This is a genomic window from Ensifer sp. 22460 (genome assembly GCF_052044935.1).
In the GTDB taxonomy this organism is placed as follows: domain Bacteria; phylum Pseudomonadota; class Alphaproteobacteria; order Rhizobiales; family Rhizobiaceae; genus Ensifer.
Map to the genome: position 1 here is coordinate 56,855 of NZ_JBQENZ010000005.1, position 55,060 is coordinate 111,914.

General features: G+C 62.8%; 55 protein-coding genes and 2 pseudogenes (2 of these 57 cut by a window edge). 39 read left to right on the forward strand and 18 right to left on the reverse strand.

Annotated elements, in window-relative coordinates:
* Positions 1-211, reverse strand: the beginning of a protein-coding gene (locus ACTJKM_RS07730) for a benzoate-CoA ligase family protein (RefSeq protein ID WP_058330086.1). Its footprint begins 1,409 nt before the window's first position; 211 of the gene's 1,620 nt are visible here — the first part of the coding sequence; its start codon is at positions 209-211; its stop codon lies off the left edge, out of view.
* Between the two features lie 329 nt (positions 212-540).
* On the opposite strand from ACTJKM_RS07730, the gene ACTJKM_RS07735 reads away from it, so the two are divergent.
* Both ACTJKM_RS07735 and ACTJKM_RS07740 read left to right on the forward strand, forming a co-directional pair.
* Entirely contained in the window at positions 541-1,371 is an 831-nt protein-coding gene (locus tag ACTJKM_RS07735; RefSeq protein ID WP_058330085.1) for an alpha/beta hydrolase, read from the forward strand.
* Between the two features lie 158 nt (positions 1,372-1,529).
* The gene (locus ACTJKM_RS07740) at positions 1,530-2,861 is read left to right on the forward strand and encodes an APC family permease (protein WP_058330084.1); all 1,332 of its coding nucleotides are present in this window, start codon (positions 1,530-1,532) and stop codon (positions 2,859-2,861) included.
* Here the strand turns inward: ACTJKM_RS07740 and ACTJKM_RS07745 are convergent, their stop codons facing one another.
* Positions 2,862-3,638 carry a helix-turn-helix transcriptional regulator gene (locus ACTJKM_RS07745; RefSeq protein WP_245296308.1) on the reverse strand — a complete coding sequence of 259 codons (777 nt, stop codon included), beginning with the start codon at positions 3,636-3,638 and terminating at the stop codon, positions 2,862-2,864.
* 49 nt (positions 3,639-3,687) lie between these two features.
* On the opposite strand from ACTJKM_RS07745, the gene ACTJKM_RS07750 reads away from it, so the two are divergent.
* Positions 3,688-5,139: an amidase gene (locus ACTJKM_RS07750; RefSeq protein ID WP_440660135.1), complete on the forward strand. Its 1,452-nt coding sequence runs from the start codon at positions 3,688-3,690 to the stop codon at positions 5,137-5,139.
* A gap of 262 nt (positions 5,140-5,401) precedes the next feature.
* On the opposite strand, the gene ACTJKM_RS07755 is transcribed toward ACTJKM_RS07750, so the two are convergent.
* A complete protein-coding gene (locus ACTJKM_RS07755; RefSeq protein WP_440660137.1) occupies positions 5,402-6,295 on the reverse strand; it encodes a DMT family transporter in 894 nt (297 codons plus the stop codon).
* Positions 6,296-6,584: 289 nt separating this feature from the next.
* Between ACTJKM_RS07755 and ACTJKM_RS07760 the strand changes: the two genes are divergently transcribed.
* From ACTJKM_RS07760 to ACTJKM_RS07790, 7 genes are all read left to right on the forward strand, one after another.
* Positions 6,585-7,916, forward strand: a complete 1,332-nt coding sequence (locus ACTJKM_RS07760) for a PQQ-dependent sugar dehydrogenase (protein ID WP_058330081.1) — start codon at positions 6,585-6,587, stop codon at positions 7,914-7,916.
* A 109-nt stretch (positions 7,917-8,025) separates the two neighbouring features.
* Complete coding sequence (locus ACTJKM_RS07765) at positions 8,026-8,544, forward strand: SRPBCC family protein (protein ID WP_113512150.1); 519 nt, start codon at positions 8,026-8,028, stop codon at positions 8,542-8,544.
* Positions 8,528-8,857, forward strand: a complete 330-nt coding sequence (locus tag ACTJKM_RS07770; RefSeq protein WP_082663784.1) for an ArsR/SmtB family transcription factor — start codon at positions 8,528-8,530, stop codon at positions 8,855-8,857. The genes ACTJKM_RS07765 and ACTJKM_RS07770 overlap by 17 nt, the downstream gene beginning before the upstream one ends.
* A gap of 42 nt (positions 8,858-8,899) precedes the next feature.
* Positions 8,900-9,136 carry a hypothetical protein gene (locus ACTJKM_RS07775; protein ID WP_058330078.1) on the forward strand — a complete coding sequence of 79 codons (237 nt, stop codon included), beginning with the start codon at positions 8,900-8,902 and terminating at the stop codon, positions 9,134-9,136.
* A 161-nt stretch (positions 9,137-9,297) separates the two neighbouring features.
* Complete coding sequence (locus ACTJKM_RS07780) at positions 9,298-10,824, forward strand: sensor histidine kinase (RefSeq protein WP_440660139.1); 1,527 nt, start codon at positions 9,298-9,300, stop codon at positions 10,822-10,824.
* Positions 10,821-11,204 (forward strand): response regulator, encoded by a 384-nt coding sequence (locus ACTJKM_RS07785; protein WP_082663783.1) that lies wholly within the window; start codon positions 10,821-10,823, stop codon positions 11,202-11,204. The genes ACTJKM_RS07780 and ACTJKM_RS07785 overlap by 4 nt, the downstream gene beginning before the upstream one ends.
* A gap of 140 nt (positions 11,205-11,344) precedes the next feature.
* On the forward strand, positions 11,345-11,929 hold the full coding sequence (locus ACTJKM_RS07790) for a cysteine hydrolase family protein (RefSeq protein WP_058330145.1): 585 nt from the start codon (positions 11,345-11,347) through the stop codon (positions 11,927-11,929).
* Between the two features lie 47 nt (positions 11,930-11,976).
* Here the strand turns inward: ACTJKM_RS07790 and ACTJKM_RS07795 are convergent, their stop codons facing one another.
* Entirely contained in the window at positions 11,977-13,179 is a 1,203-nt protein-coding gene (locus ACTJKM_RS07795) for an MFS transporter (RefSeq protein WP_440660141.1), read from the reverse strand.
* Between the two features lie 142 nt (positions 13,180-13,321).
* On the opposite strand from ACTJKM_RS07795, the gene ACTJKM_RS07800 reads away from it, so the two are divergent.
* Together ACTJKM_RS07800 and ACTJKM_RS07805 are read left to right on the forward strand one after the other, a co-directional pair.
* Positions 13,322-13,885 (forward strand): TetR/AcrR family transcriptional regulator, encoded by a 564-nt coding sequence (locus ACTJKM_RS07800; protein ID WP_058330075.1) that lies wholly within the window; start codon positions 13,322-13,324, stop codon positions 13,883-13,885.
* Positions 13,886-14,011: 126 nt separating this feature from the next.
* Positions 14,012-14,443 (forward strand): CHRD domain-containing protein, encoded by a 432-nt coding sequence (locus ACTJKM_RS07805; protein ID WP_058330074.1) that lies wholly within the window; start codon positions 14,012-14,014, stop codon positions 14,441-14,443.
* 14 nt (positions 14,444-14,457) lie between these two features.
* On the opposite strand, the gene ACTJKM_RS07810 is transcribed toward ACTJKM_RS07805, so the two are convergent.
* The 7 genes from ACTJKM_RS07810 to ACTJKM_RS07840 form a co-directional block, all read right to left on the reverse strand.
* Complete coding sequence (locus ACTJKM_RS07810; protein WP_058330073.1) at positions 14,458-15,273, reverse strand: carbohydrate ABC transporter permease; 816 nt, start codon at positions 15,271-15,273, stop codon at positions 14,458-14,460.
* Positions 15,270-16,211, reverse strand: a complete 942-nt coding sequence (locus ACTJKM_RS07815; RefSeq protein ID WP_113512146.1) for a carbohydrate ABC transporter permease — start codon at positions 16,209-16,211, stop codon at positions 15,270-15,272. The genes ACTJKM_RS07810 and ACTJKM_RS07815 overlap by 4 nt, the downstream gene beginning before the upstream one ends.
* Positions 16,208-17,239: an aldo/keto reductase gene (locus ACTJKM_RS07820; RefSeq protein WP_440635812.1), complete on the reverse strand. Its 1,032-nt coding sequence runs from the start codon at positions 17,237-17,239 to the stop codon at positions 16,208-16,210. The genes ACTJKM_RS07815 and ACTJKM_RS07820 overlap by 4 nt, the downstream gene beginning before the upstream one ends.
* Before the next feature lie 69 nt (positions 17,240-17,308).
* Positions 17,309-18,649: an ABC transporter substrate-binding protein gene (locus tag ACTJKM_RS07825; protein WP_058330070.1), complete on the reverse strand. Its 1,341-nt coding sequence runs from the start codon at positions 18,647-18,649 to the stop codon at positions 17,309-17,311.
* A gap of 354 nt (positions 18,650-19,003) precedes the next feature.
* On the reverse strand, positions 19,004-19,381 hold the full coding sequence (locus ACTJKM_RS07830) for a hypothetical protein (RefSeq protein ID WP_057255252.1): 378 nt from the start codon (positions 19,379-19,381) through the stop codon (positions 19,004-19,006).
* A 10-nt stretch (positions 19,382-19,391) separates the two neighbouring features.
* Positions 19,392-20,306 carry a glutathione-dependent disulfide-bond oxidoreductase gene (gene yghU / locus ACTJKM_RS07835; protein WP_065373937.1) on the reverse strand — a complete coding sequence of 305 codons (915 nt, stop codon included), beginning with the start codon at positions 20,304-20,306 and terminating at the stop codon, positions 19,392-19,394.
* A 242-nt stretch (positions 20,307-20,548) separates the two neighbouring features.
* A complete protein-coding gene (locus ACTJKM_RS07840; RefSeq protein WP_440660143.1) occupies positions 20,549-21,022 on the reverse strand; it encodes a VOC family protein in 474 nt (157 codons plus the stop codon).
* A gap of 293 nt (positions 21,023-21,315) precedes the next feature.
* Here ACTJKM_RS07840 and ACTJKM_RS07845 point away from each other — a divergent pair, with 293 nt between their 5' ends.
* Positions 21,316-22,053 carry a glutathione S-transferase family protein gene (locus ACTJKM_RS07845; protein WP_113512142.1) on the forward strand — a complete coding sequence of 246 codons (738 nt, stop codon included), beginning with the start codon at positions 21,316-21,318 and terminating at the stop codon, positions 22,051-22,053.
* A gap of 51 nt (positions 22,054-22,104) precedes the next feature.
* On the opposite strand, the gene ACTJKM_RS07850 is transcribed toward ACTJKM_RS07845, so the two are convergent.
* On the reverse strand, positions 22,105-23,076 hold the full coding sequence (locus ACTJKM_RS07850) for an alpha/beta fold hydrolase (protein ID WP_440660144.1): 972 nt from the start codon (positions 23,074-23,076) through the stop codon (positions 22,105-22,107).
* A 197-nt stretch (positions 23,077-23,273) separates the two neighbouring features.
* Here ACTJKM_RS07850 and ACTJKM_RS07855 point away from each other — a divergent pair, with 197 nt between their 5' ends.
* The 7 genes from ACTJKM_RS07855 to ACTJKM_RS07885 all read left to right on the forward strand — a co-directional run bounded on the left by ACTJKM_RS07855 (position 23,274) and on the right by ACTJKM_RS07885 (position 28,813).
* Positions 23,274-23,732: an Rrf2 family transcriptional regulator gene (locus ACTJKM_RS07855; protein ID WP_058330066.1), complete on the forward strand. Its 459-nt coding sequence runs from the start codon at positions 23,274-23,276 to the stop codon at positions 23,730-23,732.
* Positions 23,725-24,147, forward strand: a complete 423-nt coding sequence (locus tag ACTJKM_RS07860) for a GNAT family N-acetyltransferase (RefSeq protein WP_058330065.1) — start codon at positions 23,725-23,727, stop codon at positions 24,145-24,147. The genes ACTJKM_RS07855 and ACTJKM_RS07860 overlap by 8 nt, the downstream gene beginning before the upstream one ends.
* A 106-nt stretch (positions 24,148-24,253) precedes the next feature.
* Positions 24,254-25,138 carry a helix-turn-helix domain-containing protein gene (locus ACTJKM_RS07865; RefSeq protein ID WP_058330064.1) on the forward strand — a complete coding sequence of 295 codons (885 nt, stop codon included), beginning with the start codon at positions 24,254-24,256 and terminating at the stop codon, positions 25,136-25,138.
* A gap of 182 nt (positions 25,139-25,320) precedes the next feature.
* The gene (locus ACTJKM_RS07870) at positions 25,321-27,525 is read left to right on the forward strand and encodes a TonB-dependent siderophore receptor (RefSeq protein WP_440660147.1); all 2,205 of its coding nucleotides are present in this window, start codon (positions 25,321-25,323) and stop codon (positions 27,523-27,525) included.
* A gap of 294 nt (positions 27,526-27,819) precedes the next feature.
* On the forward strand, positions 27,820-28,143 hold the full coding sequence (locus tag ACTJKM_RS07875) for an ArsR/SmtB family transcription factor (protein ID WP_058322340.1): 324 nt from the start codon (positions 27,820-27,822) through the stop codon (positions 28,141-28,143).
* Complete coding sequence (locus ACTJKM_RS07880) at positions 28,140-28,550, forward strand: SRPBCC family protein (protein ID WP_440660149.1); 411 nt, start codon at positions 28,140-28,142, stop codon at positions 28,548-28,550. The genes ACTJKM_RS07875 and ACTJKM_RS07880 overlap by 4 nt, the downstream gene beginning before the upstream one ends.
* Positions 28,551-28,597: 47 nt before the next feature.
* Positions 28,598-28,813 carry a hypothetical protein gene (locus tag ACTJKM_RS07885; protein WP_440660150.1) on the forward strand — a complete coding sequence of 72 codons (216 nt, stop codon included), beginning with the start codon at positions 28,598-28,600 and terminating at the stop codon, positions 28,811-28,813.
* An 18-nt stretch (positions 28,814-28,831) separates the two neighbouring features.
* Here the strand turns inward: ACTJKM_RS07885 and ACTJKM_RS07890 are convergent.
* Positions 28,832-29,164, reverse strand: a pseudogene (locus ACTJKM_RS07890) (helix-turn-helix domain-containing protein); the annotation flags it as partial.
* On the opposite strand from ACTJKM_RS07890, the pseudogene ACTJKM_RS07895 reads away from it, so the two are divergent.
* A pseudogene (locus ACTJKM_RS07895) lies at positions 29,144-29,457 on the forward strand (phosphohydrolase); the annotation flags it as partial. The pseudogenes ACTJKM_RS07890 and ACTJKM_RS07895 overlap by 21 nt on opposite strands.
* Positions 29,458-29,512: 55 nt before the next feature.
* Here the strand turns inward: ACTJKM_RS07895 and ACTJKM_RS07900 are convergent.
* Positions 29,513-30,400 (reverse strand): LysR family transcriptional regulator, encoded by an 888-nt coding sequence (locus ACTJKM_RS07900; RefSeq protein WP_058330059.1) that lies wholly within the window; start codon positions 30,398-30,400, stop codon positions 29,513-29,515.
* A gap of 119 nt (positions 30,401-30,519) precedes the next feature.
* On the opposite strand from ACTJKM_RS07900, the gene ACTJKM_RS07905 reads away from it, so the two are divergent.
* The 4 genes from ACTJKM_RS07905 (at position 30,520) to ACTJKM_RS07920 (ending at position 34,159) form a co-directional block, all read left to right on the forward strand.
* On the forward strand, positions 30,520-31,218 hold the full coding sequence (locus ACTJKM_RS07905) for a type 1 glutamine amidotransferase domain-containing protein (protein ID WP_440660152.1): 699 nt from the start codon (positions 30,520-30,522) through the stop codon (positions 31,216-31,218).
* A gap of 47 nt (positions 31,219-31,265) precedes the next feature.
* Positions 31,266-32,108, forward strand: coding sequence for a type 1 glutamine amidotransferase domain-containing protein (locus ACTJKM_RS07910; RefSeq protein ID WP_058330057.1), 843 nt, complete (start codon positions 31,266-31,268; stop codon positions 32,106-32,108).
* Between the two features lie 108 nt (positions 32,109-32,216).
* Positions 32,217-33,023 carry a phosphate/phosphite/phosphonate ABC transporter substrate-binding protein gene (locus tag ACTJKM_RS07915; protein WP_440660154.1) on the forward strand — a complete coding sequence of 269 codons (807 nt, stop codon included), beginning with the start codon at positions 32,217-32,219 and terminating at the stop codon, positions 33,021-33,023.
* Positions 33,024-33,232: 209 nt separating this feature from the next.
* On the forward strand, positions 33,233-34,159 hold the full coding sequence (locus ACTJKM_RS07920) for a fatty acid desaturase (protein WP_440660156.1): 927 nt from the start codon (positions 33,233-33,235) through the stop codon (positions 34,157-34,159).
* Between the two features lie 44 nt (positions 34,160-34,203).
* Here the strand turns inward: ACTJKM_RS07920 and ACTJKM_RS07925 are convergent, their stop codons facing one another.
* The gene (locus ACTJKM_RS07925) at positions 34,204-35,133 is read right to left on the reverse strand and encodes a LysR family transcriptional regulator (protein ID WP_058330054.1); all 930 of its coding nucleotides are present in this window, start codon (positions 35,131-35,133) and stop codon (positions 34,204-34,206) included.
* A 176-nt stretch (positions 35,134-35,309) separates the two neighbouring features.
* On the opposite strand from ACTJKM_RS07925, the gene ACTJKM_RS07930 reads away from it, so the two are divergent.
* The 8 genes from ACTJKM_RS07930 (at position 35,310) to ACTJKM_RS07965 (ending at position 47,106) form a co-directional block, all read left to right on the forward strand.
* Entirely contained in the window at positions 35,310-37,424 is a 2,115-nt protein-coding gene (locus ACTJKM_RS07930) for a TonB-dependent siderophore receptor (RefSeq protein WP_440660158.1), read from the forward strand.
* Positions 37,425-37,443: 19 nt separating this feature from the next.
* The gene (locus ACTJKM_RS07935; RefSeq protein WP_440635840.1) at positions 37,444-38,325 is read left to right on the forward strand and encodes an iron-siderophore ABC transporter substrate-binding protein; all 882 of its coding nucleotides are present in this window, start codon (positions 37,444-37,446) and stop codon (positions 38,323-38,325) included.
* Positions 38,322-40,286, forward strand: a complete 1,965-nt coding sequence (fhuB, locus tag ACTJKM_RS07940) for a Fe(3+)-hydroxamate ABC transporter permease FhuB (RefSeq protein ID WP_440660159.1) — start codon at positions 38,322-38,324, stop codon at positions 40,284-40,286. Before ACTJKM_RS07935 ends, fhuB begins: the two co-directional genes overlap by 4 nt.
* A complete protein-coding gene (fhuF, locus tag ACTJKM_RS07945) occupies positions 40,283-41,002 on the forward strand; it encodes a siderophore-iron reductase FhuF (protein WP_082663781.1) in 720 nt (239 codons plus the stop codon). Before fhuB ends, fhuF begins: the two co-directional genes overlap by 4 nt.
* Before the next feature lie 53 nt (positions 41,003-41,055).
* Positions 41,056-41,871, forward strand: coding sequence for an ATP-binding cassette domain-containing protein (locus tag ACTJKM_RS07950; RefSeq protein ID WP_440660161.1), 816 nt, complete (start codon positions 41,056-41,058; stop codon positions 41,869-41,871).
* Positions 41,872-42,134: 263 nt separating this feature from the next.
* Positions 42,135-43,205, forward strand: coding sequence for an HlyD family secretion protein (locus ACTJKM_RS07955; protein ID WP_057255274.1), 1,071 nt, complete (start codon positions 42,135-42,137; stop codon positions 43,203-43,205).
* Entirely contained in the window at positions 43,205-45,991 is a 2,787-nt protein-coding gene (rbbA, locus tag ACTJKM_RS07960; RefSeq protein WP_113512124.1) for a ribosome-associated ATPase/putative transporter RbbA, read from the forward strand. The genes ACTJKM_RS07955 and rbbA overlap by 1 nt, the downstream gene beginning before the upstream one ends.
* A gap of 2 nt (positions 45,992-45,993) precedes the next feature.
* Positions 45,994-47,106: an ABC transporter permease gene (locus ACTJKM_RS07965; RefSeq protein WP_058330047.1), complete on the forward strand. Its 1,113-nt coding sequence runs from the start codon at positions 45,994-45,996 to the stop codon at positions 47,104-47,106.
* Positions 47,107-47,194: 88 nt separating this feature from the next.
* On the opposite strand, the gene ACTJKM_RS07970 is transcribed toward ACTJKM_RS07965, so the two are convergent.
* Positions 47,195-47,638, reverse strand: a complete 444-nt coding sequence (locus ACTJKM_RS07970; RefSeq protein ID WP_057255277.1) for a hypothetical protein — start codon at positions 47,636-47,638, stop codon at positions 47,195-47,197.
* A gap of 520 nt (positions 47,639-48,158) precedes the next feature.
* Here ACTJKM_RS07970 and ACTJKM_RS07975 point away from each other — a divergent pair.
* The 3 genes from ACTJKM_RS07975 to ACTJKM_RS07985 all read left to right on the forward strand — a co-directional run bounded on the left by ACTJKM_RS07975 (position 48,159) and on the right by ACTJKM_RS07985 (position 50,869).
* A complete protein-coding gene (locus ACTJKM_RS07975) occupies positions 48,159-48,953 on the forward strand; it encodes a hypothetical protein (RefSeq protein WP_440660164.1) in 795 nt (264 codons plus the stop codon).
* Positions 48,954-49,188: 235 nt separating this feature from the next.
* On the forward strand, positions 49,189-49,749 hold the full coding sequence (locus ACTJKM_RS07980) for a hypothetical protein (protein WP_156437208.1): 561 nt from the start codon (positions 49,189-49,191) through the stop codon (positions 49,747-49,749).
* A 178-nt stretch (positions 49,750-49,927) separates the two neighbouring features.
* Positions 49,928-50,869: an MYG1 family protein gene (locus ACTJKM_RS07985; RefSeq protein WP_058330044.1), complete on the forward strand. Its 942-nt coding sequence runs from the start codon at positions 49,928-49,930 to the stop codon at positions 50,867-50,869.
* A gap of 43 nt (positions 50,870-50,912) precedes the next feature.
* Here the strand turns inward: ACTJKM_RS07985 and ACTJKM_RS07990 are convergent, their stop codons facing one another.
* Positions 50,913-51,884: a LysR family transcriptional regulator gene (locus ACTJKM_RS07990; RefSeq protein ID WP_063893443.1), complete on the reverse strand. Its 972-nt coding sequence runs from the start codon at positions 51,882-51,884 to the stop codon at positions 50,913-50,915.
* 116 nt (positions 51,885-52,000) lie between these two features.
* Here ACTJKM_RS07990 and ACTJKM_RS07995 point away from each other — a divergent pair, with 116 nt between their 5' ends.
* Complete coding sequence (locus tag ACTJKM_RS07995) at positions 52,001-52,837, forward strand: oxidoreductase (protein ID WP_058330144.1); 837 nt, start codon at positions 52,001-52,003, stop codon at positions 52,835-52,837.
* A gap of 109 nt (positions 52,838-52,946) precedes the next feature.
* Here the strand turns inward: ACTJKM_RS07995 and ACTJKM_RS08000 are convergent, their stop codons facing one another.
* A complete protein-coding gene (locus ACTJKM_RS08000; protein WP_113512118.1) occupies positions 52,947-54,212 on the reverse strand; it encodes an MFS transporter in 1,266 nt (421 codons plus the stop codon).
* A 106-nt stretch (positions 54,213-54,318) separates the two neighbouring features.
* Between ACTJKM_RS08000 and ACTJKM_RS08005 the strand changes: the two genes are divergently transcribed.
* Positions 54,319-54,783, forward strand: a complete 465-nt coding sequence (locus tag ACTJKM_RS08005) for a winged helix-turn-helix transcriptional regulator (RefSeq protein WP_058322093.1) — start codon at positions 54,319-54,321, stop codon at positions 54,781-54,783.
* 67 nt (positions 54,784-54,850) lie between these two features.
* A protein-coding gene (locus ACTJKM_RS08010) for a hypothetical protein (RefSeq protein ID WP_440660167.1) crosses the window boundary here: on the forward strand, positions 54,851-55,060 show its 5' end (the start). It continues 249 nt past the right edge of the window; the window shows 210 of its 459 coding nt (coding positions 1-210); its start codon is at positions 54,851-54,853; the stop codon falls past the right edge of the window.

Consider the following 55,060-nt stretch of genomic DNA (forward strand, 5'->3'; position numbering starts at 1 on the left):
CGGACAGCTCCTTGTAGGTTCGCCGGCGCCCGTTGCCGATCAGCGCGGTATGGTCGCCAAAACCCTTTGCGACCATGGCATCCGTCAATTCGACGGCGGCGTTGAGATGGTCCGGGTAGTCGAAGCCTTCGAGACGGAATTCCGGCCATTCTTCCGGTGGCGGCAGATGGTCGCGTGTGAACGTATCGACGTGCGAAGTCGGTCCAAGCATATGGCGGCTGTTCCCTTGTTCAGTTTCTGCCCGTTGCCCAGGCATTTTCAAAGCCGGCTAAAGTTCTGGTCGTCGCGCGGAGCCCTGCCGTGCGAACGGATCGCCAAGCCTCGCCGCATCGTCGCCGATGGGGGCATGCCGTCGCCAGGGCGACTCCAGTGATCGTGATGGGCACAGCGAGACCTCCACTTCTCGGCTGAACATGGGGCAGCATCGCACCAGTCCAAAATTATTTCAAGCCTAAAGTTTTTTTTGAATGACGCATTGCGTTTCTTGATGGGGCAGGCGATTTCTATGCGTGGGAAGATATCGAAGGGAGGATTGCATCGATGCTGGAACACCGTGTTTCCGATTGGAACAACGCCTATGCCAATGGCGTGAACATTGCGCGGGGCGACCGGTGGCCGCAGGCATGGGTTGGGCCGGCGGAGGCATTCCGCAATGCGCTTTCGGCATCAGGGCTGGCGAAACTCGACCTTGCCTATGGCGAGCGATCCAGAAATCGCATGGACCTTTTCTTCCCCGATGGCCCGGCGAAAGGCCTGGTCGTCTTCGTGCACGGTGGGTTCTGGCTGCAGCTCGACAAGACCTTCTGGTCGCATCTCGCCGCAGGCGCTGTCGCCAGCGGTTACGCCGTCGCCATGCCGTCCTACACGCTCTGCCCGGAGATCCGCATCACCGGGATCGTCGAGGAGGTCGCGGCCGCAATCGGTGAGGCGGCAAAGCTGGTCGAAGGGCCGCTGATGCTGACCGGCCATTCGGCTGGCGGCCATCTCGTCAGCCGGATGATCACGGCGACCGCGCCGCTCTCGCCGGATGTCCAGGAACGCGTCCGCAACGTCGTCTCGATCTCGGGCGTGCACGATCTGCGACCGATTATGTCGACCGGGATGAACGAGAAGCTTTCGATCGATGAGGCGGAGGCTCTTTCGCAAAGCCCGGCGCTGCTGCGGCCGATGCGGGATGCCCGCATCACCTGCTGGGTCGGTGGCGGCGAGCGCGCCGAATTCCTGCGCCAGAATGCCCTGCTTGCCAATATCTGGACGGGACTGGGTGCAACCACGACCGCCATCGTCGAACCGGACAGGCACCACTTCAATGTCATCGACGGCCTTGCCGACGCCGGGCATCCGTTGACGCGAACCCTGCTTTCGATGTGAAGCGCTGTGCCAGACCAAGGGCGGGTGGTTGCGAAATCCGGGTCACCCTGCTCGCTCTCCCTCGCCATGTCACCGGGGAGCGCCATAACACCCTAGGGTTATTGGCATAGCCCTCGGTTTCCCCGACGCTTCCAGTCTGTTCGTTGGAGGAGGGGAACATGACACAAAACATTAAACTCGATCGAACCCTTGGTCTGTGGTCCGTGGTGCTGTTCGGGCTTGCCTATATGACGCCGATGATCGTGTTCGGCACGTTCGGGGCGCTGGCCTCGGCAAGCCAGGGCACGACGGCGATGGCCTATTTCATCGCGGCGCTTGCGATTTTCCTGACGGCCGCGAGCTACGGGATCATGGCGAAGGTCTATCCGGTCGCCGGATCCGCCTACACCTACGCCCGCAAGTCGCTGAATTCCGGTGCGGGCTTCCTCGTCGGCTGGGCCGTCCTGCTCGACTATTTCTTCCTGCCGATGGTTATCTGGCTGATCGGTGCCGCCTATCTGGGCTCCGCCTTCCCGGCCGTTCCGGCCTGGCTGTGGATCGTCGGCTTCATTGTGCTGACGACGGCCGTAAACGTCATCGGCATCGCTTTCGCCAACCGGGTGAACGTCGTGCTGATGCTGGTGCAGCTCATCGTGCTGATCGCGTTCGTCGTACTGGCAGGGCGCTATGTCGTTGCCATCAATGGCGTCGGTGGGCTTGCGTCGGTACGGCCATTCTTTGAAGCGAATGTACCGTTCAGTGCTTCCGTCGCCGGTGCGGCAATCGCGGCCTATTCTTTCCTGGGCTTCGATGCCGTCTCAACCCTGACGGAAGAGACGCGTGACCCAACCCGCACGATGCCGAAGGCGATCATGATCATCGCGGTGATCGGCGGGATCATCTTCACGGGTTCGGCCTATGTGACGCAGCTCGCCCATCCCGGCGGCGCGTTCACCTCCGTCGATTCCGCCGCCACGGAAATCGCTCTGATGATCGGCGGCGATATCTTCGTGACCCTGTTCCTCGCAACGCTCGTGGTTGCCCAGTTCACCTCGGGGCTTGCGGCACAGGCGAGCGTCGGTCGGCTGCTTTTCGCCATGGGCCGCGACGGCGTGTTGCCGATGGGGATCTTCGGCAAGCTGCATGAGAAATGGCGCACGCCGGTGTTCAACCTCGTGCTCGTCGGCATCGTCGGCCTGCTTGCGCTCACACTCGACGTGACGACCTCGACGTCCTTCATCAATTTCGGCGCGTTCCTCGCCTTCACCGCCGTCAATGTCTCGGTGATCGCGCTCTATCTGCAGGGCAATGCAATCGTGCGGCCGCTCGGCGCGCTGCTCGGGCTTGTCGTGCCGGCCGTCGGTGCGGTCTGTGACCTGTTCCTGCTATGGAATCTCGATGGCCACGCCAAGCTTCTGGGTATCATCTGGCTGGCCATTGGGGTGTGCTATCTCGCCTACCTCACCCGGTTCTTCCAGTCAGCGCCGCCGGAAGTGGAGTTCGTCGAATGATCAGCGGCGGCTGAGGAAGAGATGGAAGAGCTCCGCCTGACTGGAAATGGAGAGCTTGGCATAGGCCTGGCGACGATGGACCTTGACCGTATTCGGCGAGAGGCCGAGCGTGGCGGCGATGGAGTAGGTCGAGTGACCCTTGAGGATCAGGGTCACGATCTCCAGCTCCCGTTTCGAGAGCAACGGGTGGCTGATCGTCGCTGCGGCATCATCCTCCTCGCGGGGCGGGTCGAACCGCGCGCGCCAGTGCCGTTCGGCCAGCGCCCGCACGATCGGCGCAGCACTTTCCAGCCGGACGAGGTCACGGCGGGAGAAGCCGGGCACGTCGCCGATGCGCGAGAGCGACAGCACGGCATCGACATGCGGAAGCTTCAAAATGAAGCCGATCTCGTCGACGATGCCGGTCGCCTGGTAGTGGCGGCGGAAGTATTCCGTCTCGGTGAAACGGTCCGGCGCCAACCGTCGCATCACCAGGACGCCGCCGTCGAGTTTTGCGTTGCGGACGGCATCGTAGAACGGGTCGAGGATATAGGCGCCGTCAAGGTAGTGATCGACGATGGTGACGCGGTCGCCGATGATGCGCTCGTTATGGAGATCGAAGGCCTTGCCGCCTGGCGAATAGGCAAAGCCGTTCATCATCTCGAAGGCGACGAGTTGCCGAAGCGCGCGCTCCAGGGTTTCCGGGAAACCGGGCTCGCCGAGGTTTTCCACGGCCTCTGCGAGCCCGGCGTTCCAAGCATCGATATAGGCGCTCGCCCCACCGGATCTTGCTGCCACGTCCATTCCCCACCTGTCGAAGAAAAGACCTAGCATGGAGTCCGCAGTCATGCAGACGATTTCTCGCGCCTTTGCGCCCACGCATCCGCTCGACCTGCCCGCAACCGAGATCGCTGCCGGGATCCGCGCCCGCCATTTTTCGGCTGAAGCGGTCGTTGCCGAATCGCTCCGCCGCGCGAAAGTCGTCAATCAGACGCTGAACGCATTCACGCTGCTGCGGGAGGAGGCCGCAATCGCATCGGCGCGGGCGGCTGACGAACGCGTCGCAACGGGTGGCGACACGCCCGCTCTTCTCGGCGTCCCCTTCGCCGCCAAGGACCTGACACCGACCAAGGGCGATCTCACCACGCTCGGCTCGTGGACGCGTGGGAATTGGATTCCAACGGAGACGGCGCTGTGCATCGAGCGGCTGGAGGCAGCCGGCGCGATCCTGATCGGCAAGACGACGACGCCGGAATTCGCCCATTCCAGTTTCACGTCGAGCCCACGCTGGGGCGTGACCCGCAACCCCTGGAACCCGGAGCGAACTTCCGGCGGCTCCTCCGGCGGATCGGCGGTCGCCGTCGCGACCGGCGTGGTTCCCTTCGCCGAAGGCACGGACATGGGCGGGTCGGTGCGCATTCCCGCAGCACTTTCGGGCGTCGTCGGCCTCAAACCCAGCCTTGGGCGAATTCCCATGACGATCCTGCCGAGCGTCTTCGACAACATATCCCATTTCGGCCCGCTGGCGCGGACCGTTGGCGACGCCATCGCCTTCATGGCCGCAACTGCCGGCCCGGATGATGCGGATATCGCCTCGTTGCCGCTCTCCTTCGCGGCCGACCGGGCAAGAGCAGGCTCACTTGTGGGCCGACGCTTCGCCCTTTCGCTGGATCTTGGCTACTACAGCGTCGATGCCTCCGTGCAAGCCGCGATCCTTGCGGCGGTCGACCAGCTTCGTGCAGCCGGCGCCACGGTGGAACCGGTGGACATCGGCTGGTCGCGCGCCGTCAACGACCAATGGTACGATCTCTGGTGCGTGTTCATGGCGGCATTTTTCGGCAACGCGATCGATGGCTACCGCGAGCGCATGGACCCGATCGTGGTCGAGCTCATCGAACGCGGGCTTGGTATGAATGCTACAGTCTACAAACGAGTGGAACTGCTCCGGACTGCGATGTGGCGTGATCTCGCCACGATCCTCGCCCGCTACGATGCGCTGCTCTGCCCGACTTGCGCGGTCACGGCCCCCTCGGCTGACGCGGACGACAACGACTACATTGCCGATACGCCGGACGGGCGCTTTCGCGGGCTGGACATGACCTGCCCGTTCAACCTGCTGCCGCAGTGTCCAGCCCTGTCGGTGCCTGTCGGTCTCGCCAATGATGGCCTCCCAGTCGGCCTGCAGATCGTCGGCCGCCGCTATGCCGATGAAGAGGTGCTGTCGCTTGGCGGCGCCATCGAGAGCGTGTTACAGGCTTCGGGTTTTGGGGGCGGCCGGGCGGTGCGGTGGCGCTGGTAACGTGTGCGCCGCCTACGATCGGCAAGCTCCGCCCCTCAAAGCAGCAGGAGCTTCTTCAGCACCGAAACGACTTCCACGGCTTGCTTTTCGGCAATGTCTCATCGGGCGCCGGACTGGAAATAGTCAAATAAAATCAATTGTTTGATTGTTGTTGCGCCGGCGTGCTCCACGAATGCGAAGCTCGGTATCGAAGAGTCCGCCGATCGCGCGAGGGGCGGTGACCTCGCACTGACCGGCTAGTGAGCCACACAATGACTTGGTGTCAGCGAATGAAGATCAGCGCCATGCCGAGGACGACGAGGGCAGCACCGGCCCAGGCGCCGGCGGCAGGCCGTTCGCCCGTCCTCAGCCACAGCATCGGCAGGATCATGACCGGCGAGGTCGCGGACAATGTCGATACGATGCCCACCTTGCCGCCCGAGAGCGCGTAGAGCAGCAGCGTCATCCCCATGCCAAGAGCGAGGACCCCGGTCAACGCGGTCATCGCGGCAACCTTCAGGGTCAGCGGCGCCCTCGGCTTGACCGATGGAATGGGCAGCTGGATCAGGATGCTCAGGCAGAAGGCCGCAATCCCGACGCGCAGCATGGAGGCGACAAAAGGATCGATGCCGGCAGCCATGACCGGTCGCACGATGATCGAGCCGATCGCCTGGCCGGTGGCGGCGCCGAGCCCAAGCAAGACGCCGATCCAAAGCGGCCCCTTGACCTTTTCCCATTCATGCATCTGCGCTCGGCGCTTGCCGAAGAGAATGGCGAGGAACACGCCGGTGGCCGTCAGCGCGATGCCTCCAACCGCGGTTGGTGACAGCGCTTCGCCAAGCACCAGCCAGCCGAGCAAGGCGGCGATCGGCGCGTTGAGGGCGAAGAGGATGCCGGAGCGGCGCGGACCGAGCCGGTTGAGCGCGGCAAAGAGCAGCGTGTCACCGATGAAAATGCCGATCAAGCCGGACAAAAGCAGCGGCGTGACGCTTGTCGCATCCAGCTCACGCCAGGCCCCGGTGGCGAGCACATAGATTGCCAGAAGTCCCGTGACGAAGATCTGCCGAAGGCGGTTGAAGGCGGGCGCGCCGAGATAGCCGGCCGGTCCGGCCGAGATCAACCCCGTCAGGGCCCAGCAGGTCGCGGCCCCCAGCGCGGCGAGTTCATGAATTGGCATGATATTCCGATCGGTAGACTGCGGCCCCGAAGGAGCTCTCCTCGGCCTTCGTTAAAGCTTGAGCGAGCGGCATCCGTCCAGCGCTTTTTCAGTCGCATCAACAGGGCGTTGCGTGCCGGGCGGCAGACGGTGCAACAGCGCTCATCATGGTCGTCTTCTGCCCACATGCGATATGTCCAAGGGGCCACGCGCCGACGTTGATTCCGAATGAATTTTTCAGCACTTTTCGCCAGGCGATTGGAACGACTGAAGCCGGCTGCCGTTAGGTTGGACATCAAAGGAATCCGCCATGAAAAAGCTCCTGGTTGCCCTGCTGGTCTTCGGCGCGCTCGCGGCCGCTGGCGGCCTGAGCCTCGGCTATCTGTCGCGACGGGAGGCAACGGTGCCGATTGAAAAGACCTACGGTCCCGATCCGATTCTGGTCGAACCAAGGGTGGAGCTCGTGCCATCCGTCAGTGTCGCGGAAGCCACGCCCTGGCCTGCAGGCATGATGCCATCGGCCGCGCCAGGCCTTGCCGCTAAGGAATTTGCGGGCGGCTTCGATCATCCCCGCTGGCTTCACGTGCTGCCGAATGGCGATGTGCTGGTCGCAGAAAGCAACGCGCCACCCCAACCCGACCCCGGCTTTTCGGTGCGGGCCTTTGCTGCTCAGCTCATCCAAGGCAGGGCCGGCGCCCGAAGTGAGAGCGCCAATCGCATATCGTTGTTGCGCGACGCGGACGGTGACGGCGTGGCGGAAACGAAAACGCCCTTCATCACCGGGCTCAATTCGCCGTTCGGCATGACATTGGTTGGCGGCAAGCTCTACGTTGCCAATGCCGATGCGATCGTGGCCTTCCCCTATCAGGAAAGCGCGACCGAGATTACGGCGCCCGCAGAGAAGATCGTCGACCTACCGGCGGGCCGCAACCACCACTGGACGAAGGACGTCATCGCCAGCCCGGACGGGACCAAGCTTTACGTCACGGTCGGCTCCAATTCCAACGTCGGCGAAAACGGCATGGAGGAGGAAAGGGGACGCGCCGCCGTGCACGAGATCGACCTTTCCACCCGGCAGATGCGGCCGTTCGCATCCGGACTTCGCAATCCCAACGGCCTCTCATGGCAGCCGGATAGCGGTGAGCTATGGGTTGCCGTCAACGAGCGCGACGAACTCGGGCCCGATCTCGTTCCCGATTACATGACCTCGGTCAAGGACGGCGCCTTCTACGGCTGGCCCTATAGCTGGTACGGGCAGCATGTCGACGAGCGGGTGAAGCCGCAGAAACCCGAACTGGTGGCGCGCGCGATCAAGCCGGACTATGCGCTCGGCCCCCACACCGCCTCGCTCGGCCTGACCTTCAACACCGGCGACCTGTTCGGCCCGGAGATGAAGAACGGCGCCTTCGTAGGCCAGCATGGCTCGTGGAACCGGATCCCGCGCAGCGGCTACAAGGTCATCTTCGTGCCTTTCAGCAACGGCAAGCCGTCCGGCCCGCCGCGGGATATCCTGACGGGTTTCCTGACCGGCGACGGCAAGGCGCTCGGCCGTCCGGTCGGCGTCGCCATCGCCCGTGATGGCGCGCTGCTTGTTGCCGACGATGCCGGCAACAAGGTGTGGCGGGTCGCCCCCATGCGGTGAGCGATCCCGCGGCTTAGGGGTCACTGGGGCATTTGTGCAACTATTTGGTTGTGTATCTGTCTGCGATCCCGATACTTGCAACCAAGTCGTTGCACGAAAGGAAAGCGTCATGAGCTCATTCGATCGTATCGAGAAGGCAATTCTGTTGCGCGCGCCCGTCGAGCGCGTCTGGCGGGCGATAACCGATGTCTCGGAATTCGGGCAGTGGTTCGGCGTAAAGCTGAACGAGCCTTTTGCTCCGGGGCGGGCGATAACCGGCTCCTTTAAGGGAGAGTTCAACGCGCAGGATATCGCCAAGTACCAGGCTTCGATCGGTCTGGAGCCGGCGCCGATCCGCCAGCCCGAACCAAATGCCGTTTTTTGCACCGTCGAGGAAATGGATGCGCCACGGCTTTTCAGCTTTCGCTGGATCCCCTACGGCCTCGATGCCGAATGCGATCCCGCGCGGGAACCGACGACCCTCGTGGAATTCCGGCTGGAAGCGGTTGCCGGTGACACACGGCTGACCGTCACGGAATCCGGCTTCAAAGGCGTGCAGGCGCATCGGCGCAAGCGCGCATTTCTCATGAATGATGGTGGCTGGAGCGCCCAGATTGAAAACATCAAGCGCCATGTCGAACACGTCTGAGCGAGAACTGGCGGGCGTCTTCGCCGCACTCGGCGATGCGACCCGCCTTGCGCTGGTCACGCGGCTTTTGGCGGTCGGTGCCCTGACGGCAACCGCGCTGTCCGAGGGGCAGGCAATCACCCGGCAGGCGATCGTGAAGCACCTGCAGGTGTTGGTAGCGGCAAGGCTGGTGGTGCATGAGCGTCACGGCAAGGAGGTCCTCTACGCGGTCGATCCGCGCCGTCTCGAAGAGGCGCGCGCGTTCCTGACGGCAATCGCTGCGGGTTGGGACAAGGCGCTTGGCCGGCTCAAGTCGCTTGTCGAGGCGCCGTGACGCGAGACACGCAACCGCGCTGGGCCGCTCGGATCAAAGTGCGTGCCCGCCGGCAACCCGGATGACCTGGCCGGTGATCCAATCGGACGCGTCGCTCAGAAGAAGCAGCACTGCGCCTGCGGCACGATGGTTGCCGACGGCCTTAGCCGTGGATACTTTTTCGCGGATGGAGCGCCTGCCGACATGCGCGGCGAGCGCCTTGCCTCGGTGCGCGAAGCCTATATCGCGCCGATCAAGGTCGAGAGCCCCACTCGAGTGGCTCCTCGCACTTGCCCGTGATCGGTCCAATCGACCGCTCCAGCAGGCTTGAAATCGAAACGCCCCGCTACAGTTGTTTCCTTTTGGTCAACGGACGTGGAACCAATTTCACAAGCGGATTCGTGATCGCAGTCTTTAGCGGTGGTCCCCGTAGATCGCTCACCGGGACCCGGAGTGCAGACATGAGGCAGAGTTCGTCCGGCGTCGATAGCACCTGGATCAAGAAGGCGGATGAACTGGCGGCTCTGTTTCAGTTCACGGATGCGCTCTATCGTGCCAATTCGCTGGCCGACATTTTCGATGCCACGTTCGATGCGATTGAGCGAGCGTTGCGCTGCCGCCGCGCCTCTATCTTACTTTTCGACTCTGCGGGGGTGATGCGTTTCGTCGCTTCACGCGGGCTCTCCGAAGGCTATCGCCGGGCCGTCGACGGTCACTCGCCGTGGAGGCCCGGCGACCGAGAAGCCACCCCGATCTTCGTCAGCGACATAGAGCTTGCCGAAGAGCCCAGGTCGCTCAAAGACACCATAAGGGGCGAGGGGATTCGTGCGCTCGCCTTCATTCCCTTGACCGCCAACGGCGTGGTCATTGGAAAGTTCATGACCTATCGCGAAGTGGTGCACGTCTTCACGGAGGAGGAGGCCGTCCTTTCCCTGACGATCGCTCGGCAACTGGGCTTCAGCATCGAGCGCAGACGGACCGAGGAGGCGCACCAGCGTGCCGAGGAGGGACTTCGCCGCAGCAACGAGCGGCTGCGGATCATCCTCGACAGCGCCAGCGAGTATGCGATCATCACGCTCGACGGTGCCGGACGGATCGCAAGCTGGAACAGCGGCGCCGAACGGCTGCTCGGCTATCGCGACACCGAGATCCTCGGTCAGCCGGGCGGGATTTTCTTCAGCCCGCACGACCGTGCAGCGGCTGTCCCCGAGCAGGAGATGCGAACGGCGCGCGAGGAGGGTCGCGCGACCAACGAACGCTGGCACTATCGCAAGGATGGATCGCGTTTCTGGGGTTCCGGCGTCATGCTTCCCGTCGAGGAGAGCGGACCGGACCGCTATCTCAAGATCTTCAGGGATCGAACTGAGGAGCGCAGAGCACAAAAGCGCCAGAAGCTGCTGATCGGGGAGCTCAACCATCGTGTGAAGAACACGCTGGCAACCGTGCAGTCCCTTGCCGAACAGACGTTGAAGAGTGCCGATAAGGCGGAAGCCTTTGCCGAAGCGTTCAACGGCCGACTGCTTGCTCTTGCCGGGGCACACGACCTGCTGACTCGCGAGGCATGGCAGGCGGTATACCTGAACGACATCGCTCAGGCGGTTCTCGCAGCCTGGATCGAAGACGGGCGCGTGGCTCTCCACGGGCCTGCGATCCGCATCAGCCCGAAACAGGCCCTGCCGCTTTCGATGGCGTTCAACGAATTGCTGACCAATGCGATCAAATACGGTTCTCTATCGAGCCCCGGTGGCCGTGTTGCGCTGTCATGGCAATGTAGAGACGTGTGCACGGTCCGGTGGGAAGAGCGCGGAGGACCACTGGCAAAGCCCCCTCAGCGGCAGGGTTTCGGGCTGCGCGTCCTCAACCGCGGCCTCGCCAACGAACTGGGACACCCCGTCGATCTCCGGTTCGAGCCGGAAGGTGTCACCTGCACGATCGGGATGGACTTCGTCGACGGTGAGCGCGCCGGCATGGATGACAAGGGGGAATGACCATGTCTGGGGTATTGACGGGACGTCGGATACTTGTCGTCGAAGACGAGATGCTGGTGGCCATGTCGATCGAGGACACCTTGGTCGATGCCGGCGGCGAAGTGATTGGTCCTGCGCCAACCGTCGGGCGGGCATTGGGGTTGCTGCAGGGGGAGACGAAAATCGACGCCGTCGTGCTGGACATGAACCTCCAGGGGCACAGCGGGCTCCCGGTCGCGGACGCATGTGATGAAAGATCGATTCCCTTTCTCATATTGAGCGGCTATGGCGACACGGCCCTGAACGGCACGCACCATGCGGCCCCGATCCTTTCCAAGCCCTTCGCGAGTGCGGTGCTGGTGGAGACGCTCAAGACGCTTTTCGGAGGCAACCGCGCGTGACGGGCCCGGGGTCGTACCCGGTTGCTGACACCTGCACCGATTGCGTACAGCCGGGATCAGGAACCGCATTTCATCCCGCGGAGTTTGTTCGTTGGACCCAAATGCGTTGGGTGGCCCAATGTGCCGAGTGGATCGTGATCATGAACGCGGAACGCTGGATTCATATTTGCGTCGACATGCAGCGAATGTTCAACGAGGAGACGCCGTGGCAGGTGGATTGGATGGCGACGATCTCCGACCAGGTGGTGGAGGTCGCTAGCCGCTTTCCGGATCGCACCATCTTCACTCGGTTCGTCCCGCCACATTCGCCGGCGGAAATGCCGGGCATGTGGCGGCCCTACTACGAAAAATGGCCGATGATGACCGCGACGCGGCTCGATCCGGGCTTGATCAATCTCCTTCCTCCCTTGCAGCGTCTGGTGCCGCCCGCCCGTGTTCTCGACAAGCGCACCTATTCGCCCTGGTTAAGCGGCAAGCTGGAAAGCCTGCTCGCTCATCAGGATATCGGAACGATCGTGGTGACCGGCGGCGAAACGGATATCTGCGTCCTGGCGACCGCGCTCGGAGCGATCGATCTTGGCTACCGGGTGATCCTGTTGAAGGATGCGGTCTGCAGCTCGGTCGATCAGACGCACAATGCCGCGCTCGACCTTCTCGGCAATCGCTTCTCGGTTCAGCTGGAGATCGCAACGACCGATGAGTGGCTTGCGCAGGCGCGGGCTTAGGCGCGGCCCATTCGGGAACCTTTGCGCGCCACCTTGTACGCCGCCCTTCAAGCCATGCTTGGTTCCCTGTCTTGCGATGCCCGGCTGGCCATCAGACCCATGAGACCGACGCCGATGATCGCTGCCGCATAGATGTCGGTCGTGAGCTGGTAGCCCACCGCCTTCGCCAGGAAGCCGGCCAGAATTGCCGGCAGGCTGAACGCCAGATAGCTCTGGATGTAGATGGTAGACAGCAGCCCGGCGCGCTCGCCGGCTTTTGCCAGCGGCATGACCGAGCCGAGCGTGGCGAGGAAGCTCGTGCCGAAACCCATGCCGGTGAGAAGCGTGCCGACGATCAGGACGGGCACATAGGCGAGATGCGTTCCGGCGACCACGGTCAGCATGCCGAAGGTCGTGCTCAAGACGCCGAAGGTCAGGTTTGCCTGAGGGTTGCGGGCACGACGAAGGAAGACGCCGAACGCGCCGGCGGCCATCAGCGCCGCGACCACGGCGCCTCCGGTGAGCGGGTTCTTGTTTCCCGTGGTGGCGGCGACAAGCGAGGGGACGAGCGAGAGGTAAAAACCGCCAAGCGCCCAGTTCGCGATATTTACGGGGGTGACGAGCGCCAGCGGCCGCCTGGCGCGCTGCGGAATGGCGATCCGCGGCATGAGCGAGGACAGCGCTCCGGGACGACGCGCGCCGGTTTCAGGGGTCAGCCAGATCGCCGCCGCCTGGACTATGAAGCCGACGAACAGCAGCACATAGATGAGATGCAGCGGAAGGGGGCCGTACTGGATCAGCGCGCTGGTGCCGAGCGCCCCGACCGCCAGGCCGATCAAAGGTGCGAGCGAGTTGACCAGCTGTCCCCTGACGTGATCGACATCGACCAGCGCCGCGCCGATCGAAGCGCCGGCAACGCCGGTCGCAAGACCCTGCACGATGCGTGCGGCGATCAGCCAGCCGGTTCCGTCGGCAAGGACGAACAGGGCCATCGCTGCCATCTCGACGAGCAGCGCTGCGAAAATCACCGGCTTGCGCCCGAGATGATCCGAGATCGAACCGGCGATCAGCAATGCCACGAGAAGTGCGAAGGCATAGACCGCGAAAATAACGGTCATCTCCACCGGGCTGGCGGCGAAGTTCTCCTGGTAGAAGCGGTAGAGCGGGGTTGGGGCCGAGGAGGCGCCGAAGAATGTCGCGAGCGTGACGGCGTAGAAGGCAATGGGACTTGCCGGGCGAGCGCTCTCTCTGGATTCGGAGGATGAAGACATCTATATAACCCTTAAAGCTAAATCGTTGCGTTTGGCAGATTTAGGTATGCTTCGCGCTAAAAGCAAATAATTTGCTTTTATGTTGTTGTGAGAATTTCTGAAGAATCGGCCGCACGGCCGAAGAAAGACGGGGTTGGAGCGAATGGCGACAAAGGAAAGCCCGCGGCCGGGCGGACGAAGCGCCCGGGTTCAGGCATCGGTTCACAAGGCCGTGCAGACCTTGCTGGCGACGCTCGAGCGTGCCGAGGTCACAGTTCCGCTGATCGCGGCGGAAGCGGGTGTCACGCCTTCGACCATCTATCGCCGCTGGGGCGACCTGCAGGAACTGCTCGCAGACGTCGCGGTCGAGCGGCTGCGTCCCGACATGGTGCCGGTAGACACCGGAAGTTTTGGCCGTGACTTGATGGCCTGGGCCGAACAATATGCCGAGGAAATGTCCTCGGGGCCGGGTCGCGAAATGATCCGTGACGTGCTTGCGGCGCAGGATGGCAGCGGCGCCTACCAGTGCTGCAACTTCACCAGACAGCAAATCGAAGTGATCGCCGAACGCGCCGAGGAGCGTGGTGAGGTCTTTCCGGATGTTGAGACCGTCATGGACGGCGTCGTCGCGCCGATCATGTATCGGATCCTCTTTGGTGGTGCGCCGGACGCGGCGCACGTCGAGCGTCTGGTGACGGCATCGCTGGCATCAAAGCCGGCGCCTTGAGGCGTAGTTGCTTCCAAGAAGCATAACACCCGCATCCCGCGTAGGTCTTGTGAGGATCCCGCAACCGGAACCTAAACCCGTTCCCGGGGTTGGAACACCTGCTCAACAAGTCTTGGAGGATGCGAGATGAGACCGTTCCACAAAAGTTCCCTTCTGGCTGGCCTTACGACTATTGTGATCTTGGCCGCCGGCGGCGTTTCGGCCGAAACCCTGAAGTTCAAGGCGGACATGACGGGATCGGGTGAGGTGCCGCCGAACGAAAGCGCGGGCAAGGGCACAGGCGAGATCACCCTCGATACGACGACGAAGAAGGTGACCTGGACGGTGACCGCCGATGGCCTGTCGGGGGATGCGACCGCCGCCCATTTCCACGGTCCGGCAGCCGCGGGCGAAAATGCCGATCCGGTCGTCGACATCTCGACCTCGATGAAATCTGGTTCTGCCGAGCTTACCGATCAGCAGCTCGCAGATTTGCAAGGCGGAAAGTGGTACCTCAACATCCACACGGCGAAATTCCCCGACGGCGAGATTCGCGGCCAGGTGGAGAAGGCACAGTAGACGCTGGCGGTCTTCTACTTCACTGCGCCATGGGCCAGTCCGCTGACCAGATAGCGCTGCATGAACAGCGCGATCAGGTAGACCGGGGCGATGCCCGCGAGCGAGGCTGCGGCCATCTGGCCGAAATTCACCAGCCTGTCGCCCTGGAAAAGAGAAATGCCGACCGGCAGCGTTCGCGTGGCATCGGAGAAGGTGAAGGCCGAGGCGAAGAGGAACTCGTTGTAGGCGAGCACCGTGACGATGATGAAGGTCGCCACGATGCCGGGCGCAATGATTGGCACCACGATCTGTAGCAGAATGCGTAGCGGCCCCGCTCCGTCGATGGCGGCCGCCTGCTCGATCTCGAGCGGCATCCGGCGCAGGAACGGTGTCAGCAGCCAGAAGGCGACGGGCACGTTGGCAAGCCCGTAGATCAGAACCAGGCCAGCGCGTGTGTCGAGCAGGCCGCTCGTCTTCAAGAGGAAGAACAGCGGGATCAGTGCGACGATCGGCGGCGCCATGTAGCTTGAGAGCGTCACGTCCGAAAGCCATTTGCCGCCGATCTTCAACCGCAGGACCGCGTAGGCCGACGGCAGCGTGAGCGCTATGGTGAGCAACCCCGCAAGCAGCGACACGGTCACGGAATTCACGATGAAACCGATGACATTGGCTGCCTCGAAGGCCGCCGGCCAGTTGGCAAGGGTCGGCGCCGTCGGCCAGAAGGAGCCGTTCAGCACGTCGTCCTTCGTCTTCAGGGAAACGGCGATCAGATAGAGGATGGGCAAAGCGAAGAAGCCGACGATCGGCGCCGTTGCCAGACCCAGCCAGAGATGCTGTGCGGCCAACCTCATATCTCGCGCCTTTCGAAATGCTGATGCAGGCGCACGACCGGCAAAGTCGCCAGACCGATGACCAGCGCATAGACGATCGTCTCGGCCGCCGCCCGACCGACATCGAACTGCTCGATCGCCCGCCTGTAGATTGAAAATCCGGCCGATGTCGTCGCAAAACCCGGCCCGCCGAAAGTGAGGATGTAGACGAGGTCGAACAGCTTGAACGAGAGGATCAGCTTCAGGAGATAGATCGACGAAAGCGGTGCGGCGACGAGCGGCAGCGTGATGTGCCAGAAGCGCTGCCAGCCATTCGCGCCATCGACGAGCGCAGCCTCGCGCACACCCTCCGGGATGGTCGAAAGCGCTGCGAAGCAGAGGATGACGATGAAGGGCGTCCATTGCCAGAGATCGGCGACGGCGATCGCCAGCCAGGCCAATAGGGGGTGGCCGAGGAAAGAGATCGGCTGGGAGATCACGCCGTAGTTGATCAATGCGCCGTTCAAGAGCCCGCCCGCCGGCGCGAAGATCAGCTTCCAGGCGATGCCGACCATGACGGGCGGCGTCATCAACGGCAGCAGCACAAGGCTCATCAGGAAGCGACCGCCTTTCAGCAGAGACGTAAAAAGCAGCGCGATCAGGAAACCCAGTGCGAGCTGCAGCAGCGACGTCGAGAGCGCGTAGGCGACACTTCTGCCCATTGCCGAAAGGAAGATCGGATCCTGAAGCGCCGTTGCGAAGTGCTTGACGCCGACGAAGCCGCGAAACGGTTTTCCAAGCGTGCTCCTGCTGAAGGCAAGCCCCAGCAGGAAGACTGTCGGGTAGAGCGTGGTGACGGCCAGTGCGAACACGACGGGAGCGATCCACAACGCGCGGCCGAGACGCGCTGCAAGGACGCCTCGTCGCGCGAAATGGCGATCGGTGTCCGGCCCAAGAGCGTCGAGGGTGAAGGCGGTCATGCGGCCTCTGCCAGAGCCGGCCGCGTCGGCCCACTGCCAGCCCGCGTGGCGACCAGCATGTCCTCGATGTCATCGAGGTCACCGGGCGTGAGCGCGACGGTTGCCGCTTCGATCCAGCCGTCGATATGCGTTGGCTGACGTGCCCCAATGATCGCCCCGGTCACACCGGGCCAAGAGAGCGCCCAGGCGGCGGCGATCGCGGCGACTGTCGTCTCGTGCCGCGCGGCGATGGGCCTCAGTCCCTCGGCGAAGGCGAGATTGCGGTGCAGCGCCTCGCCGGAAAATTCCTCGTCGCGCGACCGCCAGTCGTTCGTCGGAAGCGCCCGGGCGCGGGCCGGCGTGAAAGCGCCAGTAAGCAGGCCCGACTGCAGCGGACTATAGGCGATGACGCCGCTGCCATGCGCACGCACCCAGGGCAGGTCGTTCTCGGCGAACGTGCGTTTGATCGCGGAAAAAGGTGGCTGCACCACGTCGACGGGAGCGACCGTGGCAGCGCGCTCCAGCAGCTCCCGGTCATGGTTCGAAAGCCCGATGGCCCGGACCTTGCCCTCTTTCTTGAGGTCGGCAAAGGTTGCCCAATAGTCTTCGACCGGTGTGCCGTCGTTGGTCGGCCAATGCATCTGGTAAAGGTCGATCACCTCGACGCCGAGCCGCTTCAGCGAAGCCTCCACCTCGCGGCGCAGCGATTTGGCATTGCCGATGCGGGCCGGAAGGGCGTTGCGATTGTCCGGATCCCAGACCAGCCCGGCCTTGGTGAAGATCAGCGGGCGCTCGGATTTCGGGATTGTCGAGAGCGCCTCATGAACGATCTCCTCGGAATGACCGAGACCGTAGACCGGTGCCGTGTCGATCCAGTTGATGCCGCGCTCGACCGCATGACGAATAGCTGCAATGGACTGGCTGTCGTCCTGGCTTCCCCAGCCCCATCCCCAATCGGGGCCGCCGATCGCCCAGGCGCCGAAGCCGACGGGGGTGATGTCGAAGCCGGTGCGGCCGAGCCTGCGCTTCGGCAAGGATTTTTCGCTCATGAATCTTTCGCCTTGTTAAGAAAAATGGCGGGGCGGCGCTGGGAGGAAGCGAGCACGCCCCGCAAGCAATCAGCCGTTGGTTTCGATGATTTCGGTCCAGGCCTGGTGGGCATCGGCGATCGCCTGTTCTGCGCTCTTGGTGCCGGCGAGCGCCAGCGCCAGCTCGTCGGTCAGCGCGTTTTCGAGTTTCGGCGCATAGACGGCCGTCGGCCAGGCGAGGCTGTTTTCCAAGGCGCCGTCGTCCAGCAGCGGCTGTACGAGCGGCTGGAACGCCCTAAACTTCTCCGACTTCAGGCCGGACTGGCGGCCCGGGTCGATGCCAGAGCCGGTCAGCGTCAGCAGCTGCTCGTGATAGTCCTTGCTGGTGGCGAGCTTGATCAGGTCCCAGGCGACATCCTTGTTCTTGGATCCGCTGGTGATCGCAAAGCCGAAGCCGGCGTTGAAGGCAAGCCGCGGCGTCTTGTTGCTGCCGCCGGTCGGAATGCGGGCCACGCCCCATTTGTCGACGATCTTTGAGCCCTTGGGATCCTGGGCATAGCCGCCAAGATCGGTCCAGAAATCGATCTGCGCCGCCTTGCCGTTGAGAAAGGCAGGCAGCCCCTCTTCGAAGCGCGTTTCGAGCGGGGTCGGCAACGCGTGAGGCGCTGAAGCAAGCAGCGACTTCAAGGCCTCGACGGCCTCGGTGCTGTCAAGCGCGGAGGTGCCGTCCGGCTTCAGGAAGTTGCCGCCGAAGCCGGTCAGGCGGTTGGCATAGGTCGAGAGGATGATGACCGGGATCTTGGCGCCCAGGACGGCCGCGCCATAGATGCCGTTCTTCGATTCGGCCTCGGTGATCACCTTGGCGTTCTCGTTGTATTCGTCCCAGGTGGAGGGCGCCTTCAGGCCGTAACGGTCGAAGAGTTCGCGGTTGTAGAACAACAGGTGGCTGTCGCCGTCATAGGGCAGGCCATAGCGGCGGCCGTCGTGCAGCGTGTACTGGTCGTAGATGGTCTGGATGAAATCTTCCGGCTGGATCTCGACCTTGTCGCGCTCGATAAGATCGGTGACGTCCTCGATCACGCCGTCCTCGGCAAGCTGACCCTTGTAGGTGTAGAAATAGTCGATGACATCGAACTGGTTGGCACCCGATTGCACGTCGAGCGTCGCCTTGACGCTGACCTGGTCGTAAGGCACCGCCGTGACATTGACCTTGGCGCCGGTCAGCTTCTCGAAGTCCTCGGCGATCTTCTTGCCGGTGACGACATGCGGCTGGATGATCAAAAGGTTGATCGTGCGCCCGGCGTACTTGTTGCCGGAAGCAAGGGCCGTCGACGAGGCAAGTGGGGCGATGAAGGGCAGGGTGCCGGCGGCGGCAAGCGATTTCAGCACGCTGCGGCGGCGATAGGCCTGGCCGAAAATGGAACTGGACATGGGATCCTCCGTCGAGATCTGAGTTCTGGCGCTCGGCGATGGCGCACGCCAATCCGTTGGCCGGTGGCCTGTGCCGTGCGACCTTGCTTCAGCATCATGGGGGAGAAGAGGTCTTTGATATACATATAATACATATATTTTGTGGATTATATGCGAACGATTTTCCTGCGGCGAGCCGCCGGTCGGGGTAGGAATTTCTCAGGCGACCCGATCGTCGCATCAATGTCGTTGGAGAGCCGGAAGGCGCGCCGACCGGTTGGGCGATACGGGAACGGCGCGCGCCAAACCCGTGGAGACGGCAGAGGAAGCCGATTGGGCCTAGGCGATCAGACGCTCAAGGCCCAATCGTAGCGGTCATACCTCGAAGACGTCCTCGAACGATTCCGGGAAGCTCTGGCGGGCAACCTTCTCGTTGATGATGAGCAACGCTTCATAGGACACGGGATCGAAATCCTTGTCGACCGGCAGCACCTCGCGTCCGAACAGGAGGTTCAGCCGGGCGGCATCGAGATTGCCGCGCTCGAAAGGTTCCGCACCGAAATGATGCCAGAGGGCGTGGAGGAAGGCCGCATCGATGCGGTGCGCCCCAGATCCCGGCCGGGCATGGCGAGGCAGCGCCTTGATCGGCGTTGCCCCCTTGGGATTGGCCCGACGGATGACGAACTGGATGCCCGTGCCCGGCATGGCGTAGGGAAAACCCCGATGTTTCGTCATATCAGCCAGCTTGGCCATTCTGTTCTCCTTACGCGGTCTGCTTCTCGACGATCTTGTCCTCAGTCTTCGTGTCGAAGTCGGAGGCGTCGTGACGCTCATGCAATTGCTCGGCCGGATCGCCGCTCAGCCGGTTGACCATGCGGCCGCGTTTGACCGCCGGGCGAGCGGCAATTTCGGCCGTCCAGCGCTGGACGTGCTCGTAGCTCTGAACCTCGAGGAAGGTGCCAGCGTCGCCATAGACCTGGCCAAGTGCCAGGTTGCCATACCAGGGCCAGGTCGCCATGTCGGCGATGGTGTATTCGGAGCCGGCGAGGAACCGGTGGTCTGCGAGATGCCGATCGAGCACATCGAGCTGGCGCTTCACTTCCATGGCGTAGCGGTCGATGGCGTATTTGATCTGCATCGGCGCATAGGCGTAGAAATGGCCGAAGCCGCCGCCCAGGAACGGTGCCGAGCCCATCTGCCAGAACAGCCAGTTCAAGGTCTCGGTGCGGGCGCGAAGCTCGCTCGGCAGGAAGGCGCCGAATTTCTCGGCGAGATAGGTGAGGATGGAGGCCGACTCGAAGACGCGGACCGGCTCGCCGCCGCCCTTCGGCTGATGGTCCGTCAGCGCCGGGATCTTGGAGTTGGGGTTGACGTCGACGAAGCCGGAACCGAACTGGTCGCCATCGCCGATCCGGATCGGCCAGGCGTCATATTCGGCGCCCGAATGGCCCGCCGCCAGAAGCTCTTCGAGCATGATCGTGACTTTCACGCCATTCGGAGTCGCGAGCGAATAGAGCTGCAGCGGGTGCTTGCCGACCGGCAGGTCCTTGTCGTGTGTCGGTCCGGCGATCGGGCGGTTGATGCTGGCAAACGCGCCGCCGTTGCCTTTGTCCCAGGTCCAGACCTTGGGAACTTGGTAGCCGGCAGGGAAATTGTCAGCAGGGGATTTTTCGGTCATGAAATCTGTCCTTGTCGTCTAAAGGCATATCCAACGGGCAAGCAACGTCACAAAACATGCGATGTCGGCCAGCTGCTTCGCGCAGTTCTATACCGTCCTTTCGGTGCCTGCCAGAAAAACGGTTTCTCTTCCTGCCCGCGCGCTAGCAAGCAAGTTTCGGAGACGTGCGACTTTTTCGACATGCGCATGTCCGCTTTGGCCAGCGGGAACACCAGCGGCAGATCGCCCGCCGCGGTGGAGCATCAACCGCGCCGTGCCGCCTCGATCGCGGCCACGTCGATTTTCCGCATGTCCATCATGGCCTCGAAAGCGCGCTTTGCCTCGCCGCCGCCGGCCGCCAGCGCTTCCATCAGGACCCGGGGCGTGATCTGCCAGGAGATCCCCCATTTGTCCTTGCACCAGCCGCACGCGCTTTCCTCGCCGCCATTGTTGACGATGGCGTTCCAGTAGCGGTCGGTCTCTTCCTGATCGTCGGTGGCGATCTGGAACGAGAAGGCCTCGTTGTGCTTGAACATCGGCCCCCCGTTGAGGCCGAGACAGGCGACGCCCGCAACGGTGAACTCGACCGTCAACACATCGCCCTCCTTGCCGGACGGGTAGTCGCCGGGCGCCCGGTGCACTGCGGTCAGACGGCTGTCCGGGAAGACCTCGGCGTAGAACCGCGCAGCGGCTTCGGCGTCCTTGTGATACCAGAGGCAGATTGTGTTCTTTGCCATAGCCTTGTTCCTTTCGCGTTGAAGGCTTGCGGCCCTCTCCATAGGGTCTCATACGAAATAAGCAGCAGCCCGGTTTTCTCCAGCCCGAAAGTGCTAGTGCGCTTTGCTGAGCGCAGATGATGACGACGCCACCGCTTGCGGCTTCTACGCGTCGGTTCGATCGTGTACGATCTGATTTCCATTCGTCGCAAGATCTATCGTCTACATATGTGAACGATAAGTCTATTTTCTGCAGTCTACAGAGGTAGCGTCCACGCGGATATATCCATGGCATCAACCATGGAGAAACCGACATGCACACTATCGCTGAACCGATCTTCACCGCGGGCTTTCCGCTCGGCAGTTCCGCCGGACTGGTCACCGCGTTTGAATGGCTCGGCCAACCCTACCGCCTCACCCGCGTCGACATGCTCGGTGAAATGCGTACTGAGGCCTATCAGCGGCTGAACGGCCGGGTCGAAACGCCCGTGTTGGTCACCGACGAAGGGCGCGTCCTCACGGAGACGATGGCGATCGCGCTTTGGCTCGAGGGGCGGGACCATGAGCGCCGCATCAGCTTTACGCCCGGAACCTACGAAGCCGACCGCATGCATCAGTTCATCGCTTTCCTCAACACCGGTTTCACCGGTGCCTTCTTCCCCATGTGGGTGGCGCTGGAGGCGGAAGAGGCTTCGGAGGACTATCGCCAAACGCTCCGCGTCTTCGGCCGTGAGTTTGTCGCCAAGCGCCATGCGCAGCTCGAGGCGATGATGGGCGACGGCGACTATCTGTTGGGTGACCGGCCGACGCTGGCCGATGCCGTGTTCGTCGGCGTGGCGCGCTGGGTGGATTTTCACGAGGCGATCGAGCCTGAGGACTATGAGCGGAACTACCCGCGCATCCATGCGCTGCGCAAACGCATCGAGGCTGATCCCGCATTCCGCTTTGCATTGGCGATCGAAGACGGCGAACCTGCCGCCGGCAACGGTTCGATGAAAGGTCTCGTTCCGCTTGAGGACGTATTGCGTTTGACGGGCGCGCTTGCGGACTGAGCCGCGAAGATGGTGCGCGCCGATGGTCGCGGCGCGCGACCTGCCACGCTGTCAGAGGCGCCGCGCGAAATCGATGATCGCGTCGCTCACGAGGTCCGGACGCTCCTGCGGGAGCCAATGTCCGCTGCCGGGCACGACGATCTTGCCCTTGAGTTGGGGGACGAGGCCGGGCATTGCATCGATGATATCGAGCATCCCCGGTATGCTGAGCCCGGTGTCCCGCTCGCCGATCATGAACAGGGCCGGTACATCGACCATGACGCCGGCGAGCGCCGCTTGCAGTTGCCAGTTGCGATCCAGGTTGCGGTAGTAGTTCAGGCCACCGCGAAAACCGGAGCGAGCGAAAGCCGCCGCATAGGCGTCGAGGTCGGCAGCGGTCAGCCAGTCCGGCATTTGCTGCGGATCGGGAAGGGCTGCGAGCAGCCCGTCGCGCCGCGAGACCATTCCGAACGGATTTGGCGTCTGGTCTCCGGCTTGCCGCGGGCCGGCCTCTCCCGATGCGGCGAAGAGGATTTTCCGCAGCGCCTGTCGAATGTCCCGCTCCAGTTCTGCCTCGGCGATGCCGGGTTCCTGGAAGTAGAGTGTGTAGAGTTGTGCCTCATCGGTCTGCGGGAAGATGCGGGTTGGCGGCACGGGTGGCTGGGCCATCATCGGAACGCTGATCGCGACCACGCCGCGGAAGCGGTCGGGCCGCATCTGCGCCGCCTGCCACGCGACCGTCGCGCCCCAGTCGTTGCCGACGATGAGGGCGGTCTCTGCGCCGAGGGCGTCCAAGAGCGCGACCATATCCCCGACAAGGTGAAACAGGGTGTATTCGTCGATCGCCGAGGGGCATTCCGTATGCCCATATCCGCGCATGTCCGGCGCCACCGCACGAAATCCGGCCTTGGCCAGCGCCGCGATTTGATGACGCCAGGCGTGGGCCGTTTCCGGAAAGCCGTGGCAGAAGAGGACAAGTGGCCCTTCTCCCTGTTCGACGACATTCATCCGGATCGTTCTCGTCTCGATGGTGCGAGCAGGCATTTTCGGTCCTTCCGCTCTTGATGTCGTACCGCAGATGGCGCTCGGCGCGGCGCTACACGGCCATGCGGCCGCCAACAGACCGGCCAACATCGTTCGTCTTCGCATCCCTGGGCCCTTGATTCCGTAATTATCTAAGTTACAGAATTGGGTGAGGTCAAGTATGCGTAACAATAATAGTTACGCTTTGGGGGTGGCATATGAAGCGAGACAGCCGGCTGGCGCGCATGATCCACGTGCTCATCCATATGGGGCTTTTGGGCGGGCGCGAGACCTCGGAAACCATCGCGAAGATGCTGAACACCAATCCCGTGGTCGTGCGCCGCACGATGGCAGCTTTGAAGCGCAAGGGGGTGGTGGATTCCGAGGGAGGGCGAGGTGGCGGATGGGTGCTGCTGCGGTCTCTGGACGACTTGACGGTCCTGGACATCCAGAAAGCGCTCGACGAAGGCGAGGTTTTGTCCGCCGGCCTTTCGGAAGATCATCCAACCTGTCCGGTGGAGGGGGCGGCGAACGCCGCCCTGGTGCAGGCCTTCGACAAGGCGGAGAGCACTCTGCTGGACGAGTTCGCAAAGCTCAGGCTATCGATCATCGCGGAGCATGCCCTGTCGGCGGACAGGCAGCTGACATGGCACCAAGACGGAAGAAATGATGGCTGACAACAGCGCTGACCATCCGCGTTTCGTATGGCGCGGCGACTTCGCGAATGCCGAGTTGAATGGCCTGCATGCCGAGTGTTTCGAGCACGCGCTTGCCGGTGACGATTGGTGGAAACAGGTGAACACCTTCAGCCTCGGCTGGGTTTGCTTGCGTCTCTCGGGCAAGCTTGCCGGTTTCGTCAATGTCGCCTGGGATGGCGGTGTGCACGCTTTTCTGCTCGACACCATGGTCCCCGCACCCTGGCGGCGAAAGGGTTACGCCCGCCGGCTCGTCGACGAGGCGGTGGCAAATGCAAGGCTGTCGGGTTGCGAGTGGCTGCATGTCGACTTTGATGCGCATCTTCGCGACTTTTACCTTCAAGCCTGCGGGTTCGTTCCCACAGATGCCGGCCTGATCCGTCTTCGCCAGGATTAGCGAATGCGAGTCCGATCGGGGCTTCCGTTGCGAATTAAAGATGAGTAAATAAGGAAGGAATTAGATCGAGGCGCGGCCTCTGATTTCCCCGAGCATTGGGCAATTGATGACGTTCCAGCCACGGATGCAGAACAAGATCTCCGGCTTCAAGGTCCTCGGCGGTTTGCGCCGCCGGGAATGGAACGGGATCATCGCCGACGTCTGGGATGTCGAATGCGAGGCGCGGGCGGGCGGTCACTACGTGTCCGATGATCCGCGCATGTTCATCGTGCTCGATGCGCAGGGTGGGAGCCGCTGCAACGTCAAGCTTTCGCCCGGCGGCCCCGGGACCGTGCAGAACTATCGCGAACAAGGGCTTTCCTACATCCCGGCGGGCATGGAGATCTGGGCCGATGTCGTTGACGTGCAATACATCCGCCATCTCGATCTGCACTTCAATCTCGATGTCCTCAGCCGACGGCTGATGGAGGATCTTAACGCCAGCCGTTGCGACGCACCCAGGCTGATGTTTCATGATGAGCGTTTCCTGCAGCTCGCGCGGCTCATCGCTGCGGAGTGCCTCAATCCGCAGCCCCTGCATGATCTCTACGGGGACGGCCTTACGGTCGCGCTGTTCATCGACCTGATGAAGCTCAACCGCGCCGATCCGCGCAAGCGCAGTCCGCTTGCTGCCTGGCAGATGCGCCGCGTGGCCGACTACATCGAGGAGAACTTCGGTCGCAACATTCGGCTCGAGGAATTGGCAGCGCTTGCCGGGTTGTCGCAGTCGCATTTCAGCCATGCCTTCAAGGCCTCCACCGGCATGGCGCCGCATCAGTGGCAGACGAATGCGCGCGTCGAACGGGCCAAGCAACTCCTGCTCGGGAACGACGCGTCGCTGACGGCGATTGCCGTCGAGACCGGGTTTTCCGACCAGGCGCATTTCACCCGGGTCTTCCGCAAGGTCGTCGGCACAACGCCGGCGCAATGGCGGCGGAGCCGGTTGGCCTGAGCAAATCCCCGCAGGTGTGGGCGGTTGTTCGCTGTAAATAGCCCAGGATCGTTCAATTGTCCCGGATCGCTCCAAGCGCCGGCATAATAGTTGATATAAACACTCATCTTATAGGGATTACTTTCTAACGCTGCATATCGCCCCGGGGATTGGCGCGATGGGCGGCTCAGGGCGATGACGAGATGATGGTGAGTGGCAGGGCGGCACGTTTCGCCGAATGGCTGGCAGGTGGGGTAGCCGGTATTGCAATTCTGGCGGCGGGCGCCGCGATGGCGCAGGACGCGCCGGCGACCCGGCTGGAAAAGATCGAGGTCCAGGCTGGAGCGACCGCAGACGACGCAACCGGTCCGGTCGAAGGCTATGTCGCCAAGGCGACCACCACCGGCTCGAAGTCGGCAACGCCGATCAACGAAATTCCCCAGTCCGTATCGGTCATCGGCCGCGATGAGCTGGACGATCGCGGCGTCGTCAACAAGATCGACGAGGCGCTTCGCTATACGCCTGGCGTGATGGCCGAGCCCTTCGGCGTCGATCCGGATACCGACTGGTTCTACATCCGCGGCTTCGATGCGACGCAGACCGGCGTCTTCCTCGACGGCCTCAATCTCTTCTCCTATGGGTTCGGCGGTTTCCAGATCGATCCTTTCATGCTGGAGCGCGTCGAGGTGCTGAAAGGGCCGGCTTCGGTGCTCTATGGCGGCGCCAATCCCGGCGGCATCGTCAGCCTCATCAGCAAGCGGCCGAGTGATGAGACCTCCACCTATGTGGAGACCGGCATCAACAACAATGGCAATGCCTTCCTTGGCATCGATGTGAACCGCCCATTGGACGGTGCGATCAACTACCGCGTCACCGGCAAGGTCTCCGGCGGCAACAACTACACCGACCACTCGGAAGATCTGCGCGGCTTCATCCTGCCGCAGATCACCTATGAGCCCGACGATGCGACCAGCCTGACGGTCTACGGTCTGCTGCAGGGCCTCGATCAGGTCCATGCCGGTGGCGGCTTCCTGCCCTATGTCGGTACGGTCGTCGATGCGCCGTTCGGCAAGATCGATCGCAAGGCGTTCTTCGGCGAACCGGCAATCGATACCGGCACCTATGTGCAGCAGATGCTCGGCTACGAGTTCAAGCACGAGTTCGATAGCGGTTGGCAGTTCAGCCAGAACCTGCGCTACGGCCATCTCTACAAGCATGAGAACGGCCCGTATACCTACGGCTATTACGATCCGAGCCTGCCGTTCCCGGTTTCGCCGACGCCCGCCACGCCTGACAATCTGCTTTATCGCCTGGGCTTTGAGGCGACCTCCAAGGTCGATACGTTCGGCGTCGACAATCGTCTTGACGGCGAATTCGAGACTGGCGCGCTCGATCATACGCTGCTGGTCGGACTCGACTACAAGCTATTCCGCCTGGACCACGTCCAGGCATCGTCGGCGGGAACACCGATCAGCGCCACGAATCCGGTCTACGGAGCACCGCAGCCGGCCAACGCCATTTATATCAACCAGGTGATCACCCAGCAGCAGCTTGGCGTCTACGCGCAGGATCAGATTCGTTTCGGCGACGGTTGGCTGGTCACGCTCAATGGCCGATACGACTATGTCGACACCAGGACCGACAACGGTCCCACCTTCTGGGCCCCCACGCAAAACTCGAGCTTCGACTACAGCGAGGGCGCCGTCAGCGGCCGGGCCGGGCTTGCCTATGAATTCGACAATGGCCTGACCCCCTATGTCAGCGTTGCCACCTTCTTCAATCCGATCGTGGCGGTGACGGCGACCGGCAACACCAAGCCGGAGGAGGGCGAGCAGTTCGAGGCCGGCGTCAAGTACGAGCCGTCCTTCTTTGATGGCGTGCTGACGGCATCCATCTACCAGCTGACCAAACGCAATGCTCTCGTCACCGATCCGCTGACGAGCATTTCCACCCAGACGGGCGAGGTGCGCTCCCGCGGCATCGAGTTCGAGGGCAAGGTCAATCTCAACGAAAGCTGGAAGGTGATTGCCGGCCTCGACTTCATGGACATAGAGGTGACCGAGGACGCGAACCGAGCGCTGGTCGGCAAGTCGCCCTATCTCGCTCCCGATGCGCAGGCCTCGTTGTGGGTCGACTACACTGTGCAGCAGGGCGCGCTCGAGGGCGTCAGCCTCGGTGCCGGCGTTCGCTACCGCGGCGAAAGCTGGGCGGACAAGGAGAACACGGCGAAGGTGCCTTCCTCGACGGTCTTCGATGCCGGGCTGCGCTATGAAAAGGATGGCTGGGGTGCCGCTCTCAACGTCACCAACCTTTTCGACAAGGAATATGTGAGCGGCTGCAGTGGCGTGCTCGTGTGCGGTTATGGCGACGCCCGGACCGTCACGCTCAAGCTCAGCAAGACTTGGTAGACTGAGCCCATGGCCGGGGCCGGAGTGTACCGGCCCTGCGCGACTTCGCGGACAGGTTGAGCGTCGTTTCTGCGCCACAACCACTGCCTGGCGAGCCGCCCGGCTGCTATGTCGCGGGCGGGCATTTCTGCGCGATCGGCGAGGCGATCGACGTCTCCTCGAAGTAGCTGATCTCTCGCCTACGTGCTCCAATTCCGCGGACGGACCGACCTGGAAAACGGGTTTCCGCAAAGCATTTGACAAACGCATAGTCAATTGGCTATTTGTCATCCCATAGCCAATTGGGTATGAGACATGTCGCAGTTGCAGGATGCGGTATTTCGGGCGCTTGCAGATCCCACACGTCGCGGGCTCTTCGAACACCTCTGCCGCCAAGGAGATACGACGGTCGTCGGATTGCTGGCCGATGCCGGGGTTTCGCAGCCGGTCGTGTCCAAACATCTGAAGATCCTGAAGGCGGCAGGGCTCGTGCACGATCGGCACGAAGGCCGTTACACCTATTACAGCGCCAAGCGCGAAGCTCTTGCCACCCTGGTCGATTGGACGACCGAGATGGCCAGCTTCTGGCAGGAGCGTTTCGATGATCTCGATGATTTACTAAAGAGAATGGACCAATGAACGAAACAACCGAAACAACACGCTCTGTCGTGGTCGAACGCGAATTTTCTCATGCGCCGGAAAAGATCTGGCGCGCGCTGACCCAGCCCCATCTGATTGCCGAATGGCTGATGCGGAACGATTTCGTGCCCGAAGTGGGCCGTCGCTTCACGCTTTCGGCCGACTGGGGACAGGTCGATTGCGAAGTCGAAACGATCGAGAAGGACCGCTCGCTCGCCTATCGCTGGGACACAAAAGATCTCGCCAGCGTCGTCACCTGGACACTCGTTCCCACCAACGGCGGCACCAACTTGCGTATGGAACAGCGCGGCTTCAAGGCGGATCAGAAGTCTTACTACCAGGGCGCAACCGTCGGGTGGCGACGCTTCATCGACCAACTGGCCGAAGTTGTCGCAAAGCTCGACTGACCATCTCCCGGCTTCAGGACCGTTTCTCAATCAACGAGGTGCTGGAAATGACCTCTCTCATCCGAACAATCCATCGCTGGACGTCGGTGCTTTTCTCGCTGGCCGTTGCGGCGATCTTTGCCGGCATGGCTCTGACGACGCTTCCCGAATGGGTCTATCTCATGCCACTGCCGCCGCTTGCCGTGCTTGTGCCGACCGGCCTCTATCTCTTCGCGCTGCCCTATCTGAGCAAGCCGCGAGAGAGGATTCAGGCGGCCGAGTAGGGGCGGCAGCCTGCCAGTTTATCCGGCCGGAAGAGCCGGGCTGGCGAAGCGCTTTCGGTACTCTGCCGGCGTCACGCCGACATGGCGCATGAAGGCACGGCGCAGCGTATCGGCATCGGCAAAGCCGCATTGAGCCGCGACCTGCTTGGGGGCTTCGTGTCCCTGCTCGAGAAGGCGGCGGGCAGCGTTGACCCGCGCCTCCTCGACCCAGGTTGCCGGCGTGATGCCGACCTCGCTGCGGAAGAGTCGGGAGAAATGGCGCGGGCTGAGATCCATCCGGCTGGCGAGGCTTGCAACGCTGTGATCGTGCGCGGGATTGGCCGCGATCCAGCGCTGCACACCACGCCGGGCGTGCCCGAGCACATGCATCCGGTCGTGGCGCTCGTGACCGCCGGTGTCGAGATGGACGTGCTCGGTCTCACCTACAAGCAATATTCCGACGCCGAGCGCGAAGCGGTCGTCAATGCCTTCCGCGCACGCCTGATTTCAAGGAGGATATCATCCAGGCCTTCTACGATGGCATCAAGCACAAGCCCGAAACGACCTTCGGCAACGTCAAGGCCGATGTCATCGCCGACAAGGATCCGCACTTCCACCGCGGCAATTTCTGCAGCGTGATCCGCTGCTCGCACTGGCACGGCTGAGGCGTCCTGTGCGCGGAGCGGCCGCATGTCCTGCGGCAGCCCCGCGCCTATCAGCTTACTCCAAAAGACAGTCAATCAACGCTCGCGTTGCGGCTGAGAGATGGCGATGCGGCGGGTAGATGAGGGAGAAGGGACGCGACCGGCCGCCCAATTCAGGAAGAAGCTCGACCAGGCTTCCCCGCGCCAGACGATCGCGCACGACGAAGTCATAGGTCTGACATATGCCAAGGCCCGCCTCTGCCAGGGATACGGTGCCGAGCACATCATCCTCGATATGGACAGGACCGTGCGGCACCCAGTCGATGTCATTCCCATCGACCCGGAACAGCCACGGCCCGGGACGGCCGGTTCTCGGCATGATGAAGGGCAGGCACGTATGTGCCGTAAGATCGTCGATCGAGCGTGGCAGCCCGCGCCGCGCCACATAGGCGGGAGATGCCACCAACCTTAGCGGTGCGTCCTCGAGTTTTCGCCCGATCATGCCGCTATCGGGAAGTTGGCCGAGTCGTATGACCAGGTCGTAGCCTTCCGCGACCAGATCGACGTTGCGGTTGGCCACTGACAGTTCGACGATGACCGACGGGTGCTTCAGCGCGAAGCGTGTCAGCTTTTCCGGCAGGCGGAAATGACCGTAGGTGGTGGAAACGCTGAGGCGGACCCGACCGGCCAGAATGCCTGTGCCTTGAACGGCCCGCTCCGCCTGATCGATCGTCTCGAAGGCTGCGCGGACCTGTTCCAGATAGGTGCGTCCCGCTTCCGTAAGGCTGATGCGCCGCGTCGTTCTCCGCAGCAACTGCGTTCCGAGTTTCGTTTCGAGCCGGGTAATTGCCCGGCTCAGCACCGAAGGCGTCGTACCGAGCGCCACGGCGCCGGCCGTCATCGAACCCCTGTCCATGACCGTGATGAAAGCCTCGACGTCGGCGAGGTGATCGAAGCGGCGCATCTTTGCCTTTCAAGACCAAATCATTTCCTTCTAAGCGAATTTATCGCCGAAATCGGAGATAATAAATAGACGCCATCAGCAACGCCCGCGACGTCGGGCCCATTCCAAAAAGGGAAGTGATGATGACGGAGACAGCCCCGATAGCCGGAAAACCCGTGCTTTTCGTTCTCACCAGCCACGGCACCAAGGGCGACGGTGGCCAGCCGACCGGCTTCTATCTCGGTGAGGTCACGCACCCGCTGGCCGTGCTCGAAGCGGCTGGGATCTCCGTCGAATTCGCGTCGATCAAAGGGGGTGAACCGCCGATCGACGGTCTCGATCTCGAAGACACGATCAACCAGCGCTATTGGAACGACGAGGCGTTTCGCGCCGCGATCCGCACGACCGCCAAGCTCGATGAGGTCGACCCCTCGCGCTACGCTGCGATCTTTTTCCCCGGCGGCCACGGCGCCATGTGGGACCTGCCGCAAAGCGGCGCGGTCGACCGGGTGACCCGTTCGATCTTCGAGGCCGGCGGTGCTGTCGCGGCGGTGTGCCATGGCCCGGCGGCGCTCGTAAACGTCAAGCTTTCCGGCGGCAGCTACCTGGTGTCCGGTCGTAATGTCAGCGCCTTCACCGATTCAGAAGAACGCGCCGTCGGTCTCGACAAGACCGTGCCCTTCCTGCTCGCCAGCACGCTCGTAGAGCGCGGCGCGCGGCATCACCCGGCGCCGGACTGGACGTCGAAGGTGGTCGTCGATGGCCGATTGATCACCGGCCAGAATCCGCAGTCCGCCACAGGCGTCGGCGAGGCCCTTCGTGACGTTCTTGTCGCCTGAAAACCCAGTTGCAGGAGGTCGTGAGACTTCCATTTGGAGATATAAAAATGAAAATGCTGATGACCCTGACGGCGACGATGGCAATCGTCCTCGGCGCCACGCACGCGCATGCCGGCAATATCCTGGTCGTGCTTTCGGATGAAAACAGCCTGGACCTCAAGGATGGCAAGGTTTTCGAGACCGGCTTCTACCTCAACGAATTGATGCAGCCGGTAAAGGCGTTCATGGACGCCGGTCATGAGGTGACCTTTGCGACGCCGAAGGGCATGGCCCCCAGCGTCGACCGCACGTCTATCGACAGGATGTATTTCGGCGGCGATGAAACGGCGATGCGGGAAAGCGAAGCGCTGCTCGGCAAGCTCAAGATCACCTCGCCGGCGGAGACACCGGTTGTCAGTCTGTCGCGGGTGGAACAGATCGGCTACGACCATTTCGATGCCGTCTATGTTCCGGGCGGGCATGCGCCGATGCAGGATTTGCTTGTCGACGCGGACCTCGGCGAGTTGCTTCGGCATTTTCACGCGAGCGGCAAGACGACCGCCCTGATGTGCCACGGGCCGATCGCGCTTCTGTCGACACTGTCCGAGTCGGTTGCGTTTACCGGCGAACTGGCAGCGGGCCGTCAGGCTGCCGCCGATGCCGGCTGGATCTATGCCGGCTATCGGATGACGGTCTTCAGCAATGGCGAGGAAGAAATGGCCAAGCCGCTGCTGAAGGGCGGCGAGATGAAGTTCTATCCGCAGGATGCGCTAACCTTGGCTGGCGGCGCAATCGCCAACGGTGATACGCCCTTCCAGCCGAACATGATCGTCGACCGCGAACTGATCACCGGCCAGAACCCGGCGAGCGCCACGGAGGTCGCGGCAGAGATCCTGAAGCGCGTCCAATAGACTCCTGTCTTGAGGGCGGCCATCGGGGCTCGCTTAGATTTCGTTTGCGAATTAAGTCTATGTGCATAGGTTTTCGATCGCCTTCACGAGGTTGCTCCGAGGTCGCTCATGCCCATCGCAAGTCTTGCCATGTATGTCAGTCCGGCGCCGCTGAAGGATGCGACGCGGCAGTTCTGGGAGGCGCTGGCGGACCGCCTTCGCGCCGTCGGGGTCGATGCGCCTGCGGCTCTACAAGAGGATACGCGTTATGACGAGGCGTGGCTTCGTCCAGACCTCCTGTTCGGCCAGACCTGCGGCTATCCCTATGTCCAGCGCCTGCGCGGTCAGGTGCAACTGGTCGCGACGCCGGTCTACGGACTGCCGGGCTGCGATGGTCCGCTCAAATGCAGCTTCATCATCGTCAACGCCAAGTCCCCAGCGCGCTCGATCGAAGATCTGCGGGGGGCACGCGCGGCGATCAACGATCCCGGCAGCAATTCCGGCTACAACCTGTTTCGCGCCTCTGTGGCGCCCCATGCGATCGACGGCCGGTTCTTCTCGTCGGTGCTTCAGACCGGCGGCCATGTGGCGAGCATCGACGCGGTTTCCAGCGGGGTCGCCGACATCGCGGCGATCGACTGCGTGACCTTCGGCAACACCTTGCGCTTCGACCCCGATCGCGTCGCTGGCGTGCGCATTCTGGCGGAGACAAAAAAGGGTCCGGGTCTGCCTTTCATCACCGCGGCATCTACGCCGGCAAAAGACTTCGTGCTGCTGCGCCGCGTGCTTGCGGAGATCATTGCAGATCCGGCGCTTGCCGAGATCTGCGATACGCTATCGCTGCGCGGTATCAGCCTGCTCGGCGACAGTGATTACGAGGCCCTGGCGGCGCTTGATCGCGATGCTGCCGGTCAAGGATACCCGACGATCGCCTGACGGTTCATCGGCACATGGCGACCTGTTGCGAACACAACGGCCGAAATAGAATATAAATTACATAGAATAAATATTTTACGGCTGCGGCGTTTGGCGCAAGCAGTATTCCCGTTTGCGTGGCTTCGCCGCAAAGCCATGCGGCGCGTTCCCATTGGCCGGCTTTTTATATTGGCGATTGAAATCTATCGCCTTTTCCGGCCGGAGACCGCATGTCGACTGATACGCTGCCCCCACAATCGAACCTAACTGCCATCGCCCGCGTCGAATGGCAGACCGTTGCTCTGGCCGTGGTCATCTATGGTGGCTTTCTCGCTCTGACCTGGTTCTGGCAGTCGCTTCCGATTGTCCTCGTGATCGGTCTTGGCGGCTGGCTCATTGCCTGGCACGGGTCGCTGCAGCATGAGGTCATCCACGCGCACCCGACGCGCAATCAGCGCATCAACGACGCGATCGGGTGGCCGCCGCTCTCCCTCTGGTTACCCTATGCGATCTATCTGGAAGGCCACCTCGTCCACCATCGCGACGAACACCTGACGGATCCGATCGAGGATCCGGAGTCCTCCTATTTCACCCGGGCCGCCTGGGAAGGCATGGGAAAGGTGGGGCGGAAGCTTGCGGATTGGAACACGACCTTGCTCGGCCGGCTGACGCTCGGGCCGCTGGTCATGATCCTGAGCTTCCTCGCACAGGAACTGGTGTTGATCGTGCGGGGTGACAGGGAGCGGGCAAGGATCTGGCTCTCGCACGGGGCAGGCGTCGCCGTCGTGCTCGCCTGGGTCGTCGCGGTCTGCGGCATGCCGCTCTGGCTCTATCTCGTCGGCTTCGTCTATGTCGGTGCCGCACTGACCAGGCTTCGCTCCTATGCGGAACATCGTTATGCCGGCCATCACGAGGAACGGACGGCGATCGTCGAAGACACGCCGCTCTTCGGTCTCCTGTTTCTCTACAACAACCTGCATGTGCTGCATCACCAGCGGCCGGGTATTCCCTGGTACCAGATCCCGGCGCTCTATCGCCGGCACAGACGTGCGCTGCTGGCGATCAACGGCGGCCTCGTCTATCGCGGCTATCGCGATGTGGCCCGTCGCTTCCTTCTGAAGCCGCATGATGATCCGCGCCATCCGCAGCATCTCTGACGTTACGGACGCGCGCCGCCATTCGCGAAAGTCTGCGCGAAGCCCTAGGCGCCTCGCCCGTGGCGTGCCCGGTGGTGGGCTACGAAGGCGCGCACGGCCGCCGAGCCTTCGACCTTGCGGTAGGCGACGGCGAGGTCCGACGTGACGCGGTTTCGCGCCAGTGAAACATAGCGGACGCCGGGAAGCTGCAGGCATTGCAGCGACTGCGGCACGAGCGCGATGCCGAGCCCCACGGCGACCATGCTCATGATGGTGGTGAAGTCACGGCCCGTCGCGCTGACCTTTGGCGTGAGCCCAGCGTCCTTGCAGGCGTCGAGCGTATTGGAGTGGAAGCCGACATCGGCGGGTTGGCGCGGCGTTATGAAGGTCTGGTCCGAGAGCGCTGCGAGATCGATCGCATGCTGGGCGGCGAGCGGATGCGCCTCCGGCAGCGCCACCACCAGCGGCTCGCGCAACACGGTGGTCGTCGTCAGGCCGGCCGGGATCGGCGCTGGCGGGCGAATGTAGCCGAAGTCGAGTTCGCCTTCCGAGATCATCGTGAGTTGCTGGCGCATTTCGATCTCGACAAGCTGAAGCTCGATGTCGGGAAATTCTTGTCGGAAGGCAGTCAGCGATTCCGTCAGCACGCCCGAATAGGCGGCCGAGGCGACATAGCCGATCGATATTCTGCCCGTCTGGCCCCGGCCGACGCGTTGCAGTTCCGACAGCGCGAGGTCGGCCTGGGCGACGATCTTTCGGGCTTCGTCAAACAGCAATTGCCCGGACAGTGTCAGCTGCACGGAACGTTTCGCGCGGTTCAGCAGCGGGATGCCGACCAGGCTTTCCAGATTGAGGATCTGCTGGCTGAGGCCGGGCTGGGCAATGCCGAGCCGGGCGGCGGCCCGCTCGAAATTCTTTTCCTCCACGAGAGCGATGAAATAGCGCAGGTGGCGAAGTTCAAAGGTCGCGGCGCGTGGCGATTTTGGAGCCGACATGGGGCCTCGCAATGCAATAACTGAAAACGATGCTGAGCACCGATATTATAACTGAAAGTTCTGAAAAATCCCGTGCCGAGTTATTGGAATGCCGGAAAATTTGGCTATAGAAAGATGACAAAATTACTCCAGATTGAGTGCGCAAATGCCACGCGCGCAGAGGCTTTCGTCATCCCATGTCCCGCATTCATTGGCTGCTGTTAACGTACGTCGCTTTCGTGGGGTCCGCCGGACAGAACGCAGTGGCGCAGCAGCAGACCGAGACCAAGCTTGAGGCGATCGTCGCGAAAGGCGACAGGGAGGCCGGCGGTCCCGTCGAGGGCTATGTGGCGAAGTCGAGCCGTACCGCTTCGAAGACCGGCACGCCCCTGCTCGAGACGCAGCAGTCGGTATCCGTCATCACGCACGACCAGATTGAGGCGCAGGGTGCCCAGACCGTGGGGCAGGCGCTGAATTACACGCCCGGCGTTTTCGCACAGCCCTTCGGCGCCGACCCCCGCTTCGACGCGCCGATCATCCGCGGCTTCGACGGTCGCCAGGTCCAGTTCCTGAACGGGCTCAGGATGATGCGCACCGCCGGCGCACCGGCCGTTGAAATCTACGGGCTTGAAAACATCGACGTCCTTCGCGGACCCGCTTCGGTCATGTATGGCCAGGGCAATCCGGGCGGCATCATCAACATGATCAGCAAACGGCCGGTCTTCGAGAATTTCGGCGAAGTCGGCGTGCAGGGCGGAAGCTACGAGACCTTTGGTGGCTTCTTCGATTTCGGCGGTACGCTTCGCGAGGAGTCGGATTTTGCATACCGGCTGACCGGTCTTGGCAAGAACGCCGCTGCCCAGGTCGACGAACTGGACAACGATCGCTACTTCATTGCGCCGGCGCTGACCTGGCAGCCGGACGAGGACACCAAGCTGACGATCCTTGCGAGCGTCCAGCACGACAATCCCGGAACGCCCTCGGGCCTGCCGCCGCAATATACGCTGAACGCCACCGACTTTCGCCTGCCGCGCGACTTTTATGTCGGCGACGAATCCTTCGACCGCTCCAGCCGCACGCTGACAAACCTCGGATACGAACTCGAGCATCGCCTGAGCGAGAACTGGATCTTCCGGCAGAACTTCCGCTACACCGACTTCGACTGGGACTACCAGTCGCTTGGCATGTCGACGCTTGGTCTTGCCGCTGACGGCCGGACACTCCGCCGAAACGCGACCTTCCAGGACGAGGCGCTCAACACCGTCAATATCGACAACAATCTGCAGGGCGAATTCTCGACCGGCGAGGTCGACCATACGCTGCTTGTGGGCCTCGACTATCGCTACTTCGACAACAATGTGCGCACCCGCTTCTTCCAGGCAACGCCGCTCGACGTGCGCTCGCCAAGCTATGGCGGACCGATCCGGCTGATCGCGCCGACGCTCGATACGACCGTCGATAGCGAGCTTTTGCAGCTTGGCGTCTACGTGCAGGACGAACTGGCGCTCGGAGGCTGGCGCGCAACGTTGGGCCTCAGGCAGGATTGGACCAGCAGCTCGGGAACGTCGCTCAATGGGCTCTCGCGCGTTTCCCGTCCGCTCGACCAGGACGATCATGAGCTGACCGGCAGGGCCGGCCTCAGCTATATCTTCGACAATGGCATTGCGCCCTATGTCAGCTACTCGACGTCCTTCGAGCCGGTGATCGGCGCTGCTCCGGACGGCAGGCCTTTCGAGCCGACTTCGGGCGAGCAGGTCGAGCTCGGCGTGAAATACGAACCCACGGATTGGAACGGCTTCTTCACGGCGGCCGTCTACGACCTCAAGCAGAAGAATGTGCTGCGCACCATCGCCGGCATTTCGTCGCAGATCGGCGAGGTCAATGTCCGCGGCCTGGAACTCGAAGGTGTCGCGAGCATAACACAAGGGCTCGATTTGCGGGCGGCCTACACCTACACGGATGCCCGGATCGCAGCGGGCGCCGACGACGGCAATCGCGTCGAAAACGTGCCGGAGCATATGGCGAGCCTCTGGGCGAACTACACCTTCCAGGAAGACACGGCACTCGAAGGTGTCGGCATTGGGGCGGGCGTGCGTTATGTCGGCCAGCGCTACGGCAACAGCGCCAACACCTTCGAACTGGATTCGGTCGTGCTCGCCGATTTCGCGCTCTCCTATAAGAAGAATGGTTACAAGGCGTCGCTCAACGTTCAAAATCTCTTCGACAAGGACTATGTCGCAAGCTGCAGCTCGTTCGGCTGCTACTACGGCGACGGCCGCACGTTCATGGGGAAGCTGACCTATAGCTGGTAGCGAATTGAGAGAGCGGGCATTGGGTCCTTTTGTCAGTCGCCGGGAGCTGCTTCTCGGCGCGGCGCTTTTGCTCGCCACGCCGATGGCCAGGGCCGGCGCGCCCTTGCGCATAGCCGCGATCGACTGGGCGATGCTGGAGACGCTGTGCGCGCTCGGCCTTACCCCGGTCGCCGCGACGGAGCTCATTCAGTTTCGAAGCGATGCCGTCGAGCCCGACTTACCTGCAGATGTCGTCGATCTCGGTCTGCGCGGCTCGCCCAATTTCGAACTGCTTCACCTCCTGAAGCCCGATCTCATACTGATCTCGCCGTTCTATGTACGCCACGAGGCGGCGCTCGGCCGGATCGCGCCGCTTTTCTCCCTGCCATTCTACGTGCGGGGCGAGCCGCCTTTCGAAAAGGCGCTCGTAGGGGTCAAGGCACTCGGCGAGCGTCTCGGACGCTCCGACAGGGCGGAGGCGCTGCTGAAGGAGATAGCCGGCGAAATCGAAGGTTCCAGGCATGCGATCGCTCCCTTCGCGAACAGGTCCACCTATATCGTCAACATCGGCGACGCGCGGCATGTCCGCGTCTTTGGTTTCGACAGCATGTTCGGTGACATGCTCGCCCGGCTCGGGCTGCCGAATGCCTGGACGGATCGTTCGCGCTTCACCTTTGCGGCACCCGTCTCGATCGAAAACCTGGCGACAGATCCCGACGCACGCATCGTCATCGTTTCCGAGGTGCCGGTCGAGGCGCGCAGTGGCCTTCGAAACAGCATCATCTGGAATTCGCTGGAGCCGGTCCGCAAGGGGCGGGTCATCCAGCTCGCCAACGTCAATCCCTATGGCGGTGTTACTGCGGGCCTGCGGTTTGCGCGCCTGTTTGTCGAGGCGATGCTTGCGGGGGATCGGCGCGGATGACGATGCGGGCATGGTCTTTCCTGTCGGCCAGCCTGCTCGCCGGCCTCATGCTCTTCGCGCTGGCCGCATCGAGCCAGGTCCCGTTTGCGCAATGGGGAGACCTGTTGGCCCCTCCCGCCGAACTCACGCTCGACAAGATCATCCTGGCCTATAGCCTGTTCCCGAGGGCGGCGGTCGCGCTGGTCGCGGGCGCCGCACTCGGCCTATCCGGCGCGCTTCTCCAGCAATTGCTGCGCAATCCGCTCGCCGATCCATCGACCCTCGGCATCTCGGCAGGCGCCCAGCTCGCGATCGTCGCGGCGACGCTCTATGTGCCTGAGATCGTCGACGGCCACCGAACTTTGGTCGCGCTCGCCGGCGCCGCCGGGGCAGCGGCGATCGTCTTCGCGCTCGGTTGGCGTCGGGCTTTCGAGCCGGTGACGATGGTGGTCTGCGGCCTGCTTGTGGGGGTGACAGCCGCAGCCCTGTCCGCAGCGATGACACTCGCGCGGGGTGAGTACCTCATGTCGCTTGTGACCTGGAACGGCGGATCCCTCAGTCAGCAGGACTGGTCAGTGTTCCAAAGCCTTGGCCTGGAGTTGGTGCTCCTCGGCCTGTTTGCCGGCGTGTTGATCCGCCCGATGTTGGTGTTGGGGCTTGGCGACACGAGCGCGCGCAGCCTGGGTGTCAATCTCGGTGGCATTCGCTTCGCAATCGCCGCGATCGCCACGGCACTTGCCGGCTTCGTCGCCTCAGCGGTTGGCCTGGTGAGCTTCGTCGGCCTTGCCGCCCCAGCCTTCGTGCGCGCCTGCGGTGCCCGCCGCCCAGCGGCGATCGTCGCGCTGTCGCCACTTGCGGGGGCGCTTTTCCTCTGGCTCTGCGACGGCATCGTGCAAACCGTCGCGCGTGCCTCCAGCGAGAATTTTCCGACGGGCGCGGTCACCGCACTTGTTGGCGGTCCTTTGCTGCTCTGGCTTCTGCCCAAGGTGCGAAGCATGGAAGTGCCGCACGAGGCGCGGGAAAGCGTTCACCGCGGCAATCTGAAAATAGCATTTGCCGCCTTTCTGGTTCTCGTGCCGGTCCTTGTCGCGATCGCATTTGTCGTCGGGCCGTCCGGACATGGCTGGAAGATCCTGAGTTGGGCGGAGACGCTCGACTTGGCACCGCTCAGATGGCCTCGGCTCCTGGCGTCTGCCGCGGCCGGCGGCCTGCTGGCCGTGACCGGCGCGATCCTGCAGCGCATGACCGGCAATGCAATGGCCAGCCCCGAGGTCGTCGGCGTCAGCGGCGGTGCCGGCCTTGGCTTTGCCGCAGCGCTCACATTCGCGCCGGATGGCGGCACAGTCGTGGTCTTCACTGGCGCCGGGCTCGGCGCGCTCATTGCCATGCTGGCGGTGCTGGTCTTTGCCAGCCGCCGGCATCTGCCGCCGGAAAAGCTGTTGCTTGCGGGCGTGGCGGTCGGTTCCTTCAGTTCGGCCGTCCTGTCGGCGCTGCTGGCGATCGGTGATCAGCGGTCGTGGCAAATTCTCTCCTGGCTCGGTGGTTCGGCATCCACGGCAACGCCGGCGACTGCGATTTTCCTCGGCATTCTTTCTCTGCTCGTCGTTGCCGCGGCACTGCTGTTGAGCCGCTGGTTGACGATCATGCCCTTCGGACCGTCGATCGCCCTGTCGCTTGGCCTGTCGGTGCGGTTGAGCCGCGTGCTTCTTCTGCTTCTTTCGGGTGCTGCGACCGGTGCGGCGTCCCTGCTTGTCGGGCCCTTGAGCTTTGTCGGGCTCGTCGCGCCGCATATCGTCCTGCGCGCCGGTCTCGTCACGGCGCCGCAGCACCTGGCAGGCTCGTTCCTGCTCGGCTCGATCCTGATGGCCCTTGCCGATTTCGGCGCCCGCACGGCGACCTTCCCCTACGAGCTGCCGCTCGGCCTCTTCGCGGCACTCGTCGGCGCGCCCTACCTCATCTGGCTTCTGGGACGGCACAGATGATGGTGAACCAGCTTCCGGTGCTTCCGATTCCGTTCGCGGATGCAGCCCTGAGCCACGCAGTGCCGGCTGAAGACGATGATCTCGTCAGCCTGGACAGCATTCTCGAGCCAGGGCCGGTTGCGAACGCACTGGATGGACTGTTGCGGCGGTGGGGGCCGGGCGATCGCCGGGCCGCGGCGTCGCTATGGACGCAGGGTTACTTCGGCCGGCTGCTCAGACCCGTTATCGCCTATGGCCTCGTTCACGACATCTGGTTTTCGATGACGTTACCGGACGTTCAGGTCGGCCTATCCGATATGGCGACGCCCGTCCGGTTCGTGCTGAAACGCGCGGCTCCCGCTCCGTTGAGCGCGCGCCTGCGGGGGATTGTCGAAGACAATGTGCGACCTTTGATCGTCCGGATGGCGAACGTGACGGCCACGTCCGAACGGGTGCACTGGAGCAATGCGTCCTTCGCGTTTTGCCGCGCCTGCCGTCATGTTGATGATCTTTGGTCACAGGAGGCCATGCCGGTAGATGTCGCGGCGCGCTTGCGCGAGATGGAGACGCTGATCGCTGCGGACCATCCCCTTTTTCGGCTGACGCAGACGATCCCGGGTGTCGCGGGCGGTGCCTGTCTCCAGCGCAAGGTCTGCTGCATCCGCTACAAGCTCGACGGCCTGAAGAAATGCGGCACAGCCTGCCCGATCAATGCTTCGACCTTTTGCCGTCAATGATATCTATCGATGAGACCAACAGCAGGTCCAGCGATCCTGCCCGGAACGAAAAGATGCAGAACCACGCGACTGAAACTCCACCCATCGCCCGCGACCAGGCCGTTCTGTCGCTCCATGATGTGAGCTTTGCGATCGATGGGCGCAACCTGCTGCACCCTCTGACGTTGGAGATCCCGGTCGGGCATTCCATCGCGCTGATCGGCCATAATGGTTCCGGCAAATCGACGCTGCTCAAGCTGATCGGGCGACAGCTCGCGCCGACCACTGGGCGTATCGATTTCGAGGGAAAGCCGCTTGCTGGCTGGGGAACGCGGGCCTTCGCCCGGCGGCTCGGCTATCTGCCGCAGAATACGCCGCCAGCACCCGGCATGCTGGCACGGGAACTGATCGCACTTGGCCGCTATCCCTGGCACGGCGCGCTCGGCCGCTTCGGGGCGGCCGACAAGGCGAAGGTCGAAGAGGCGATCGAGGTCACCGGCATCGAGCCGTTTGTCACCCGGGAGGTCGACAGTCTGTCGGGCGGGGAACGCCAGCGCGTTTGGCTTGCCATGCTCGTCGCCCAGGATGCCACCTGCCTGCTGCTCGACGAGCCGATCTCCGCCCTCGACATCGGCCACCAGCTCGAGGTGCTGGCACTGACCCGCGACCTCTGCCGGGACAAGGGCATCACCATCATCTCGGTACTGCACGAGATCAATATGGCCGCGCGTTTCTGCGACCGCATCGTGGCGCTCCATTCCGGCCGCCTTATCGCGGAGGGCACGCCTTCCGACATCATGACGCCGGAAGAACTGGCGCGGATTTACGACGTGCAGATGGATGTTCTGGAACAGCCCGTCAGCGGACGCCGCGTCGCGCTGGCGCGGTAGGCCATGCCACGAATCTGGCCGATAGTCCGACCGAGCGCGTACTGAACAGAGGTCCCGTTTGCTCGAACGGCGAGGACGGGCTTCGCCGTCCCAAGCGATCAAGAGCCACAGATCCCAATAACAACCCGGCATTTGGCACCAAGGCGCCTGACCCGCAATTGACATGAGTCAATGCGGCAGCCTCGTCCTTCGGGCCTATTCCCGGTTGTGTTTGAGTGGTCGCGGGATATTCTCGCGGTCCGTTTTGATGGTGGGACGCTGAAATGGAAAAAGCCCGGAAGAATTGGCTCCTGGTTGGTCTGGTCATTCTGGCGCTCGCGGGCGGCTACTATGCCTGGCAGAACATGGATCGCAATGCGCTACCCGCCGGGATCGCGAGCGGCAACGGACGCATAGAAGCAGTTGAGATCGATATCTCGACCAAGACGGCAGGCAGGATCAAGGAAATCCTGGTGGATGAGGGCGATTTCGTCACTGCCGGCCAGGTGCTCGCCCAGATGGACACCGTGCAATTGGAAGCGCACAAGCGGCAGGCCGAAGCGCAGCAGCAGCGTGCGATCATCAGCGTCGAAGCGGCGAAGAACCTGGTCACGCAGCGCGAAGCGGAAAAGGCCGCGGCCGAGGCTGTCCTCGCGCAGCGGCGCGCACAACTGGACGCTGCCGAGCGGCGGCTCGCCCGGTCCGAGCAACTCGTGAAGACGAGCACCGTTTCGCAACAGGTGCTCGACGACGACAGGGCCACCGCCGAGGGCGCGCGCGCTGCCGCCAGCGCCGCGGAAGCATCGCTCGCCGCGTCAAATGCGGCGATCAATTCGGCGAAGTCCCAGGTCGTCGATGCCGAAGCCTCGGTCGAGGCGGCCAAGGCGTCGGTCGAAAGCATCATCGCCGACATCAACGACAGCACCCTGGTCTCGCCGCGCGACGGCCGTATTCAGTATCGTGTGGTCCAGCCGGGCGAAGTGCTGGCGGCCGGCGGCCGCGTGCTTAATCTCGTCGATCTCGGCGATGTCTACATGACGTTCTTCCTGCCGACGGATCAGGCCGGACGCCTCTCGATCGGCAGCGAGGTCCGGCTGGTGCTGGACGCAGCACCTCAATACATCATCCCCGCCAAGGTCTCCTATGTCGCCGATGTCGCCCAGTTCACGCCGAAGACGGTGGAGACGGCCGAAGAACGGCAGAAGCTGACCTTCCGCATCAAGGCGCAAATTCCGAAGGAACTCCTGAAGAAATACATCCGCATGGTGAAAACCGGTCTTCCGGGCGTCGCCTATGTGAAAGTCGATCCGAATGCAGAGTGGCCGGCGAGCCAGACCGGCACGCTGGTGCAGTGATGGCAGCCCCTGATCGGGCCGGCCTGCGGCCGGCAGAGCCCGTGGTTCGTCTGAGCGCCGTCACGCTTTCCTATGGCAAGACGAAGGCGCTGGATGACGTGACGCTCGACATACCCCCTGGCTGCATGGCCGGGCTGATCGGGCCCGACGGTGTTGGGAAATCGAGCCTGCTGTCTCTCGTCGCCGGCGCACGCGCCGTACAGGTGGGGCGCGTCGAGGTGCTTGGCGGCGACATTGCCGATGCCGGCCATCGGCGCCGGACCTGCCCGCGTATTGCCTACATGCCGCAGGGTCTTGGGAAGAACCTCTATCCAACCCTTTCCGTCTTCGAGAACGTCGATTTCTTCGGCCGGCTCTTCGGCCACGATCGCGAGGAGCGCGAGAGGCGGATTGCCAGCCTGCTCGAAAGCACCGGGCTTGCCCCTTTCGCCGACCGTCCGGCGGGCAAGCTCTCCGGCGGCATGAAACAGAAGCTCGGGCTTTGCTGCGCGCTGATCCACGATCCCGATCTCCTGATCCTCGACGAGCCGACGACCGGCGTGGACCCTTTGTCACGACGGCAGTTCTGGGAACTGATCGATGAGATCCGCACTGAGCGGCCGGGCATGAGCGTCATCGTGGCAACCGCCTATATGGAGGAAGCGGCCCGTTTCGATTGGCTGGTCGCGATGGATGCGGGCCGGGTGCTGGCCACGGGCACGCCCGAACAACTGCTTGAAAAGACCGGCGTCGACACGCTTGACGCCGCCTTCATCGCGCTGCTTCCCGAGGAACTCAGGCGCGAGCACCACGACGTCGTCATTCCGCCGCGTCCGGAAGGGGTGGGCGGCGACATCGCCATCGAGGCCAACAACCTCACCATGCGCTTCGGCGATTTCGTCGCCGTCGACAATGTCAGCTTCCGCATCGGCCGCGGCGAGATCTTCGGCTTCCTCGGCTCCAACGGCTGCGGCAAGACGACGACGATGAAGATGCTGACGGGCCTGCTTGCCGCCAGCGAAGGGACGGCCAAACTCTTTGGCCGCGAGGTCGACCCGCGTGACATGGAGGTGCGCCACCGCGTCGGTTACATGTCGCAGGCCTTCTCGCTCTATACCGAGCTCACGGTTCTGCAGAACCTCGAGCTGCATGCCAAGCTGTTCGGCATGGCGGCGGACAGCATTCCCAAACGGATCGAGGAACTGGCGAAGCGCTTCGATCTCTCGGATGTGATGGAGGCCTTGCCGGACGCCTTGCCGCTCGGCGTGCGCCAACGGCTCTCGCTTGCGGTCGCGCTGATCCATTCACCCGATATCCTCATCCTCGATGAACCGACGTCCGGCGTCGATCCCGTGGCGCGCGACAGTTTCTGGCAGATCCTCGTCGATCTCTCCCGCAACGATCAGGTGACGATCTTCATCTCCACCCACTTCATGAACGAGGCGATGCGCTGCGATCGCATGTCGCTGATGCATGCGGGCAAGGTGCTCGTCAGCGATACGCCGGCCGGCATCATGAAAAGCCGGTCCGCCTCGACGCTGGAGGAGGCCTTCATCGCCTATCTGGAAGAGGCGATCGCCGGGGCAAAGCAGCCGGCGCCCGCCGTGGTCAGGGCTAAGGCGCCGTTGGAGCCGGTCGCCGAACGATCGGCCGAGACCAAACGGCCTCCGAAGTCAGGGTTTTTCGACGTCGGGCGGATGTTCAGCTATACCCGCCGCGAAGCGCTGGAACTGGTGCGCGATCCCATCCGCGCGACGCTTGCCACGATCGGCACGGTCATCCTGATGTTCGTCATCGGCTACGGCATCAACATGGACGTCGAGGATTTGACCTTCGCAGTGCTTGACCGCGACCAGACGACGACGAGCCGCGACTACATTCTCGAAATCGCCGGTTCGCGCTACTTCATCGAGAAGGATCCGATCACCGACTATGCCGATCTCGACCGGCGCATGCGCAACGGCGAACTGAGCCTGGCAATCGAGATCCCGCCGGGCTTTGCCCGCGATGCGGCGCGCGGCGATACGGTTGAAATTGCCGCCTGGATCGACGGTGCGATGGCGAGCCGTGCCGAAACGGTCAAGGGTTATGTGCAGGGACTGCACGCCCATTGGCTGACCGGAAAGATCCGCGAACGCTATGGGGCGGCTGCGACCACCGGCAGCTTCAAGATCGAGACGCGTTTCCGCTACAACCCTGATGTCAAGAGCATCGTTGCGATGGTGCCGGCGGTCATCCCGCTCCTGCTGATGCTGATCCCGGCGATGCTCTCGGCGCTCAGCGTCGTACGCGAGAAGGAGCTGGGGTCGATCGTCAATCTCTATGTCTCGCCGGTGACGCGGCTCGAATTCCTGATCGGTAAACAGATCCCTTATGTTGCCCTGGCGATGCTCAATTTCGTGCTGCTGACGGCATTCGCGATCTTCGTCTTTCGAGTGCCGTTTACCGGCAGTCTGCTCGCCTGGACGGCCGCGGGGCTGATCTACGTTTCGGCGGCAACGGCCATGGGGCTCGTCATCTCGACCTTCATGTCGAGCCAGATCGCTGCGATCTTCGGCACGGCGATCCTGACCCTCATTCCCGCAATCCAGTATTCCGGGATGATCGATCCGGTCTCCTCGCTCGAAGGGGCGGGTGCCTTCATCGGCCAGATCTACCCGACCACACATTTCATGACGATCGCCCGCGGCACCTTTTCCAAGGCTCTGGGCTTCGGTGATCTCGGTGGCGCCTTCGTGCCGATGCTGATCGCCGTGCCCGTGCTGCTCGCGATCGGCACGCTATCCCTCAAGAAACAGGCGAGGTAACGATGCGCCTGTCCCATATCTACCATCTCGGCATCAAGGAACTCTGGGGGCTCTGGCGCGATCCGATCCTGCTGATCCTGATCGTCTATTCCTTCACGCTCTCGGTCTATACCGGCTCGACCGCAATGCCGGAAACGCTGAACCGTGCGGCAATCGCCATCGTCGACGAGGACCGCTCGCCGGTTTCGACGCGGATCTCGACGGCTTTCTATCCGCCCTATTTCGTGCCGCCGCAGATGATCACGCCGGCGGAAATGGACCGCCGCATGGACCAGGGGCTCGAGACCTTCGCGCTCGATATCCCGCCGAATTTCCAGACGGATCTGCTGGCCGGTCGCTCGCCGACCATCCAGCTCAATGTCGACGCGACGCGCATGAGCCAGGCCTTTTCCGGCAACGGCTACATCCAGCAGATCGTCACCGGCGAGGTCGCGGGCTTCCTTGACCGACACCGCAGCGAGCAGAAACTGCCGGTCGATCTGGTTCTGCGTGCCCGCTTCAATGCGGAGCTCAACAAGGGCTGGTTCGGCGCAGTCATGAACGTCATCACCAACATCACCATCCTGTCGATCGTGCTCACGGGTGCCGCCCTCATCCGCGAGCGCGAGCACGGGACGGTAGAACACCTCCTGGTCATGCCCGTGACCCCGTTCGAAATCATGGTCAGCAAGGTCTGGTCGATGGGGCTCGTGGTGCTGCTCGCCTCGGCGGTCTCGCTGATCGTCGTCGTCAAGGGCGCGCTTGCGGTTCCGGTGCAGGGCTCGTTCGCGCTGTTCCTGCTGGCAACGGCCCTGCAGCTCTTTGCGACCACCTCCATGGGCATCCTGCTTGCCACGATTGCCGGCTCCATGCCGCAGTTCGGTCTGCTGCTGATGCTTGTGCTCTTGCCGCTACAGGCCCTGTCCGGGGGAATGACGCCGCGCGAAAGCATGCCCGAGTTCATCCAGAACATCATGCTGGCAGCCCCAAATACCCACTTCGTCATTCTGGCGCAGGCGGTTCTCTTTCGCGATGCCGGTCTGGACGTAGTCTGGCCGCAGCTTCTTGCCTTGCTGCTGATCGGCGCCATCCTCTTCGCCTTTGCCATGCGGCGCTTCCGGGCTTTCCTGAAGTAGGCCTGCCAGGTGTGGCTGATCGGCAAGCGTGCCGCCGGCCGATCAGGGCCTGGTCGGAGAAACGCTATTTTTTGCACCACGCAAGGCGTCAGGCGGGAATGAATTTTCCGTCGTAGCGCACGCGAAAATTCCGGCGTTGGGCGTCTTCCTGGAAGCAGACAAACACCAGTTCGAGATCGTGCGTGCTGCTGCGTCTGCCAAGCAGGCTCAACGTGATCACGATGACGCCGCCATAGGTGCGCGTCAGATTGATGGCGGCGCGCCGGATTTCATTGGTTCCGGCATCGTCCCGGTCTTCGCGCCGCTCGTATACCTGCCAGAAACGCGCGCTTTCCCAGGCCGATCGCAATGCTTCGGTTATCTCAGCCTTGAACTCGTCCACCGACCTGCCCTTGCTCCATGAAACGGTCCGCTCGGTGTGATCGCCAAAGATATCGAGATAGCCGTCATAATCATCCGGGTCGGAAAAACACCGCTCGATCATTCCGAATGCCACGTCGTCGGAAATTGCTGCCTTAAAGAAAATCGTCATCGAATCGCAATCCTGCCTTGAGCGCCTATGTTGTCAAAGCGTCCGCGGCGTATCCAGCCCCTCGGCGTCTGATCGCTGCCGCGCGAACAACTATCGTCTCGCTGCAATGGCTTAGGCGGGCCGATCGCATCGCTCCGGCAGCCGATTCCGCGTCCATGATCGTTGCCTTATATTCAGGCTCCATGCTATCTTTGGTTTCATTATTGACTGACGCAACTTTCAATTCTCTTTCGCCATCCCGCGCACGATCGCATCAATGGATGCGAAAGAACTGTTTGTTTTGATAGGCATATTTGCAGAATGAAATTTGCGGGGGGCCGCGCACCACGCTGATGCGAAAAGGGATCGGGCGAGATCCCTGGACCGCCGGCGCAGGGACAGTCGGGAGAGGGACAGTTTTTTGATCGGCATGGCATTTCCACGAGAAGTTTTCTCGCGTTCAGTGGTCATTGTCTGTCTGTTGGTTGGGCTCCTGGCCTCGGCCGCGACGGTTCGAGCGGCGCCGGCCGGCGGCGCTGACATGCAGTTCTTCGTGGTTCGCAGCGGTCAGCCAGGGTGCGAGCCAACCTGTCCGGAGTGGATATCGGCGGAGGGGACGATCGTTCGCGAAAGCCCGGCGCAGTTCAAGAAGCTGCTCAAAACCATCGGCAAGCGCCGCCTGCCGGTCGTGGTGACGTCACCTGGGGGAGACGTCGACGCTGCGCTGGCGCTAGGGCGGCTCATCAGAGCGCGAAGGCTTGAAGTGGCGGTCGGCAAAACCCGCTTCATCGGTTGCCAGCCGCAGCAGAAGGATTGCCGCGAAAACGACGGCAAGGGCGCCCGCTATATCGGTATCGCCTATTCGGGCGGAGCCTACTGCAATTCGGCCTGTCCGCTGATGTTCGCCGGCGGAACCCGCCGAGTGGCCGGGCACTGGGCCTATCTCGGCGTTCACCAGATCACCACTGTCTTCGTTCAGACCCAGACGCGGTATCGGGAGGAGTACCGTATCGTCAACGGCAAGAAGAAGGTGACCAGCAAGAAGGTCGTCAGCCGCAAGAATGTCGGCAGCCGCAAGATCTACGAGATGACCAGGGCGCAGGAGCGCGAGTTGACCGCCTACCTCGCGGAAATGGGCATCGGCCGCACGGTTATCGATCTGATGAAGATCACGCCCGCCTCCGATATGCGCAAGATCGAACCCGTCGCGATGACCGAGATGAAATTGATCACGCAGCTGGGCGGGGTCGAATTGCTGACCTCGGTCGAGACCTGCAGAACGGTACCGGCGTCCGCCAATTGTCGGGTTTTCGTCATGTCGGACCTGAAGCGTTAGGCTGGAGATAGGGATGTCAGGAGGGAGTTTCCCTGTACGCAGGGTCTTGGCGAGCCTTCGGCGGGCGGCGCTGCTGATGTGTCTGGCGACGCCAGGCCTATCGATCCAACAGCCGGCAATGGCGGCAGAACAGCAGATGCGGTTCGTCGTCGTACGCTCGAACCAATCCGGTTGCGAGCCGACATGTCCGGAATGGATTTCCGCCGAAGGCGTCATCGGTGCGAAGACGCCGGCGTTGCTGAAGGCGACCTTGAAGGTGCTCGCAGGCAGAAAGCTGCCGCTGGTCCTTACCTCTTCCGGCGGGGATGCTGCCGCCGCCATGGCAATCGGACGCCTCGTCCGCAAGAACAAGCTGAGCGTGGCGGTGGGCACGACCAATTTTGTCGGATGCCAGCGCGATCAAGAGAATTGCACGGCGAACGACGACAGAGGCGCTGACTTTGTCGGCGAGGCGGCTTCGCGCGGAGCATGCATGGAAGCTTGCGCCCTGATCCTTGCGTCCGGCACTCGAAGGCTCGCGGGCGAGGAAACGATAATCGGCGGCATTCCGATGGTGACCGGAAACGAAGCCAGCAGCAAAAAGCTGGCGGCCTACTACGATGAAATGGGCGTGCGCTACCAGACGCTGGCGGAGGGCCAGCGCGATGCGGATGGCAATCCCGGTTTTTGGCAATTGTTCAAGGCACTTCTGCTGACGAACACGCTGGCCGTGGACCAACTCGTCGATGCGCAGATTTGCAAAGGCACGCCTGCGCCCGACAATTGCCGGGTCTTCACCACGATGGATCTGGAGTAGCTGCGCTCGGGGCCAAATATTTGTCGGCCAGTCTCGGCCGTTGATCCGTCTCCCGCCAAGATCCCCAAGCGGCGCATGCGGTCCTTCATGCAGGCAAGGAGCGATGGTGGGTTGAGGTGGCAGCAAGCAATGGCTATGTGGTGCGCTCCGTATTCAACGAACCATAAGGCCAATCGGGATGATCCCAGAGTTTCTCGTTACCCATTCCGGTGGCTTTCATGCCGACGAACTGTTGTCCACCGTCATTCTCACGCGGCTGTTCCCGCAGGCGCGTCTGATCCGCAGCCGGGCTGCGGAATGGATCAGGCCCGGTGCAGACCGTATCGTTTACGATGTGGGTGGCCAGTATGACCCTGCTGCCGGCATCTTCGATCATCACCAGCGCGGCGCGCCGTTAAGAGAAGACGGCCAGCCCTACAGTTCGTTCGGGCTGATCTGGAAGCACTATGGCCGCGACTATCTCGCCGCTTCAGGCGTTCCTGAAGACCATATCGAGGCGGTCCATGCGGCCTTTGACGCACGCTTCGTGCTTCCAGTCGACCTGGTGGACAATGGCGCGCTCGACCCTTCCGTCGCCGGACCGCTCGCAGGGCTCACCCTGCCGGCGCTTTTGGAAACCTTGAAGCCGGTGTTCGACGAGGCCGGCCAGGAGGCTGACGATCGCGGCTTTCAGGCGGCCCTGGCGATTGCTCGTACGCTCGTCGAGGCCGGCGTAGCGCAGCGCTTCGCCAAGCTCAGAGCCGAGGCACTTGTCCTTCAGCAAATCGCTAGAGCCGGGGATGGTCGCGTTCTCGAGCTGCCGATGGGCATGCCCTTCCGTCCGGCCGTCGTGAAGGCCGGCGCCGATCACCTGTTGTTCGTCGTTCACCCGCGCGACAAAGACTGGTGCCTGACGGGCATCCGCAAGGCAGATGAGGGCTTTGAGCTTCGCGCAGATCTGCCCGCCGCCTGGGCCGGCCTGACCAACGGCGAATTGGAAGCGGCTTGCGGGGTCGCGGGCGCAAGCTTCTGCCACAATGGCCGCTTCATCGCGGCTGCCGCAACGCGCGAAGCTGCCCTTGCCATGGCCGAGCTGGCCGTCGCGGAGGCTATTTCGCCCGCAATGGAAACCAAGGCGTAGGCCAGGGGATGTCCCGCGTCGGGCACCTTCGCCTGTTCCGGCCTTAGCCGGAAGCGGCGGCGTCATGGTCCGACCGTGGCGCGGTGGGTCGCTGAAGCAGCTTCGCGTTAACTCTTGGTGAGGCGGTACCCGCAGTCCTGATGAAATCGACGAAGGCGCGTAGCGCCGCCGGCATTTGCCGTCGGCTGGGGTAGTATAGATAGAGGCCGCCGTAGTAGGGGCACCAGTCCTCGAGCACCCGAACAAGTTTCTCTTCGTCTATCAGCGACAGCACCTGATCCTCGAAGGTGAAGGTCACGCCGGCGCCCGCAAGGGCAGCGTCCACCATCATGTCCTGGTCGTCGACGATCAGGGGGCCGCTCACTTCGACCTGAAGTTCCACGCCGCCGCGCTCAAACTCCCATGCGTAAAGCCGGCCGCTGCCGAAGCGCAGTCCGACACAGGGGAGTTCCCTCAGGTGATCGGGAGCGGTCGGTTTTGGAAAGCGCTCGAAGAAGGAAGGCGTTGCCACAATTGCGGTGCGCTGGCGCGGCCCGATCGGGACGGCAATCATGTCCTGCGCGATGACCTCGCCGAAACGAACGCCGGCGTCGAAACCCTCCGATACCATGTCGACGAGGTCGTTGTCGGTGACGATCTCGATGCTGATTTTCGGGTAGGCTTCGAGAAAACGCGCGACCAATGGCAGAAGCACCATCTTCGCGGAGGCGCGCGCCGCATTGAGTTTCAAGCGCCCGACAGGTGCGCCCCGGAAGTTGTTGAGGTCGTCAAGCGCATCCTCGATGTCGCGGAAGGCGGGTGCGACGCGCGCGAGCAGAAGTTCGCCCGCTTCCGTCAGCGCGACGCTGCGGGTCGTTCGGTTGAAGAGGCGAAGATCAAGCCGTTCTTCAAGCGCCTTCAGGGCATGACTGAGCGCCGATGGCGTGCAGCCGATCTCGTCGGCGGCGCGGCGGAAGCTTCGGTGCCGGGCCAAAGCCAGGAAGGAGGACAGGTCGGAAGGCGATACGGTTCTCATTGATGAATCTTACTCATCAGCTCAAGGAGAATCCAGTCGATTATCTCAGCAGATGGAGCGCGGTAAAACCTTCTCAGCCGCCGACGATGGAGCGGCGAAACAAACAGGAGGTTCACATGCATACATGGTTCGTTACCGGGGCATCCCGTGGATTTGGCGCCCTCATTGTGGAAAAGGCACTCGCCAAGGGCGATCAGGTCGTCGCGACGGCGCGCAATCCGAAGGCGATCGCCGAGCGTTTCGGCGAGCAACCCAACCTTCTGGCCGTAGCGCTCGATGTTACCGACGAGTCCCAGGCGCATCAGGCGGTCGGGCAGGCGATCGCCCGCTTTGGCCGGATCGATGTTCTGGTCAACAATGCCGGCTACGGACTGCTCGGTGCGGTCGAAGAGGCAAGCGGTGCCGAGATCGAGGCCCTGTATCGCACCAACGTCTTCGGCCTGCTGGCCGTCACCCGTGCCGTGCTGCCGCACATGCGCCGCCAGCGTTCGGGACGCATCCTGAACTTCTCGTCGATCGGCGGCTATCGCAGCGGCCCTGGCTTCGGGGTCTATTGCTCGACGAAGTTTGCCGTTGAAGGCCTGACCGAAGCGCTCGCAGCAGAGCTTGCCCCGCTCGGTATCCATGCGACGGCGATCGAACCCGGTTACTTCCGCACCGACTTTCTCGACTCGACCTCACTCGGCATCAGCCCGATCGAGATCGAGGACTATGCCGAGACGGCCGGCTTCGTTCGCAGCAAGGCGAAGGAGATCAGCCATAACCAGCCGGGCAATCCCGACAGGCTGGCAGAGGTCTTGATCTCGTTCGCTGATGCCGAAAATCCGCCGGTGCGGTTGCCGCTTGGCAGCGACACGGTGGCCGCGATCGAAGCCAAGCACGCATCGGACGCAGAAATCCTTGCCCAATGGCGTGCCGTGTCCCTCTCGACCGACTTTGAACCGGCCGCATAAGCGTCGAGGAGCGGCGGTCGACCGTTCCCTCAGAGGCCCCGCCATCGTGCGGGGCCTTCTCGTTGGCTGAGCCAACCTCGGTCCGCGCTGTCGCAGCTCACTCAACCGTTCAACGCTGCGCGTCTTCCGCATGCTTGGATCCCGTAGGTCTTGTCGCCAGCCAGAAGAGCAGCGAGGTAAGGCTGATCGCCGCGCCCATCAGGCAGACGCCGTTCCATCCCGCATGCGTATAGGCGACCGTGGACAGAGAGGATCCGATCGCGCTGCCGAGCGAATAGAAGAGCATGTAGGCTGCCGTCAGTCGGTTCTGCGCTTCCGGACGGACGCGATAGATCAGGGCCTGGTTGGTCACGTGGACCGCCTGGAGCCCGAAGTCGAGGACGAGCACACCGGCGATCAGCCACAGGATCGAGTGATGCAGCAATGAGATCGGCAGCCATGCGATGAGCATAAGCGCGAGTGCAATCCCCGTCGTCGCCTGGCCAAATCCGCGATCGGCCCAATGGCCCGCACGAGAAGCGGCCAAAGCCCCGGCGATCCCTGCCAGACCGAAGAGGCCGACCTCGGTATGCGACATGGAGAAGGGCGGTGCGCTCAGCGGCAGGACAAGCGGGGTGAGCAGGGTCGTCACGTTCGCGAAGATCAGCATGGCGATCACGCCGCGGGTGCGCAGCACCGGCTCTTCCCAGATCAGCTTGAAGGTGGAGCCGACAAGGCGGGGGTAGCTGAGCTTGCTCGTTTCCCGTCTCTGGTGCGGCAACAACCTGTACAGCAGGCCGGCGATCAAGAGCGTTGCGACACATGATGCAAGATAGACCGATCGCCAGCCGGAGAGATCCGTCAGAAGGCCCGCGACGGTGCGTGCGGAGAGGATGCCGATCACGATGCCGCTGGTGACAAACCCCACCACCCGGCCGCGTTCTGACGGTTGGGCCAGGCTGGCCGCATAGGCGACCAGCGCCTGTGTCAGGACGGCCAGCATGCCGACCGCCGCGATCGCGGCCATCAGCATTTCGGCGTTGGCCGAAAGGGCGACGAAGCCGAGCGCGACCACTGAAAGCAGGGATTGAATGATGATGACCTTGCGGCGATCGAAAAGGTCGCCAAGAGGAACAAGCAGGACCAGGCCGAGCGCGTAGCCGATCTGCGTCGCGCCGACGATCAAACCGGCGCTTATCTGCGAAAGGCCGAGATCCGCGGCCATCACATCCAGCAGGGGATGGGCAAAATAGGCATTGGCGACCGCAAGGCCAGAGGCAAAGGCGAAGAGTGTCATCATCGGGCGCGTCAACGGTGATGCCGTGGCATCTCCGGCATTTGGGCGCGCAGCGTCGTTTGCGGCGTCGATCGACGCCGCAGCAGCTCTACCATCCATTGGACTTCTTCCTTATTTCGGTTTAATAATGAAACCAAATTTATGGATAGCGATTTGGTTTCATAATGCAACCAAAATCTCGTGGGCGCGAGAGAGGAGAGTTCGCATGGTGGCGCGCAGAAGCCTCAAGGGAGACTACTGCCCCAGCGCGCGATCTCTGGACGCGATCGGCGACTGGTGGTCGCTGCTGATCGTGCGCGATGCGTTCGACGGATTGAGACGCTTTAGTGATTTTCAGAAAAGCCTCGGCATTGCCAAGAACATCCTGACGGAGCGCCTGCGCACGCTCGTGGACCGCGGCATTCTGGAGACGGTTCCCGTCGGCGAGGCGAAAGCGCGGGTCGAGTATCAATTGACGGCGATGGGCCGGGACCTCTTTCCTGTGATGGTCGCCTTGCGCCAGTTCGGCGAAAGGCACCTCTTTCAGCCCGGCGAGGAGCATTCCCTGCTGGTCGAAAAAGAAACAGGACTGCCTGTGAAGCTCGACATCCGCACACAGGATGGCAGGCCGATCGAGGCCGACGAGACGGTCCTGATCAAGGTGCCCGAAGACAGCGGCGAACCGATCTAGCTTTAGACGAATATTCAGTTTTCTCTGCTAGCTTGCTGGAGTCCTTCCGCAGCCGGGGAAATTGGTAATGGGCGTTGTCACGCTAGACCAGGTAGAGAACCAGATCGCGCGCGGCTTTCGTTATCTGCTGTTCTCGCCGGAGATCGAGGCGCTGTTTCGCAAGGAATATGCGGCCGAGCGTGTGCGGCTCGCGGTGATCTGGGGCGTGATCGGCGTTTTCATCTACGATCTGGTCTATTTCGGCGATCGTACAATGCTGCCCGACGTGTTCAGCGAG

Bases quoted from the DNA above. Each gene is read 5' to 3' on its own strand.
- ACTJKM_RS07735 (WP_058330085.1), top strand. From the start codon at position 541: ATGCTGGAACACCGTGTTTCCGATTGGAACAACGCCTATGCCAATGGC.
- ACTJKM_RS07740 (WP_058330084.1), top strand. From the start codon at position 1,530: ATGACACAAAACATTAAACTCGATCGAACCCTTGGTCTGTGGTCCGTG.
- ACTJKM_RS07750 (WP_440660135.1), top strand. From the start codon at position 3,688: ATGCAGACGATTTCTCGCGCCTTTGCGCCCACGCATCCGCTCGACCTG.
- ACTJKM_RS07755 (WP_440660137.1), bottom strand. From the start codon at position 6,295: ATGCCAATTCATGAACTCGCCGCGCTGGGGGCCGCGACCTGCTGGGCC.
- ACTJKM_RS07760 (WP_058330081.1), top strand. From the start codon at position 6,585: ATGAAAAAGCTCCTGGTTGCCCTGCTGGTCTTCGGCGCGCTCGCGGCC.
- ACTJKM_RS07765 (WP_113512150.1), top strand. From the start codon at position 8,026: ATGAGCTCATTCGATCGTATCGAGAAGGCAATTCTGTTGCGCGCGCCC.
- ACTJKM_RS07770 (WP_082663784.1), top strand. From the start codon at position 8,528: ATGTCGAACACGTCTGAGCGAGAACTGGCGGGCGTCTTCGCCGCACTC.
- ACTJKM_RS07780 (WP_440660139.1), top strand. From the start codon at position 9,298: ATGAGGCAGAGTTCGTCCGGCGTCGATAGCACCTGGATCAAGAAGGCG.
- ACTJKM_RS07785 (WP_082663783.1), top strand. From the start codon at position 10,821: ATGACCATGTCTGGGGTATTGACGGGACGTCGGATACTTGTCGTCGAA.
- ACTJKM_RS07790 (WP_058330145.1), top strand. From the start codon at position 11,345: ATGAACGCGGAACGCTGGATTCATATTTGCGTCGACATGCAGCGAATG.
- ACTJKM_RS07795 (WP_440660141.1), bottom strand. From the start codon at position 13,179: ATGTCTTCATCCTCCGAATCCAGAGAGAGCGCTCGCCCGGCAAGTCCC.
- ACTJKM_RS07800 (WP_058330075.1), top strand. From the start codon at position 13,322: ATGGCGACAAAGGAAAGCCCGCGGCCGGGCGGACGAAGCGCCCGGGTT.
- ACTJKM_RS07805 (WP_058330074.1), top strand. From the start codon at position 14,012: ATGAGACCGTTCCACAAAAGTTCCCTTCTGGCTGGCCTTACGACTATT.
- ACTJKM_RS07810 (WP_058330073.1), bottom strand. From the start codon at position 15,273: ATGAGGTTGGCCGCACAGCATCTCTGGCTGGGTCTGGCAACGGCGCCG.
- ACTJKM_RS07815 (WP_113512146.1), bottom strand. From the start codon at position 16,211: ATGACCGCCTTCACCCTCGACGCTCTTGGGCCGGACACCGATCGCCAT.
- ACTJKM_RS07820 (WP_440635812.1), bottom strand. From the start codon at position 17,239: ATGAGCGAAAAATCCTTGCCGAAGCGCAGGCTCGGCCGCACCGGCTTC.
- ACTJKM_RS07825 (WP_058330070.1), bottom strand. From the start codon at position 18,649: ATGTCCAGTTCCATTTTCGGCCAGGCCTATCGCCGCCGCAGCGTGCTG.
- ACTJKM_RS07830 (WP_057255252.1), bottom strand. From the start codon at position 19,381: ATGGCCAAGCTGGCTGATATGACGAAACATCGGGGTTTTCCCTACGCC.
- yghU (WP_065373937.1), bottom strand. From the start codon at position 20,306: ATGACCGAAAAATCCCCTGCTGACAATTTCCCTGCCGGCTACCAAGTT.
- ACTJKM_RS07840 (WP_440660143.1), bottom strand. From the start codon at position 21,022: ATGGCAAAGAACACAATCTGCCTCTGGTATCACAAGGACGCCGAAGCC.
- ACTJKM_RS07845 (WP_113512142.1), top strand. From the start codon at position 21,316: ATGCACACTATCGCTGAACCGATCTTCACCGCGGGCTTTCCGCTCGGC.
- ACTJKM_RS07850 (WP_440660144.1), bottom strand. From the start codon at position 23,076: ATGCCTGCTCGCACCATCGAGACGAGAACGATCCGGATGAATGTCGTC.
- ACTJKM_RS07855 (WP_058330066.1), top strand. From the start codon at position 23,274: ATGAAGCGAGACAGCCGGCTGGCGCGCATGATCCACGTGCTCATCCAT.
- ACTJKM_RS07860 (WP_058330065.1), top strand. From the start codon at position 23,725: ATGGCTGACAACAGCGCTGACCATCCGCGTTTCGTATGGCGCGGCGAC.
- ACTJKM_RS07865 (WP_058330064.1), top strand. From the start codon at position 24,254: ATGACGTTCCAGCCACGGATGCAGAACAAGATCTCCGGCTTCAAGGTC.
- ACTJKM_RS07870 (WP_440660147.1), top strand. From the start codon at position 25,321: ATGATGGTGAGTGGCAGGGCGGCACGTTTCGCCGAATGGCTGGCAGGT.
- ACTJKM_RS07875 (WP_058322340.1), top strand. From the start codon at position 27,820: ATGTCGCAGTTGCAGGATGCGGTATTTCGGGCGCTTGCAGATCCCACA.
- ACTJKM_RS07880 (WP_440660149.1), top strand. From the start codon at position 28,140: ATGAACGAAACAACCGAAACAACACGCTCTGTCGTGGTCGAACGCGAA.
- ACTJKM_RS07885 (WP_440660150.1), top strand. From the start codon at position 28,598: ATGACCTCTCTCATCCGAACAATCCATCGCTGGACGTCGGTGCTTTTC.
- ACTJKM_RS07900 (WP_058330059.1), bottom strand. From the start codon at position 30,400: ATGCGCCGCTTCGATCACCTCGCCGACGTCGAGGCTTTCATCACGGTC.
- ACTJKM_RS07905 (WP_440660152.1), top strand. From the start codon at position 30,520: ATGATGACGGAGACAGCCCCGATAGCCGGAAAACCCGTGCTTTTCGTT.
- ACTJKM_RS07910 (WP_058330057.1), top strand. From the start codon at position 31,266: ATGAAAATGCTGATGACCCTGACGGCGACGATGGCAATCGTCCTCGGC.
- ACTJKM_RS07915 (WP_440660154.1), top strand. From the start codon at position 32,217: ATGCCCATCGCAAGTCTTGCCATGTATGTCAGTCCGGCGCCGCTGAAG.
- ACTJKM_RS07920 (WP_440660156.1), top strand. From the start codon at position 33,233: ATGTCGACTGATACGCTGCCCCCACAATCGAACCTAACTGCCATCGCC.
- ACTJKM_RS07925 (WP_058330054.1), bottom strand. From the start codon at position 35,133: ATGTCGGCTCCAAAATCGCCACGCGCCGCGACCTTTGAACTTCGCCAC.
- ACTJKM_RS07930 (WP_440660158.1), top strand. From the start codon at position 35,310: ATGTCCCGCATTCATTGGCTGCTGTTAACGTACGTCGCTTTCGTGGGG.
- fhuB (WP_440660159.1), top strand. From the start codon at position 38,322: ATGACGATGCGGGCATGGTCTTTCCTGTCGGCCAGCCTGCTCGCCGGC.
- fhuF (WP_082663781.1), top strand. From the start codon at position 40,283: ATGATGGTGAACCAGCTTCCGGTGCTTCCGATTCCGTTCGCGGATGCA.
- ACTJKM_RS07950 (WP_440660161.1), top strand. From the start codon at position 41,056: ATGCAGAACCACGCGACTGAAACTCCACCCATCGCCCGCGACCAGGCC.
- ACTJKM_RS07955 (WP_057255274.1), top strand. From the start codon at position 42,135: ATGGAAAAAGCCCGGAAGAATTGGCTCCTGGTTGGTCTGGTCATTCTG.
- rbbA (WP_113512124.1), top strand. From the start codon at position 43,205: ATGGCAGCCCCTGATCGGGCCGGCCTGCGGCCGGCAGAGCCCGTGGTT.
- ACTJKM_RS07965 (WP_058330047.1), top strand. From the start codon at position 45,994: ATGCGCCTGTCCCATATCTACCATCTCGGCATCAAGGAACTCTGGGGG.
- ACTJKM_RS07970 (WP_057255277.1), bottom strand. From the start codon at position 47,638: ATGACGATTTTCTTTAAGGCAGCAATTTCCGACGACGTGGCATTCGGA.
- ACTJKM_RS07975 (WP_440660164.1), top strand. From the start codon at position 48,159: ATGCAGTTCTTCGTGGTTCGCAGCGGTCAGCCAGGGTGCGAGCCAACC.
- ACTJKM_RS07985 (WP_058330044.1), top strand. From the start codon at position 49,928: ATGATCCCAGAGTTTCTCGTTACCCATTCCGGTGGCTTTCATGCCGAC.
- ACTJKM_RS07990 (WP_063893443.1), bottom strand. From the start codon at position 51,884: ATGAGAACCGTATCGCCTTCCGACCTGTCCTCCTTCCTGGCTTTGGCC.
- ACTJKM_RS07995 (WP_058330144.1), top strand. From the start codon at position 52,001: ATGCATACATGGTTCGTTACCGGGGCATCCCGTGGATTTGGCGCCCTC.
- ACTJKM_RS08000 (WP_113512118.1), bottom strand. From the start codon at position 54,212: ATGGATGGTAGAGCTGCTGCGGCGTCGATCGACGCCGCAAACGACGCT.
- ACTJKM_RS08005 (WP_058322093.1), top strand. From the start codon at position 54,319: ATGGTGGCGCGCAGAAGCCTCAAGGGAGACTACTGCCCCAGCGCGCGA.